Annotated in this window: 48 protein-coding genes, 1 tRNA gene and 1 pseudogene; 14 read left to right on the top strand and 36 right to left on the bottom strand. The window is 35.5% G+C overall.

Translation table 11 applies throughout. The features are described from left to right. Nucleotides 1-119, top strand: a 119-nt coding sequence (locus EKM60_RS09210; RefSeq protein WP_164508307.1) for an IS3 family transposase, incomplete at its 5' end; no start/stop codon positions are given. Nucleotides 120-171: 52 nt separating this feature from the next. Here the strand turns inward: EKM60_RS09210 and EKM60_RS09205 are convergent. The 4 genes from EKM60_RS09205 to wecB form a co-directional block, all read right to left on the bottom strand. Then, nucleotides 172-1,503, bottom strand: a complete 1,332-nt coding sequence (locus tag EKM60_RS09205) for an APC family permease (protein ID WP_125714732.1) — start codon at nucleotides 1,501-1,503, stop codon at nucleotides 172-174. Nucleotides 1,504-1,532: 29 nt separating this feature from the next. Continuing rightward, nucleotides 1,533-2,489: an L-threonine 3-dehydrogenase gene (locus tag EKM60_RS09200; protein WP_125714730.1), complete on the bottom strand. Its 957-nt coding sequence runs from the start codon at nucleotides 2,487-2,489 to the stop codon at nucleotides 1,533-1,535. Between the two features lie 31 nt (nucleotides 2,490-2,520). Beyond that, nucleotides 2,521-3,708 carry a glycine C-acetyltransferase gene (locus EKM60_RS09195; protein WP_125714727.1) on the bottom strand — a complete coding sequence of 396 codons (1,188 nt, stop codon included), beginning with the start codon at nucleotides 3,706-3,708 and terminating at the stop codon, nucleotides 2,521-2,523. A gap of 406 nt (nucleotides 3,709-4,114) precedes the next feature. Next, the gene (wecB, locus tag EKM60_RS09190; protein ID WP_125714725.1) at nucleotides 4,115-5,257 is read right to left on the bottom strand and encodes a non-hydrolyzing UDP-N-acetylglucosamine 2-epimerase; all 1,143 of its coding nucleotides are present in this window, start codon (nucleotides 5,255-5,257) and stop codon (nucleotides 4,115-4,117) included. A 404-nt stretch (nucleotides 5,258-5,661) separates the two neighbouring features. On the opposite strand from wecB, the gene fba reads away from it, so the two are divergent. Then, nucleotides 5,662-6,531: a class II fructose-1,6-bisphosphate aldolase gene (gene fba, locus EKM60_RS09185; protein WP_125714723.1), complete on the top strand. Its 870-nt coding sequence runs from the start codon at nucleotides 5,662-5,664 to the stop codon at nucleotides 6,529-6,531. Nucleotides 6,532-7,078: 547 nt separating this feature from the next. Here the strand turns inward: fba and EKM60_RS09180 are convergent. Both EKM60_RS09180 and EKM60_RS09175 read right to left on the bottom strand, forming a co-directional pair. After that, nucleotides 7,079-8,434 carry an FAD-dependent oxidoreductase gene (locus EKM60_RS09180; RefSeq protein WP_125714721.1) on the bottom strand — a complete coding sequence of 452 codons (1,356 nt, stop codon included), beginning with the start codon at nucleotides 8,432-8,434 and terminating at the stop codon, nucleotides 7,079-7,081. 163 nt (nucleotides 8,435-8,597) lie between these two features. Further along, on the bottom strand, nucleotides 8,598-9,587 hold the full coding sequence (locus EKM60_RS09175) for an ornithine cyclodeaminase family protein (RefSeq protein WP_125714719.1): 990 nt from the start codon (nucleotides 9,585-9,587) through the stop codon (nucleotides 8,598-8,600). Nucleotides 9,588-9,729: 142 nt separating this feature from the next. On the opposite strand from EKM60_RS09175, the gene EKM60_RS09170 reads away from it, so the two are divergent. Together EKM60_RS09170 and EKM60_RS09165 are read left to right on the top strand one after the other, a co-directional pair. After that, nucleotides 9,730-10,161: a GNAT family N-acetyltransferase gene (locus tag EKM60_RS09170; protein WP_125714717.1), complete on the top strand. Its 432-nt coding sequence runs from the start codon at nucleotides 9,730-9,732 to the stop codon at nucleotides 10,159-10,161. A gap of 30 nt (nucleotides 10,162-10,191) precedes the next feature. Then, a complete protein-coding gene (locus tag EKM60_RS09165) occupies nucleotides 10,192-10,866 on the top strand; it encodes an EAL domain-containing protein (RefSeq protein WP_125714715.1) in 675 nt (224 codons plus the stop codon). Nucleotides 10,867-10,985: 119 nt separating this feature from the next. On the opposite strand, the gene EKM60_RS09160 is transcribed toward EKM60_RS09165, so the two are convergent. Next, on the bottom strand, nucleotides 10,986-12,335 hold the full coding sequence (locus EKM60_RS09160) for an FAD-dependent oxidoreductase (RefSeq protein ID WP_125714713.1): 1,350 nt from the start codon (nucleotides 12,333-12,335) through the stop codon (nucleotides 10,986-10,988). A 159-nt stretch (nucleotides 12,336-12,494) separates the two neighbouring features. On the opposite strand from EKM60_RS09160, the gene EKM60_RS09155 reads away from it, so the two are divergent. Next, nucleotides 12,495-13,691, top strand: a complete 1,197-nt coding sequence (locus EKM60_RS09155) for a GGDEF domain-containing protein (protein ID WP_125714711.1) — start codon at nucleotides 12,495-12,497, stop codon at nucleotides 13,689-13,691. Between the two features lie 330 nt (nucleotides 13,692-14,021). Here EKM60_RS09155 and EKM60_RS09150 read toward each other — a convergent pair whose 3' ends face one another. From EKM60_RS09150 to EKM60_RS09120, 7 genes are all read right to left on the bottom strand, one after another. Beyond that, entirely contained in the window at nucleotides 14,022-14,678 is a 657-nt protein-coding gene (locus EKM60_RS09150) for a hypothetical protein (RefSeq protein ID WP_125714709.1), read from the bottom strand. Nucleotides 14,679-14,761: 83 nt separating this feature from the next. Next, nucleotides 14,762-15,418: a hypothetical protein gene (locus EKM60_RS09145; protein ID WP_125714706.1), complete on the bottom strand. Its 657-nt coding sequence runs from the start codon at nucleotides 15,416-15,418 to the stop codon at nucleotides 14,762-14,764. Between the two features lie 113 nt (nucleotides 15,419-15,531). Next, complete coding sequence (locus EKM60_RS09140) at nucleotides 15,532-16,206, bottom strand: hypothetical protein (protein WP_225427038.1); 675 nt, start codon at nucleotides 16,204-16,206, stop codon at nucleotides 15,532-15,534. A gap of 154 nt (nucleotides 16,207-16,360) precedes the next feature. After that, a complete protein-coding gene (locus tag EKM60_RS09135) occupies nucleotides 16,361-17,815 on the bottom strand; it encodes a multicopper oxidase family protein (protein WP_125714702.1) in 1,455 nt (484 codons plus the stop codon). Between the two features lie 287 nt (nucleotides 17,816-18,102). Further along, on the bottom strand, nucleotides 18,103-18,732 hold the full coding sequence (locus EKM60_RS09130) for a DUF421 domain-containing protein (protein ID WP_125714700.1): 630 nt from the start codon (nucleotides 18,730-18,732) through the stop codon (nucleotides 18,103-18,105). A gap of 8 nt (nucleotides 18,733-18,740) precedes the next feature. Further along, nucleotides 18,741-19,190 carry a DUF3290 family protein gene (locus EKM60_RS09125; RefSeq protein WP_125714698.1) on the bottom strand — a complete coding sequence of 150 codons (450 nt, stop codon included), beginning with the start codon at nucleotides 19,188-19,190 and terminating at the stop codon, nucleotides 18,741-18,743. 114 nt (nucleotides 19,191-19,304) lie between these two features. Then, nucleotides 19,305-20,048 carry an SDR family oxidoreductase gene (locus EKM60_RS09120; protein ID WP_125714697.1) on the bottom strand — a complete coding sequence of 248 codons (744 nt, stop codon included), beginning with the start codon at nucleotides 20,046-20,048 and terminating at the stop codon, nucleotides 19,305-19,307. 219 nt (nucleotides 20,049-20,267) lie between these two features. Here EKM60_RS09120 and EKM60_RS11380 point away from each other — a divergent pair. The 3 genes and pseudogenes from EKM60_RS11380 to EKM60_RS09105 form a co-directional block, all read left to right on the top strand. Beyond that, nucleotides 20,268-20,378 (top strand): annotated as a pseudogene (locus EKM60_RS11380) (Ltp family lipoprotein); the annotation flags it as partial. A 122-nt stretch (nucleotides 20,379-20,500) separates the two neighbouring features. Further along, nucleotides 20,501-20,857 carry a type II toxin-antitoxin system RelE/ParE family toxin gene (locus EKM60_RS09110; protein WP_125714695.1) on the top strand — a complete coding sequence of 119 codons (357 nt, stop codon included), beginning with the start codon at nucleotides 20,501-20,503 and terminating at the stop codon, nucleotides 20,855-20,857. Next, on the top strand, nucleotides 20,844-21,125 hold the full coding sequence (locus tag EKM60_RS09105) for a helix-turn-helix domain-containing protein (protein ID WP_225427037.1): 282 nt from the start codon (nucleotides 20,844-20,846) through the stop codon (nucleotides 21,123-21,125). Before EKM60_RS09110 ends, EKM60_RS09105 begins: the two co-directional genes overlap by 14 nt. A 55-nt stretch (nucleotides 21,126-21,180) precedes the next feature. On the opposite strand, the gene EKM60_RS09100 is transcribed toward EKM60_RS09105, so the two are convergent. From EKM60_RS09100 to EKM60_RS09090, 3 genes are all read right to left on the bottom strand, one after another. Further along, nucleotides 21,181-21,254, bottom strand: a tRNA-Arg gene (locus EKM60_RS09100). A gap of 36 nt (nucleotides 21,255-21,290) precedes the next feature. Continuing rightward, entirely contained in the window at nucleotides 21,291-22,511 is a 1,221-nt protein-coding gene (locus EKM60_RS09095) for a DEAD/DEAH box helicase (RefSeq protein ID WP_125714693.1), read from the bottom strand. A 1-nt stretch (nucleotide 22,512) separates the two neighbouring features. Then, nucleotides 22,513-23,511: a Gfo/Idh/MocA family protein gene (locus EKM60_RS09090; RefSeq protein ID WP_125714691.1), complete on the bottom strand. Its 999-nt coding sequence runs from the start codon at nucleotides 23,509-23,511 to the stop codon at nucleotides 22,513-22,515. Nucleotides 23,512-23,668: 157 nt separating this feature from the next. On the opposite strand from EKM60_RS09090, the gene EKM60_RS09085 reads away from it, so the two are divergent. Genes EKM60_RS09085 through EKM60_RS09070 form a run of 4 tightly spaced genes read left to right on the top strand, consistent with a single transcriptional unit; the run spans nucleotide 23,669 to nucleotide 27,979 of the window. Then, entirely contained in the window at nucleotides 23,669-25,006 is a 1,338-nt protein-coding gene (locus EKM60_RS09085) for a PTS transporter subunit EIIC (RefSeq protein ID WP_125714689.1), read from the top strand. Next, nucleotides 24,996-25,856: an alpha/beta hydrolase gene (locus tag EKM60_RS09080; RefSeq protein ID WP_125714687.1), complete on the top strand. Its 861-nt coding sequence runs from the start codon at nucleotides 24,996-24,998 to the stop codon at nucleotides 25,854-25,856. The genes EKM60_RS09085 and EKM60_RS09080 overlap by 11 nt, the downstream gene beginning before the upstream one ends. A gap of 38 nt (nucleotides 25,857-25,894) precedes the next feature. Further along, on the top strand, nucleotides 25,895-27,238 hold the full coding sequence (locus EKM60_RS09075) for a sensor histidine kinase (RefSeq protein WP_125714685.1): 1,344 nt from the start codon (nucleotides 25,895-25,897) through the stop codon (nucleotides 27,236-27,238). Further along, on the top strand, nucleotides 27,239-27,979 hold the full coding sequence (locus tag EKM60_RS09070) for a response regulator transcription factor (RefSeq protein ID WP_125714683.1): 741 nt from the start codon (nucleotides 27,239-27,241) through the stop codon (nucleotides 27,977-27,979). It abuts the gene before it with no gap. Between the two features lie 42 nt (nucleotides 27,980-28,021). Here the strand turns inward: EKM60_RS09070 and EKM60_RS09065 are convergent, their stop codons facing one another. From EKM60_RS09065 to EKM60_RS09005, 13 genes are all read right to left on the bottom strand, one after another. Next, complete coding sequence (locus EKM60_RS09065) at nucleotides 28,022-28,258, bottom strand: helix-turn-helix domain-containing protein (protein WP_164505279.1); 237 nt, start codon at nucleotides 28,256-28,258, stop codon at nucleotides 28,022-28,024. Between the two features lie 97 nt (nucleotides 28,259-28,355). Then, on the bottom strand, nucleotides 28,356-29,711 hold the full coding sequence (gene rlmD, locus EKM60_RS09060) for a 23S rRNA (uracil(1939)-C(5))-methyltransferase RlmD (RefSeq protein ID WP_125714678.1): 1,356 nt from the start codon (nucleotides 29,709-29,711) through the stop codon (nucleotides 28,356-28,358). Between the two features lie 98 nt (nucleotides 29,712-29,809). Beyond that, nucleotides 29,810-30,796: a diacylglycerol kinase gene (locus tag EKM60_RS09055; protein ID WP_164508380.1), complete on the bottom strand. Its 987-nt coding sequence runs from the start codon at nucleotides 30,794-30,796 to the stop codon at nucleotides 29,810-29,812. A gap of 9 nt (nucleotides 30,797-30,805) precedes the next feature. Beyond that, nucleotides 30,806-32,236, bottom strand: a complete 1,431-nt coding sequence (gene gatB, locus EKM60_RS09050) for an Asp-tRNA(Asn)/Glu-tRNA(Gln) amidotransferase subunit GatB (RefSeq protein ID WP_125714674.1) — start codon at nucleotides 32,234-32,236, stop codon at nucleotides 30,806-30,808. After that, nucleotides 32,236-33,693, bottom strand: coding sequence for an Asp-tRNA(Asn)/Glu-tRNA(Gln) amidotransferase subunit GatA (gatA, locus tag EKM60_RS09045; protein WP_125714672.1), 1,458 nt, complete (start codon nucleotides 33,691-33,693; stop codon nucleotides 32,236-32,238). Before gatA ends, gatB begins: the two co-directional genes overlap by 1 nt. Further along, nucleotides 33,693-33,992: an Asp-tRNA(Asn)/Glu-tRNA(Gln) amidotransferase subunit GatC gene (gene gatC, locus EKM60_RS09040; protein WP_125714670.1), complete on the bottom strand. Its 300-nt coding sequence runs from the start codon at nucleotides 33,990-33,992 to the stop codon at nucleotides 33,693-33,695. Before gatC ends, gatA begins: the two co-directional genes overlap by 1 nt. A 70-nt stretch (nucleotides 33,993-34,062) precedes the next feature. Beyond that, nucleotides 34,063-35,196 carry a CamS family sex pheromone protein gene (locus tag EKM60_RS09035; RefSeq protein ID WP_225427036.1) on the bottom strand — a complete coding sequence of 378 codons (1,134 nt, stop codon included), beginning with the start codon at nucleotides 35,194-35,196 and terminating at the stop codon, nucleotides 34,063-34,065. A gap of 10 nt (nucleotides 35,197-35,206) precedes the next feature. Further along, a complete protein-coding gene (gene ligA / locus EKM60_RS09030; protein WP_125714666.1) occupies nucleotides 35,207-37,225 on the bottom strand; it encodes an NAD-dependent DNA ligase LigA in 2,019 nt (672 codons plus the stop codon). A gap of 17 nt (nucleotides 37,226-37,242) precedes the next feature. Continuing rightward, nucleotides 37,243-39,474, bottom strand: a complete 2,232-nt coding sequence (pcrA, locus tag EKM60_RS09025; protein WP_125714736.1) for a DNA helicase PcrA — start codon at nucleotides 39,472-39,474, stop codon at nucleotides 37,243-37,245. A gap of 183 nt (nucleotides 39,475-39,657) precedes the next feature. Next, nucleotides 39,658-40,953, bottom strand: a complete 1,296-nt coding sequence (gene purB / locus EKM60_RS09020) for an adenylosuccinate lyase (protein ID WP_125714664.1) — start codon at nucleotides 40,951-40,953, stop codon at nucleotides 39,658-39,660. Nucleotides 40,954-40,956: 3 nt separating this feature from the next. Continuing rightward, entirely contained in the window at nucleotides 40,957-42,087 is a 1,131-nt protein-coding gene (locus EKM60_RS09015; RefSeq protein ID WP_125714662.1) for an ATP-grasp domain-containing protein, read from the bottom strand. Nucleotides 42,088-42,107: 20 nt separating this feature from the next. After that, a complete protein-coding gene (locus EKM60_RS09010; protein ID WP_125714660.1) occupies nucleotides 42,108-42,689 on the bottom strand; it encodes a xanthine phosphoribosyltransferase in 582 nt (193 codons plus the stop codon). A 52-nt stretch (nucleotides 42,690-42,741) separates the two neighbouring features. After that, nucleotides 42,742-43,377: a glycoside hydrolase family 73 protein gene (locus tag EKM60_RS09005; RefSeq protein WP_125714658.1), complete on the bottom strand. Its 636-nt coding sequence runs from the start codon at nucleotides 43,375-43,377 to the stop codon at nucleotides 42,742-42,744. Nucleotides 43,378-43,469: 92 nt separating this feature from the next. Here EKM60_RS09005 and EKM60_RS09000 point away from each other — a divergent pair, with 92 nt between their 5' ends. Continuing rightward, complete coding sequence (locus EKM60_RS09000) at nucleotides 43,470-43,763, top strand: metal-sulfur cluster assembly factor (protein ID WP_164508378.1); 294 nt, start codon at nucleotides 43,470-43,472, stop codon at nucleotides 43,761-43,763. Here EKM60_RS09000 and EKM60_RS08995 read toward each other — a convergent pair. The 4 genes from EKM60_RS08995 to rbsD form a co-directional block, all read right to left on the bottom strand. Further along, nucleotides 43,737-44,933, bottom strand: coding sequence for an MFS transporter (locus EKM60_RS08995; RefSeq protein ID WP_125714654.1), 1,197 nt, complete (start codon nucleotides 44,931-44,933; stop codon nucleotides 43,737-43,739). The genes EKM60_RS09000 and EKM60_RS08995 overlap by 27 nt on opposite strands. Before the next feature lie 130 nt (nucleotides 44,934-45,063). Further along, a complete protein-coding gene (locus EKM60_RS08990; RefSeq protein WP_125675312.1) occupies nucleotides 45,064-45,264 on the bottom strand; it encodes a cold-shock protein in 201 nt (66 codons plus the stop codon). 182 nt (nucleotides 45,265-45,446) lie between these two features. Continuing rightward, nucleotides 45,447-46,358, bottom strand: coding sequence for a ribokinase (gene rbsK, locus EKM60_RS08985; RefSeq protein WP_125714652.1), 912 nt, complete (start codon nucleotides 46,356-46,358; stop codon nucleotides 45,447-45,449). A gap of 18 nt (nucleotides 46,359-46,376) precedes the next feature. Continuing rightward, nucleotides 46,377-46,772: a D-ribose pyranase gene (gene rbsD / locus EKM60_RS08980; protein ID WP_125714650.1), complete on the bottom strand. Its 396-nt coding sequence runs from the start codon at nucleotides 46,770-46,772 to the stop codon at nucleotides 46,377-46,379. 172 nt (nucleotides 46,773-46,944) lie between these two features. On the opposite strand from rbsD, the gene EKM60_RS08975 reads away from it, so the two are divergent. Further along, a complete protein-coding gene (locus EKM60_RS08975; protein WP_125714648.1) occupies nucleotides 46,945-48,345 on the top strand; it encodes a DUF6056 family protein in 1,401 nt (466 codons plus the stop codon). 28 nt (nucleotides 48,346-48,373) lie between these two features. Here EKM60_RS08975 and EKM60_RS08970 read toward each other — a convergent pair whose 3' ends face one another. Beyond that, nucleotides 48,374-48,649 carry a helix-turn-helix domain-containing protein gene (locus EKM60_RS08970; RefSeq protein ID WP_125714646.1) on the bottom strand — a complete coding sequence of 92 codons (276 nt, stop codon included), beginning with the start codon at nucleotides 48,647-48,649 and terminating at the stop codon, nucleotides 48,374-48,376. 308 nt (nucleotides 48,650-48,957) lie between these two features. After that, the gene (locus EKM60_RS08965) at nucleotides 48,958-50,610 is read right to left on the bottom strand and encodes an aryl-sulfate sulfotransferase (protein WP_164508377.1); all 1,653 of its coding nucleotides are present in this window, start codon (nucleotides 50,608-50,610) and stop codon (nucleotides 48,958-48,960) included. Between the last annotated feature and the right edge of the window lie 298 nt (nucleotides 50,611-50,908).

Here is a 50,908-nt window from a genome sequence, read left to right as displayed (position 1 = left end):
ATCTCATTCAGTCAATGACTGAATGGATCGACTTCTATAACAATAGACGTATTAAAACAAAATTAAACGGAAAGTCTCCGGTAAAATACCGAGAACTTTCCGTTCAAAAAGCAGCATAACTATTTGTCCAAACTTAAGGGTTCAGATCAACGGGTGCTTTTTTTATATTTACTATTCTGTATCTACTTTTTGCCTTGATTTGTATAGGTAGATAGGTAATCCGATAAACGTCAATGCTAATCCTACTAAAGCAAGTATTGTTTGGGTAAACAATGTATTAATTACAATGAAGGAGCCTCCGAGAATGGCAATAATCGGGACTACAGGGTAAAAGAGGGTTTTGTAGGGTCTATGCATGTCTGGTTCACGTTTTCTAAGAATCATAGTAGCAAGAAATGTCATCGTATAGAAAATCCAGATTACAAAGATCAGCATGTCAGTCAAGGTATTAAATGCACCTAAGAAAATCATGATACAAGCAATTGCTATCTGTAAGATACCGCAATTAATTGGAATACCATTTTTAGATAACTTTTTCAGTTGTTTACTGAATGGCAAAGTATTATTCAATGCCATAGCATAAGGGATACGCATACCTGTCATCGTATATCCGTTAATTGCTCCGAATACCGATACCAGGATACCGATCGTTACTAATTTACCACCTAATTCTCCGAATAATACGGTTGAAACATCTGAGGCAGCATTGTTATTACCAATGATTTGACCGATCGGCATTGTTTTGAGAAATACATAATTGATCAACATGTAAACGATCATGATTCCGGCTAATCCAAACAGGATAGCCTGTGGTAGATGTTTTCTAGGGTTCTTCATCTCTCCGGCAATATTTCCAACATGGATCCACCCATCATAAGCAAACATTGTGGCAAGTAATCCATGTCCTAAGGCAGTGGCGAAGCCTAAGTCTTTTCCAGCTGTGACCGGCAATAAACTGATTTGAACGTCTGATTTAGCAAATAAACCAAAGACAACAATTACAATGATAGGAATAAGTTTAAATAGTGTTGTAAACGATTGAACATGTCCACCAACTTTGGAGCCTAATAAGTTGGTCAAAGTTAGGAATAAGGCAATCGCTACTCCTATCGGAACCAGTAAACTTGGACTTAAGCCAAACAAATTAATGCATTGTGTACTGAATATAATTGCTAATGCGGCTATATTGGCAGGGAAATATATTACTGTTTCAGCCCAACCTAGCAAAAAGGCTGGCTTCTTTCCGTAAGTATATTCGATATAGCGCATCATTCCACCAGTTTCAGGGATTGCAGCGGCCAGTTCAGCGGCAGTTAAACCAGCGCAGATGGTGATCACACCACCTAAAAACCAAGCTAATAGTGATAAACTTACAGTTCCCGTGGCTTCAGAAACTACAGCGGCCTTGAAAAATACACCTGCACCAATAACTGTACCCATTACGGTGGACAAAGCAGCAACAAATCCAATATTTTTCTTTAGATCAGTTGTTCCTTCTCCCATTTGTTCACCTCTGAGTTAAACAAGAATTATTATCCTTGAGTTACTCTATCCTTTAATTTATCAAGCATATCGCGTGTCATTGCGTCTAAATCGTAGTTTGGAGAAAAGCCCCATTCTTCTTTAGCACATGTTGGGTCGATACTGTTTGGCCATGAGTCAGCGATTGTTTGACGCATTGGGTCAACATCATAAGTCATATCGAATTCTGGCATAACTTTTTGGATAGATGCTTTAATGTCTTCTGGTTCAAATGACATAGCTGTAATATTGAAGGCATTTCTATGTACCAATTTTTCTGGATCTGCATTCATCAATTTAATAACTGCGTCGATAGCATCTGGCATATACATCATATCCATGTATGTACCTTCTTTAATGAATGATTCATACGAACCCTTTTTAAGTGCTTCATAGTAAATATCTACAGCGTAATCAGTTGTTCCTCCACCTGGCAATGTCTTATATGAAATAAGTCCAGGGAAACGAACACCACGTGTATCTACACCGAATTTTGTATGGTAGTAGTCACACAATAATTCACCAGAAACTTTAGTTACACCATACATTGTAGTTGGTCTTTGAAGAGTATCTTGCGGAGTATTATCTTTTGGAGTGTTAGGACCGAATGATCCGATTGAACTTGGGGTAAAGAACTTCAAGTTAAGTTCACGTGCAACTTCAAGGGCATTTACTAATCCACCCATGTTTAAATTCCAAGCTAATTGAGGTTTCTTTTCAGCGACAGCTGATAGTAGTGCTGCTAAGTGAATCAAGGTATCAACATTATTATCTTTGGCAATTTGTAGCATCTTGTCATAATCATTAACATCTAATTCTTCAAATGGTCCACCTTGAACGGTTGGATTGTCGAGCGGTCTTCTGATATCTGTGGCAATAACACTATCAGGACCGTTCATTTCTCTCAATTTTGCTACCAATTCTGAACCAATTTGACCTAAACAACCTGTTACCATAACTTTTTTCATCGTGAAATCCTCCAATAAGGTAAGTGTTTTTTTAAATTAAGCCTAGCTCTTTACCAACTTTTTCGTACACGGTGATAGCTTGATCCAGCATTTCTTTAGTATGTGTACGCATTGGCATATTTCTAATACGTCCAGTTCCTAGAGGAACAGTTGGATAAACGATCGGTTTAACGTAAACGCCATTTTCGATCAATTTATTTGAAAATTGTTGTGTCTTGTTTTCATCACCAAGGATAACTGGTGTGATAGGTGACTCTGATTTTGAAAGTGTGAATCCGATTCTCTCAAGGTTTTCCTTGAAGTAGTTTGCGTTATCCCACAATTGATCCACATATTCTGGATGATCCATAATCAAATCTAATGAAGCAATACATGCTGCTGAAGCTCCTGGTGTAAGTGATGTTGAGAATAAGAATGGACGTCCACGTGCCTTAAGCCATTCGATCAATTCTTTAGTTCCGGCAACATATCCTCCGACAACACCGATGGCTTTTGATAAAGTACCCATTTGGAAATCGATCTTGTCTTGAAGCCCGAAATGTTTAACAGTTCCTTTACCATGTCCCATAACTCCTGATCCATGAGCATCATCAACATAAGTTATAAGGTTATATTCTTCTGCTACTTTAATAGCTTCTGGAAGATTAGCAACGTCACCATCCATTGAGAAAACACCATCAGTGATATACATGATTTTTTCGTAAAGACCACTTTCAGTTGCCTCTTTAGCCTTTTGACGAAGATCGTCCATATCTTGATGCTTAACACGAATAATTTTGGCACCTGATAAACGGCAACCATCAATAATAGAAGCATGATTTAGCTCATCTGACAAAATTGCATCTTTCTTTGTCATAACGGCTGAGATAGCACCCATGTTACAGTTGAATCCTGATTGGAAAGCGATTGCTGCTTCAGTACCTTTGAATTCGGCAATTTTTTCTTCCAATTCTTTATGAATCATCAAAGTACCATTAATAGGTCGAACGGCACCAGCACCAACTCCCCATTTTTCAGTAGCTGCCATGTCGGCATCCTTCAATTCATCACGATCGGCAAATCCTAGGTAGTTATTTGATGCCAGGTTGATCATTTCACGACCATTGATCTTGATAATTGGTCCATTATGGTCTTCCAAAACATCGATTGTGTTGAGAAGTCCTTTTTGCTTAAGATCATCTAAATTCTCTCTCAAGTACTTTTGTAAAACCTCTGACATAACTATTTGCTCCTTCAATTAGATTTGGTTCACCGAGAATATACCATGTTAGGAAATCGCTTACAATCTAAATGGCTCGGCTTATGATTAGTAATTTCTTAATATAACGATTATTCAATATAAAAGATTTCACAAGTTAAATGTATGCAAATGTAGTTTAGGTAAAAAAGGCCTATTTAATAATAAAATGGTTATTAAGATAGTTAGATAATAAATTTCCAAATCCAAAATATTTATTAGACAAAATTTAATAAAAAAGTTTTCTAATACTAAGAAAAAAGATATTTTTTTAGAACAAAAAAAGACCACTTGTTGACTAATTCTGATACAGTGTATCAGAACGGTATACAAGTGGTCCAATTTTGTGCACACCAGATAATATTTTTATTTATCTTTTTGAACCCTATTATTCAAATTCATTTGGTTTTTGATCTGTTTGTTTAAAGTAATAACTAATAGAATCCAAAATTCTTTCAGAAGCTTTTCCGTCACCATAAGGATTCTTAGCATTAGCCATACGTTGATATTCAGCGTCATTATCCAAAAGATTGTTCATTTCTGTTTCAACGACACTAGCGTCTGTCCCAACTAATTTAAGAGTTCCAGCTTCAACACCCTCTGGACGTTCTGTCGTGTCACGCAAAACAAGAACTGGTTTACCCAAAGATGGTGCTTCTTCTTGAACTCCACCCGAATCAGTCATGATAAAGTAACTCTTAGATGCTAGATTGTGAAAGTCAACAACGTCTAATGGATCGATCAAGTGAACTCGATCAACATCTCCCAGAATATCTTTAGCAGTCTTTTGAACAACTGGATTTAGATGAACTGGATAGATCAATTCGATATCGTCATGTTTTTCGATAACTTTTTTCATAGCATTGAAAACTTGCTTCATAGGTTCGCCTTGATTCTCACGACGATGCATCGTTACCAAGATCATTTTCTTATTAGGATCGATAATATCTAAAATATCGTGATGATAATCTTGGTGAACTGTACTACTCAAAGCGTCAATAGCCGTGTTACCTGTAACAAAGATATTGTCACCTTTGTGATTTTCTTTTAACAGATTGGCTTTGCTTTCATTAGTAGGAGCAAAGTACAAGTCAGCTAGATCATCTGTCATTTGACGATTCATTTCTTCTGGCCATGGAGAGTACTTATTCCAAGTTCTAAGTCCAGCTTCAACGTGACCAATACTTGTTTGATGGTAAAAGGCTGATAGTGCAGCACTAAAAGTTGTCGTAGTATCACCATGAACAAGGACAATATCAGGATTTTCCTTTTCGATGATGCTGCCGAGTTCTTTAAGAACTAGGCCTGTGATCCCACTCAATGTTTGACGTTCCTTCATAATATTCAAATCATAATCAGGCTTGATCTTGAATATTTCCAGTACAGAGTCCAACATTTCACGGTGTTGCGCAGTAACTACGGTCACTGTCTCAAAACGATCACTATTTTGTTTTAATTTTAAAACTAGTGGTGCCATTTTAATTGCCTCTGGTCTTGTTCCAAAGACTGTCATAACTTTAATTTTATCCAAAGTATTCACCTCAATAACTGTTCAAATTATATCAGAAATAACTTGATAAGCCTAACGTAGCCAAGACTAATCAATCAAGAGGAGTTTTCAGAAAATATTCTGATATAATAATATTATTATGATAAATTTACCCTTACTGATTACTTTAAGCGTCTTTACTACTTTAGTGGCATTTTTTCTTGTCATGGCAATTTATAATACCCTTATCAAATCCGACAGTAAAAAATACTGGTGGATTATTTTAATAATTTTAGTAATCCTTTATATAATAGCTTTTATAGCCTATTTTCATTTCAAAACCGATACTTTACTGTAAATAGTTTTGTAAAAAAGATACTAATTATTCGTGTTTTGCGTTAAAATGATGATTGTATTCTAAAGATGAATTTATTGGAGGATTATCGATGGTTTTAACAAACGGAAACGAAATTTTCAAACAAGCTCGTGCAGGAAAATATGCTGTTGGTGCTTTTAACATCAACGACTTGGAATGGACTCGCTCAATTTTAGCTGCAGCCCAAGAAACAAACACACCTGTTTTGGTTCAAACATCAATGGGTGCTGCTAAGTACATGGGTGGCTATGAATTATGTCTACACCTAGTACAAGACACAATCAAATCAATGGGTATCACAGTTCCTGTTGTTATGCACTTGGATCACGGTAACTACGAAGCTGCTAAAGAATGTATCGAAGTTGGTTACAACTCAGTTATGTTTGATGGCCATGACTTACCTTTCGACGAAAACCTTGCAAAAACAAAGGAAATCGTTAAATTAGCTCATGCTAAAGGTATCTCTGTTGAAGCTGAAGTTGGTTCAATCGGTGGTACTGAAGATGGTATCGTTGGTTTAGGTGAATTAGCTGATGTTGAAGAAGCTAAGACACTTAACGCAACTGGTGTTGACTACCTTGCTGTTGGTATTGGTAACATTCATGGTGTTTACCCTGCTAACTGGAAAGGCTTAAGCTTTGACCGTCTTAAGGAATTAGCTGACGTTATTGATACACCACTTGTACTTCACGGTGGTTCAGGTATTCCTAAGGAACAAATCATCAAGGCTGTTTCAATGGGTATCTCAAAAGTTAACGTTAATACTGAATTACAATTGTCATTTGCCAAAGCAACACGTGAATACATCGAAGCTAAGAAAGATCTTGACATCGATGAAAAAGGTTATGACCCACGTAAGTTACTAGCACCTGGTGCAAAGGCTATTACAGAAACAACTAAGGAACGTATCGCATGGTTCGGTACACCATCAATTAAATAATCCTAATTATTTAAATATACTAAAAACGAAGAACTCATCTGAGTCTTCGTTTTTTTTGTTGTTTTATTATGCCGCCTGCGTTGGTGAGAAATTCCACCTGTGGTAAGACCGGTCCAAGCCGCAGTCTTGGACCTCGATTTTGAGCTTTGCTATCGCAAATCTCAAAATACGTCTGTGGTGTAAGGGCTAAAGCCCTAACACCACTTTTACCACTGGTAGATTTCTCACCAACTCCGGCTAGATACTTAGTAAATTCAGAATAGCCAGATCATATCCAATTATTATTAATTCAAAGTTAAAAATGCAATTTTAAATGAAAAATCGGATTAACGTCCATAATACAAAGAGTGGTTAATATAGCTAGCGGTGTCGAGTAATGGAATCAGTTGTGAATGTGGAGTTTTACTCCACTGACGATTCCAAGATTTGCGATAGTAAAGCTTGAAATCGAGGCCCCAGACCTTGGCTGGGACCGGTCAACACAACAGATGGAATTACTCGACACCGTTGGCGGCAAAAAAGCACAAAAAAAAATAGCCCTAACGGACTACTTCTTAGCTTTAGCTTCTTGTTCTTCTTTAGCAATCGCCATTTGAGCTACTAAGTTCAAATAGTTGAATGGATTATCATAATTAGGTTGGAATAACATATCAACAAAAGCTAGATCGTCAATAGTATTACCATTTTGAATACTGATAGACAAGGCATTAGCTGACTGTGCAACTTCGTGCTTACTGAATAATTGAGCACCCAAAATTTTTCTTGTATCTTTATCGTAAACTAAATCAATCATTAACATTTCATTGCTTGGCATAAATGTTGGACGATAATAATCGTTATAAATAACTGAATCTGCATTAATACCATCATCTAGTGCATTCTTCAATGTTGCACCTGTTGATGCCAAAGTATGACCGAATAATTCTAAACCTGTAGAGGCCTGTGTTCCCATATATTTTTGAATATCTCCAAAAATATTCTTTCCAGCCAAGAATCCTTGACGAACGGCATTAGTGGCTAAAGGAATATAGACAGGTTTTTGTGTAGGATTAAAGTTAACCGAACATGAATCTCCTGCTGCATAAATATCAGGATCTGATGATTGAACATATTCATTAACGACGATTTCTTCATGCTCACCAGTTTTAACCTGACCCTTTAAAAGATCGGTATTAGCTACAAAACCAGTACATACAATAATTAAATCAGCTTTATGCTCACCTTTGTTAGTTTTGATGGTGATTTCATCACCGTCTTCAAAGCCAGAAACACGTTCATTTAAGAAAACATCAACATAGTGATCTCTCAAAAGACCAACAATTTTATCAGACATCGGTTTATCAATATAGTGATTTAATACCTGCTCACCAGCGTGGATCAAGGTAACATTGTGAATTGTGTTGGCATAACTTTCAGCTAATTCAACACCAACGTAGCCACCACCAATGATGGCAATACTTTGATAATTTTTAGCTGATTCATAAATTTGTTGAGCTTGTTCGTAATTTTTACATAGCAAAATGCGGGGGTTATCAAAATTCTTCAAAACTGGTGTATAGGTTTTTGATCCAGTAGTCATGATCAATTTGTCATAACTATCTTCATATTCTTTTCCAGTTTCAAGATCTTTAACAACGAGCGTTTTCTTTTTAGAGTCAATTTTTAAAACTTCATGTTTCATCTTAACGTCGGCACCATCTTGTCTCAATGTATCAGGGTCAGCGTAGAACATATCTTCCAAACGATTAACGATCCTACCTAGGTATAAAGCAATTCCGCAAGATAAAAATGCAATATTATCCTCACGTTCATATACAGTAACGTCAGTTTCTGGATGATCTTTGAGAATTTGTTCCACAGCGGCTGTTCCGGCGTGCGTACAACCAACTACTACAACTTTCAATGATAAAACCTCCCATGCCTATTCAATATATAGCTTACATCTTTTAATATCCAAATACTCGTCATCATTTGCGAATAAATCTTTCATATAATGAAGTAATATTTGATATACCTTTAAGTATAACCTTATCATATTCTAAAAATAAATTTAATCATTAGATGCTCTATTTAAGAATTGTGCCAATATTTTGTAAACTCGCCTGTTTAACTATCTTATCTGCCACAATTATGTCCAAAACAGCGGTCCCAACGGTCTTAAAAATCGTTATATCTGAATCACTCTTACGTCCTTTAATACTTTTATTGACTAATTGTCCGAGTTCACCATCAAAATCAGTCTTTTTTATTAGAGCTTTTTCTAATGGTTGAATTATATCACCTGCTTCAGCTAACACTCCATCTAAAGTATCGAAAATTATCTTATCAGCCTTTTTTAAAGCGGAGACTGGTATTTCACACATATCTGGTGTATATGCTCCAACACCATTGATATGTGTTCCCGGTTGAACGAGCTCGCCATCAAATGTAGCTGATTTTGCAGTTGTAACACTAGTAATAATATCAACTTCAGCTACGACTTCATTTGGATCATCAACGGCAACAAATTCACTATCAAATTTATCCGCAAATTCACTTTGTACTTGCTTGCAAAAATCATCTGCTTTTTCTCTATTACGATCAAAAATATAAACTAACTTTAAATTTCTAACGGTTAACATGGCTTCCAATTGTGTTAATGCCTGACCACCGGTACCGATCAAAAGAGCTGTTTTGGCATCTTCTTTAGCTAACAGATCCGTCGCCGCTCCCTGAACTGCGCCAGTTCTTAACTGAGTTAAATAAGTTCCATCAAGAATCGCATTAACAACCCCAGTCTTAGCATCCTGTGTGATCATTGTTGCAGGAACACTTGGTAAACCTGACTTAGGATTATCAGGATAAACAGCAACTATTTTCAAACCTAACGTTGGATCATCCCCGCTTGTCGATCCCGGCATATAAAGGCTTTGACCATATCCTTCAACTGATAAATTTGTTCTCAAAGGTATATCAGCTTTGCCCTCAGAGTACAGTTTCAAGGCCTTCTTATCTTCCTCAATTGCCTCTTTCATTGTTAAAACTTTTTTTATATCTTCAGCAGATAAATAACGCATGTTTACCCCTCCAATGATTTTGATAAACGAAGTAATCGGTTTCATTATATCAACTAATGTAGTCATTTGCATAAGAAGTCCTAATACTCTTCTATTATCGTTAAATTTAAAGTAAAATTACTTAAAAGCTAGGAGAAATATTATGAGAGAAATAAAATATTCAGATAATTTGAACTCACAAATATATCAAGATGATTTAATGATCAGAAAAAAAGTCTTTGTAGAAGAACAAAATGTCCCTTCTTCTTTAGAAGTAGACGAAATGGAAAACTCCTGTACATACGCCACTTTGTATATTGATAGCAAACCAGCGGGAACAGCACGATATTTTCCAACTGAAGATAATGGTGTCCATGTTCAACGTGTTGCCGTCTTAAAGGAATTCCGTAACCAAGGACTAGCCTCATTTCTGTTAAAAGATATTTTCAGAAAGGCCAAAAAAGATTACCAATATATTATTTTAGGTGCACAAGATCAAGCACAAGAATTCTACAAGAAATTAGGATTTCATGTTGTCAGTGATCAATATCTCGATGCTGGAATCTTGCATCATGATATGCGTCTGGATCTATAATATAGGTATAACTATGATTAGGGGATAACTATGTATAGATATTTTATTCAACCACAGCTAAATAAGTACAATAATACCTTGATCGGTTACGAGTTATTAATGAAACGGGATACCCCAGAAGGTTGGCGTCCTCCAGTTCATTTTTCAGATATTCCTTCACATACTCTGGCCGAAGTACTGATAGAAACTACTAAACTACTGTCATTAAAGATCGGTTCAGTCTCAGTTAACCTCAATCGTACACAATTAATGGACCCTGAAGTAAGAAAGGCTATTATTCTTTCTCAAAGCCAACTTCGTCCACTCAAATTAGTTGTCGAATTAACTGAAGAACCAGGTAACGAACAGTGGACCAACGAACAAATGATTCCCTTGATCAAGCAATTCAAAGATTACGGGATGGACTTTAGTTTGGACGATGTCGGCACTGGAGAAAATAAGTTAGAACGTATCAATTCACTAGTTCCACTTGCTGACGAAATGAAATTTGCGATTCAAAACTTTGCCGAAAAATTTCGTGATCCTGATATCGAAAATAAAGTTATATTTTGGCGTGACTTTACTAATGAACACAATTTACGCTTTATTTTAGAAGGTATCGAAGATAAAAATGACGACCGACTAGCTGATTCATTAGAAATAGACCTACGACAAGGTTATTTCTATGGTCGACCACATTTACTTAAACTAAACGGTGACAAATAAAAAAGAGGAACTGCATTACTTCAAATATGAAGTAATACGGTTCCTCTTTACATATAGCTAATTATAATCCAGTCGTAAGGTCTGAGAATATTCTCAAACCTGGAAACAACAACTAAAGACTATTCTTGGTCACAACCGCGTTCTTTATCAACGGCCATTTGACCAACCAAATTCAAATAATTAAACGGATTATCATAATTAGGTTGGAACAACATATCAATAAAGGCCAAATCATCGATCGTATTATTATTTTGGATACATACTGATATCGTGTTAGCGGATTGGGCCACTTCATGTTTACTAAAGAATTGAGCACCCAAAATTTTGCGACTATCCTTATCGTAAACCAATCTAATCGTTAACATTTCCGTCGTTGGCATGTAGTCAGGACGATAGTAATCGTGATATACCACTGCGTCAGCGTTAAAACCATGTTCCAAAGCATTTGTTAAGGTCAAGCCAGTTGAAGCAACAGTATAACCAAATAATTCCATTCCTGACGTAGCCTGTGTACCCATATACTTTTGAATATTTCCAAAAACATTCATTCCTGCTAAAGCACCTTGTCTGATAGCATTAGTTGCTAAAGGCATATAAGATGACTTTCCTGTCGGATTAAAATTAACCGTACAAGCATCCCCGGCTGCATAAATATCAGGGTCAGACGTTTGAACATATTCATTAATAATGATGGCACCATGACGATCCATCTCAACTTGTCCGCGTAATAAATCGGTATTAGCGATAAATCCAGTACAGACGATTACTAAGTCAGCTTTGTGATCTTCTTGACTAGTTTCGATCACAACTTGATCATCGCCACTAAAGCCAGTTACATGTTCGTTTAGAAATACATTTACGCCATGCTCCTTAAGTAAGTTAACGACGTTATCTGACATCGACGGATCTAAATAATGATTCAAAACTTGATCATTTGATTGAATCAAAGTAACTTCATGTTCAGTATTCGCATAACTTTCAGCTAACTCTACTCCAATATATCCAGCACCAACGATTGCGATATGCTTATTGTCCTTAGCTGTTTCATAAATAGCTTTAGCTTGAGCATAACTCTTACACATCAAAATTTTTGAATTGTCGATTCCCATGATCGGTGGCACTTGAACATACGAACCAGTCGTCATGATCAATTTGTCATAACTATCTTCAAAAACGTCATGTGTTTCCAAATTTTCACACATGATTTTTTTATTCTTAGCATCAATTTTTAAAACATCGTGTTTCATGCAGACCTTAGATCCTAATTTCTCCAAAGTCTCAGGATCAGCATAAAACATATCTTCCAATTTTTTTACCCTGCGTCCTAAATATAGAGCGATCCCACAGGATAAAAAGGAAATATTATCGTCACGTTCATAAACTGTGACTTCTGTTCCGGGATGATCTTTTAAAATCTGATCAACGGCAGCTGTCCCTGCATGTGTACAACCAACTACTATAACTTTCACATTAATTTCCTCCAATATAGATATAGTATATTCTATAATATAAATAGTATATACTTAAATTGCGGAATAATAATTTTAATAATTTCACAAAAAAATCGTAATTTAGTGTTAATGTGTTAGATAGATATTATATATGATATTTTAGTTTAGGGGTGAAGGATGTCACTGAATAACATCGATGGTCTCCAATCACTTTTAAGTGTCGACGGTAATATCAATGCAATCATTATTGGTTTAATTACAGTAGGACTGATCACTATCATCACAGTTTCAGCGTATTCATTTGAAAGCATAATGAATAATAACGATAGCAGGTCCGTCAAGATAGCTCTTCAAATAGCTGAAGGTGTTATCTTAGCCATAAGCATGATTCTAGTTCAACATATCTTCAAGGCTTTAAACTCTGGAGATACAAGAAGCTGGTTTTACGCCACAACACAATTGACGTTACTTTTGTATAGTTTGTATACCATGCAGAATTACGTAATTGAGTTTATGAATATTGCAATGCCGATTTACGTCTTTGGACATCATCTTTTAAACGGAAATAATAACTTTTTACTATTGTTTATAATCTTGACAATTATGCTGGCTATAACGGTCACATACATTTCTAAAAATACCAATAAATTATTGAATTCCGAGTGGAAATATCTGATTCTTCAGGTAATCTATGGTGCGATCTGGTGGGTCATCATCTGGTCGTTCCATAAATTTACACTTTACTACACAATAAACATGTTGGTTGGATTCATCGTTTATATGTCGATCATCAGATATATTGCAAAATGGATCCGTGATTCATTCAATAATTACAATGCCTTATCAGCTAAAGTTAATTATGATGAATTGACCGGTATCAGAAACCGAGCTAATTTCGATGACGTATCAAAAGAGGTCTTTAAAGTTTACAGTAAAGATCTCGATGTTCCACTAACAATGGCTATGTTCGATATTGATCACTTCAAGAACTTCAATGATACATACGGACATACGGCTGGTGATATGGTTCTAAGACATGTGGCGACAATTTTTGAAAAAGAGCTTTTCAAAAAAACCACCCGTGGACAGATATTCCGCTTCGGTGGCGAAGAATTCGTCATTATTTTTAGAGGAACAGCACCTGAGGATGCCTTAAAGATCATCAAGGAAATCAGAAATGATTTGATTAAAGACCCTGTTGAATATGAAGGTAAGAAATTAGATATTCGTATCTCACTTGGGGTATCGAAACTTCAAGCATCGGATAAAAATATCAATGACCTCTTCAATCGTGTCGACCATTATTTATATGAGTCGAAAAATCAAGGTCGTAATAGAATAACCGTTGAAGATGAAACTTTAGCATTTAATTAATTTTAAAAGCAAAAGTACAACAAAACATGGTCAACTTTCGAGCATTAAAGAAAACAAGACTAGTAATCCGATTTTGGATTGCTAGTCTTGTTTGTTTTAAGCGGAAAAAATAGTTATGTCACAACTCCCACCTTTTTAGTCCTCTCACAAAAAAAGATGAGATATAATCTCATCTCCGGGAAGGATCAGTTGTTTCTACCTGATGGTCCTAGATGTAATAGTAACCCATATAAATTTCATTCTCAATAGTTTATAAACATTTTATCATAACTCTACTTTTGATAAATTTCTGTCTATTTAATATTTTTTTAACTAAAGATTAAATCAATTTTAAAGATTGTAATGGTGCTTTAAGGACGGAATAACGATCTGATCCATCCTACCAATAATATATCCTTGGAAGAATATCGCCAAAACAGTTCCGATCCCGACAGCATAAATTTTCCCACTGATAAAATAACAAATTAACATGATGATAAGTGGCGGTGAATAACTAACTATTTGACCCCAACCGGCTGAACCATGGAGATACTTGAATCTTAATAGATATGCCAATTCGTCATTGGGATGTTGAATGATATTACAGCGCTGATAGACTGAAACGGCCATTGAAACGCCTAATAAACCGATAATATCGATCACGACACGCCAAATCATATTCATCTGTTCAAAATGCAAAGGGATATATAATTTTGTAAAGAAACCCACTAAGTAACTAAATGGCAACGAAAACAAAATATTTGAGATAAAGACGTGACCATCAAATCTTCTCAACAATATTTGATTGGTAATAGCCACTAGAATCGCATAAACAAATAATGTTGTTCCATAATCAACACGGATCAGATTAGAAATATTGACACCAGATGCCATCCATACGGCACTACCAACGTTACTATCGATCATCAGTGCATTTGATGCAGCATTAAAGACGATCGAAAATGCCAAATATCCTAATCGTTTTTTAAAATCCCCTTTTGCTTCCAAATTCCCACCCTCTTAATAAAAAAATAAGCAGCCGATGAGTTCCGACCGCTTATGTAAACGCTTGTATTGTATTATATCATTTTCTATAGATTGTAATGATGTTTTAATGACGGAATGACTAAAAAGTCAGCTTTTCCGATCATATATCCTTGGAAGAATATTGCCAGAATAGTACCTATACCAACTGAATAAATTTTTCCAGTAATGAAATAACAGACAATCATGATGATTACCGGAGGTAAATAACTGAATACCTGTCCCCAACCGGCTGAACCATGCAAATATTTAAATCTTAAAATATAAGCCAATTCATCATTGGGATGCTGAATAATATTACAACGTTGATAGATCGAAGCACCAATCGACACTCCCAGCAGTCCAATAATATCGATCACAACTTGCCAAAACAAACCTAATCTTTCAATATGTAACGGCAAATATAATTTCGTAAAGAATCCCATCAAATAACTGAATGGAACTGAAAACAATAAGTTTGAAATAAAAACGTGTCCGTCAAACTTCTTCAGTAACAATTGATTGACTACGGAAACTATAATCGCATAAAAAAACAACGTTGTTCCATAATCAACTTTGATAAGTTTAGAAATATTAACACCTGAAGCCATCCACACAGCACTACCAACATTACTATCAACCATCAAAGCATTTGCGGCCGCAATAAATACAATGGCAAAAGCTAAATATCCCAGCCTTCTTCTATAATCCCGTTTTGCTTCCAAAAAAACACCCTCTTAATACGCCATAAGTTTAATTTACCCGAAAAAAAAGCTATCGGCAAACATTCCTGCCACTTATGTAAGCGTTTTAACTAACGTCTGTAAAACTGGTATTTTTAATCTAGAGTTTTGATACTCTCATTAGGATGGTGTTTCAACGATGGAACAATTATATGATCGGCTTTGCCTATCAAAATACCTTGAAAGCAAACCGCTAAAACAGTTCCTAAACCGACCGATTCTATTTTACCAGTCATAAAGAAGCAGACAATTAGTACAAGTATTGGTGGTAAGTAACTAAAAAATTGTCCCCAACCGGCTGAACCGTGTAAATATTTAAATCTGATAATATACGCTAATTCGTCATTAGGATGTTGGATCAAGTTGACCCTTTCATAAATCGAGCATCCAATTGATGCACCTAACAATCCCAATACATCCAGTATTACTTGCCAGAATAATCCCCAATTCTCAAAATGGAAAAGCAGATAAAATTTTGTAAAGAAACCTACTAAGTAACTGAAGGGAAAAGCAAACACAAGATTGGATAGCAGGATGTGTCCATCAAATTTACCTAGCAAGAATTGATTAGCCACCGTTACAATAACCGCATATACAAATAAAGTAGTCCCATAATCTATCTTAATAATATTAGTTACGTTCACGGCTGAGGCCATCCACACCATACTACCTACATTACTATCGATCATCAAAGCATTGGATGCTGCAATAAAAACTATTGCAAAGGCCAAATAACCTAGCCTATTTTTAAAATCACTCTTCTTCCTCAAAAGTTTCACCTCTAAATTAAACATCTAGCTTAATCTTAGAACTAATCTTCCAAAAAAATAAGCAGTCAGGCATTTTCCTGACCGCTTATTTAAGCGTTTCACAACATTCGTGTAAATTTGATATAATCAGAAACCAGAATCAATTATTCTGTTACTAATTATTATTGCCGCCATTCATCATTTCTTCCATACTGATCAGATGGAATTTATGCTCATGATCTGGATCATATGCTTCAATTTGCGCCATCATACCTGTATCTTCGTGTTCCAAAATATGGCAATGATACATATAGATCCCAAACTTAGAGAATTTGACAGCGATTCGAACCGTTTCGCCTGCATTTACTCCGACAACATCTTTCCAACCATGTTCATTAGGATAGACATCTTTACCGTTTCTGCTTAGAACTAAGAATTGGCAACCATGCAAGTGAAATGGATGAATCATACCTTTATCCATATCGTTCGTATTGGTGACATCCCAAAGAATCGTGTCACCGATCTTTTGTTTACGATCGATTCTCTGCATATCAAATAATTTACCATCTAGTCTTACTTGATCATCCATACCTGACATTACTGTATGTACGATCTTGCTATTAGGTGTAACAACCGGTTTAGGAATCGTATTGAGATGTGCTGGCAATTTGACGTCATTTCTCGTATAATCACCGATCTTAAACTTTAAAATAGGTACATTGTCACTCATTAAAGTAACTACATCCCCAGGTTTTTTATCACCAAAATCAACAATAATCTCGTCACGTTCAGCAGTCGTGATCATTAATTTAGTCATATCGACAGCCTCTGGTAATGTTCCACCATCAGAAGCAATCTGTGTAAATTGATGGTCATCGTCAAAATGTAATCTCCATTCACGACGATTAGATCCGTTTAGTATCCGTAAACGAACACGCTGAGTCGTTACATCAAAAACACCATTGATCGTACCATTGATAACAGCATATTTACCAAGGGTTCCGTCCATATCGTAATCCACTTTATAGTCCAACTGATTATCATGATAATTCCTATCTTGTAAAATTATCGGAATATCATCGACACCGTAATTTCTTGGAAAAGGCAATTTGGCTTCTTCAGGATCAGTTACGATAACCTCAGCTGCTAAACCATTCCAAACTTGACGTGCAGTATTTGGACATGGATGTGGATGTAACCAATCGGTTTGAGCTGGTTGGTCTAAAGTAAAGTCAATATCTCGACTACCACCTGGATAGACTGGTGCATGTGGGCCACCATCAACTATTGGACCAGTTACATTCAATCCGTGCCAGTGAAAAGTAGTTACTTCTGGCAATTTATTGACCAGATGTAAATGATAATGAACACCTTGTTTGAAGACAACCGTTTTACCCAATAGAGGAGCACTAAAGCCCCAAGTCTTAGTCTTCTTACCTGGTAAAATCTGAGTTTCGCCTTCCTGAGCTGTTACAGTATAATAAACATCATTTCCCTCAATCTTATCAGGCTGTAACAACGCAGGAATATTTAAAGGTTTCTCTGGTACATCTGTTTTTTCCAATGGAACATATCCACCATCGTGTAAATCAAAAACCGGTTCATCAAAGAAATAATCCTTATAAACCATCTTATCGCCGTCCTATCAATTTTTTTTGAAAGTTCCGATACAATTCACGACTGCTTCTAAAAGCATGCCGATTGCCATCATATACATTGCCACCATATTTTTATCAGCAACCACTAGGTAAAGCAGAATGCCATAAAATATGACCATGAATATTGAAAACAATTTTGAATTTCCCATCAAATTATCACCTTCAAATTTGTTTCTATTTATATCTTAGTCCTTTTTTAAAAATAGAAAAAGGAGCCCATATCTATAAAAGATATTAACTCCCAGAATAATATTTAAAATTAATACTTATAAGCGATAACTTTTCCATTGATATAATTAGCCAAATAAATTTCCGATGCTTCTAACCCTTGCTCCTTTAATTTTCCCTCGACCCAACTCTCATCCCGGTCGATCATCTCTAATTCATCATAATTAATCTTTCCATCCAAAACAATTGGATACTTAATATTGGCTTCATCCTTCATAATGATGGTTAACTGACCATTCTGTTCAAAAACAGCCCGTTTCACATTGCTAATGTCAGTAACACCGGATTGTCTAAGTTTAAATGACAGATCACTAGCTGATAGCCCGTTTTTTAACGCTAAATCAACGTCGATCCTACCATTTTTAACTATCATTTTAGGTGAACCGATAATTATTCTTCTGAAGAAAATATTGTGATTCGATAAAAATTTAGCAACAAAGACTATCAAAGTCCAGATCAATAAAACCAGCGTAAATTGAAATGTCGTAATACTGGAATTGTATATCATACCACCGACAATTCCACCCAAAACATAATTCTGTAACTGATCTATTGCACTATTAGGTGCAATATTGCTCTTTCCGAATAGATTTATCTGAATAACCATGAAAATAAATCCAATCGTTAATTTTAATGCCAGATTACCATATGAAAGATCCATTACTACACCTACTTTTTAATCAATTTAACGTTACTTGTATCAACAACATTGGTTTTATTGAGCGTGTAACTACTCAAATTATTGTCAAAGCTTACCCGATAATAATCCTTGCCTATTTTTACCAACATCCCTTCTGACAAACCAGAACTGCTGGAATATAACTTATTTTTTGATACATGTTTTGCTTTAGAAATAGATTTCATCAGCGTCAAAGTCTGATTAGTCTGATTATTAACGTCAATCTGCTTTTCATAATTGTTGTAATTGATCCCGAAAAATAAAGCAATCGACAAGATAAAAATTATAGCTAGATCACGATATTTATTGTCAGTTCTATTTTTAAAATATAAAAACCCGGTCACTATCAAGGCGATCGATAAAGCTAGAATCACAAAAATGAACAGAAAATTCGGCTCCTGATTTTGAGCATACAGATATTGATAAGAATAGAAACTCATATATTTCCCCTCTCAAATTCATAAAACTTAATGATTATTATAGTATACAAAAAAGACAAAATCCTATGAATGAGGATTCTGTCTTAACTTACCCTATTAAAATTTATTAGTTTTCTACCATGGTTGATCTGTAGGACCAACTGTAAATTCATTAACATTAGTATCTTCTGGCTGGTCAATTGCAAAAGCTACTACGTTAGCAATTCTATCTGGTCCAATTTGATATTGATCATATAGATCTTCAGCGCCTTTAGCTGTAGTTTTATCTGTAATTGTATTCAAAAGTTCTGTCTTAATGGCAGCCGGATAAATTGTGGCCGTCCTAATATGACTGTTCTCTTGAGCGGATTCCATACGTAATACTTCCATCAAGTCACGAACAGCCCACTTTGTTGCTCCGTAAACTGCTCCACCAGGATATGCTTTTAATCCTGCTACTGAAGATGTCGTGATGACATGACCAGATCTTTGAGCTTTAAAGGTTGGCAATACGGCAGCTATACCATTCAAGACACCCTTAATATTTACATCAATCATTTGATCCCACTCATTAGTCTTCAAATCGGATAATGGTGAGTTAGGCATAAGTCCGGCGTTCAAGAAAATAACATCGATCTTACCAAAAGTATCTTTTGCCAACTGAACAATTTTTTCATTATCCTTAGAATCAGTAACATCTGTTACTTGATAAGTAGCTTCTCCCCCATCTTGTTTAATATCAGACACGATTTGTTGAAGTTTACTTTCACGACGAGCGCCAAGCACAAGTTTGGCACCCTTCTTTGCTAACAATTTGGCAGTCGCTTCTCCAATACCACTTGATGCACCCGTAATAACAACAACTTTATCCTTGATCATTTTTAGTTCCTCCACATTTATCAAATTCAATAGATTCATCATAAACCTTGAAGTTAACTCCAAAGCAAGCAACATATTTAATTTTCTGGACAATCCTTCAAAATTATTACGTAATTTAGTCTATACAAAATAATAAAGGAGAAACAAAATATACTTTTTCGCACTCATACTGTTTATACATTTAGCAGAGGAGGACTGTTTTAGGTCAAGAATTATCAAAAGATTCTAAACTTGTCTAACGATGCCATAAATCATCAATTGATTTTAGAACATGGTGGGCAGTTTGAACTGTCTGAAGCAAGTTATGCTCTGCAACATTTAAATGACTGATAAAAAAGCTGATGAACTTGGTTTAAGTTCATCAGCTTTTTTGCGTAATTTTTATATAGTTAGACAAAATCAAAAGTGGTCTTATTTATTGGACCAAATAGATAATCGGAGTATACTAAGCAATGCAAAATCCTATATTTGAATTTTACACTCGAAAAAATGGACAAAGTGAAATAAAAGATTTTATCTTAAGATTGCCATTGAGAGACAAGGCCAAATTACTTGGTATTATAAAAAAAACAGAAGTGTTCGGAATTAGTAAGGCAATATCTTTAGGATACATTAAGAAAATAGGATCCAATGAATTTGAAATAAGATCGCAACTTGGAAACAATATTCAAAGATGTTTATATTTTCATGTCTATGCCCAAAAATACATAATTACCAATGGATTTACCAAAAAGTCACAAAAAACTCCCCAATATGAAATATCGAAAATGAAAAAACTTAGAAAGGAACTTTATAATGATAGAAAATAATATTTCACTAAAAGATATGGAAAAATTAGCTTTTCCTGATGAAAAATCTAAGAAAGTATATAAAGAGGAACTAAGTAAACTGGATATTGCCTTCTCTTTGTCATCCGCCAGAAGACAAAAGAACATTTCTCAAAGAGAATTAGCATCATTATCAGGTGTCCCTAAGTCAACCATTGCCAGAATTGAAAATGGTCATAATACCAGCATAGCCACACTAAACAAACTGGTTAATTCTTTAGGGATGTCACTTCAAATAAATATCGTTTAAAAGCAAAAATGACTAGCCTACCCGGCCAGTCATTTTTTATTTATTTTTCTAAGAATGATCCCTCCCGGAATCGAACCGGGGACCTACTGCTTAGGAGGCAGTTGCTCTATCCAACTGGGCCAAGGGACCATGTAGCACTAGTAAATATAGTGCCACCATTACGAATTAATGTAAAGTATCTTTATGACGTCTCTTACCTTTGTTCTTTTGGTCACGCAAACGTTTCTTTTGCTTAGGTTTTGGTTTTTGAACAGTATCGTGGCGCTTATTCTTTCGATAAGTGTCTTTATCAGAGAATGTTCCATCACGATTCAAGAAAACCTTCTTAACATCACTGTCGACCATTTCATTTAAATTACGAAAGTCGTGGGTATTACCAAAGGTGATCACGTTACCTTCTTTACCCATTCTTCCTGTTCTACCAGCACGATGGACATATTCACTATTATCACGTACAACCATGTAATTAATGATCACTGTAATATCATCAATATCCATACCTCTAGCAGCGACATCAGTTGTCAGCAATAAGTTGACCTTATTTGAAGAAAAGAGTTGTACAGCAGCCTTACGTTGTTGTGAGGACATCTTACTATCCAAGCCAACAAAGTTAGTTTTATTATGATGCAGGTCACTGATAACTTTATGCAATGATCGTGAGTTATTAAAGAAAACGATCCCTTTGAATTTCTTGTTATGGGCCATCTCACGGATCAACGCATCTTTAGTGTTGTCGGAAGCTGCATTAATAAAGTAATGCTTGATCCCAGCAGTATATGTTTTATCATCACGTTGATCGATGACCTCAAAATCTTTACCAAACCATTTGTGCATATCGGCAAAAATGTCATTTCCAGTTGCAGAGAAGAATGTCATTTGAACATCCCCAGGCATCTGGTCGATAGTTTCACGAACTGGCTCAAGTTTTGATTCATTCAACATTTCATCAGCTTCATCAACGATGACAGTTTGAATATTACCCAATTTAACTTTACGTGCTTCGGTCAATTCCTTTAAACGTCCCAAAGTAGCAATCAAAATTTCTGGTTTTTCTTTTAACTTCTTCAATTGGCGTTGTGGGTTGGCTCCACCAGTTACTGCCTGAACCTTACAATCAACTAATTTAGCCAAAGGTTGGATCACATCACGTACCTGCATTGCTAGTTCCTGTGATGGTTCTAAAATAAGAACTTGAAGTCCATCTTTTGGTACTAAAGTTTCGATCATTGGCATAGTAAAAGCCAAAGTCTTACCTGAACCAGTTGGGGCCATGGCTACTAGATCATGACCCTCCTTAAATGGTTGATAGACTGTTTCTTGAATCTTTGTTAAAGACTCAAATTGATTATCTTTAAAATAATCTTCGTATAAAATTGGTATTTTCAATTTAGTATTCCTTATCTGCTTTGAATACAAGTCCAGCACTCATTCTGGCTTGTTCCAAAATACGGTTAACTTTTCGAGCATATCCGAATAGTTTATCATAAGCTGCTTGATCATTCTCATTAATTATTCTAGCAAACTCGATCGATTCCGAATCCATCGGATTGTCACTCTTAGTTGTGGGGATCTCATTGATCTTCTTTTGAGCATCGGCTTCTGATACCTTGGTTATGTCTCCACCATTATCTAGTAGCAAAGTCTTCTTGCCAAAATAGATTTCTGTTGATAGGTATGAGTTCTTTGTCTTACCAACAATAATATTCACATCAAAATTCTTGTAGTTCAACGTCAATGTCCCGCTACCATCAATTCCACTACTCAAAAATTCTGCTTGATAATGGACATCTTCTGGTTGTCCAAATAAGACTACAGCATCATAAACTGTGTAAACACCTAAGTCGTACAATGCCCCTCCAGAAAAGTCTGTAGAGAAGACATTAGGTACATTGCCAGCCAAGAAATCATCAAACTTGCTGGAATACTTCATATAAGAAATAGTTGCTCCAGTTAATTGATCACGATTTTTTTCCACATATTCTTGAACTGTCTTAAAAATTGGCTCTTGAATATGTCTTGCAGCTTCAATTAAGAAGACTCCTTTTTGATGTGCTAATTGGTCCAAAATAGTGAATTCTCTAATATTAGAAGCACTTGGTTTTTCTACAATAACATTCTTACCATGCTCAATAGCCATTTTAGCCTGTGAAAAATGCAAACTGTTTGGCGATGCAATATAAACAGCATCAAAATCGGTACTTCCAAAAAATTGTTCTAGATCGGTACTGATACTAATATTAGACTTTGACAAATCGTCAACAAATGATTGTGCCTTAGCCTCAGTCCTGGAATAGACATGTGTCAATTCAAAACTTTTAGTTTCATCACTAGCATCAACGAACTGCTTGGTAATCCAGTTTGTTCCAATAATCCCTAAATTTATCATCAAATCACCTCTGCATATAATTCTACTGATTTCGTTCAATAATTGCCATAAAAAAACTTTTAGCAGCTGAGAAAAGGTTTCTCTATAATAGCCAAAATAAATCTATAAAGTTATAATTTGGGTAAATTTAGAGTTACATACATCGCAGGTGTTGGAAATGAATAAATTATTTACTAACAAGTTTGAGAGATCCTTGGCAAAAATCACCCTAAAACTCCAACAACTTCTATTCTATAAAATTGCACAAAAAACACTTTTTATGATTTTCCCATTCGTGTTAATAGGAAGTTTTCTCAAAATAATTCAAGCCGTAATTCTAAGTAAGGAAGGTTTTATCGGCACATTACTGCCAGATTTTGAAGATAATTGGTTGGTAAATTCAATTATCGGAGTCACTAATAATTTATCAAACTTAACTTTAGGCTTTGTATCCGTCTTAGCTGCTTTTGGAGCTGCAAAATACACTGCTAAACACTTTAAAAGAGATGATCAATTGGCTGGCCTAACTAGTATGGTAGCTTTACTGATCATTTCTTATATTTATTCAAAAGCACAACCACTATCATTCCATAACAATTTGTTAAGTATTCGTGGTACTTTATTTGCGATTCTATTAGGTATGTTTGTCGGATGGATATTCAAACAAACTAGTCCTGAGATACCTCATAAACATCTGCCAAATTTTACTAGTAATATCTTACAGAGAACATTTATTTCACTACGTTCTATTCTAATAGTTATTCTGATTGCGGCCCTATTCAGTGCCTTAGTAAATGTAGCTTATTATTCTCATTTGCCTGATGAATTCATGGACTCATTGGCTACCAATTATCAAAGTAACAATTCAGGGATCGAATTCCTCAAAATAAGTGGGATCGCTCTTTATACGATCATCATGTCATTTTTGGGATGGTCGGGTCCGTATTCACCACTAGATATTGAAAAAAGTGATCCTAACATTTTAGATAATCTCTATTACGCCTTAAATCACCACACAGCTTGGGGTGCTCCGCATGATTTAACCAGCAATTCTTTATATCATGCCTTCGCTACTTTTGGTGGTGCCGGTTCAACTCTTGCCCTGATCATAGCTATCTTTTTAGTATCACGTGATCCTGACTTTCAAACTGTTGCTAAGTGGACCATGATCCCCAGTGTTTTCAATATCAATAGTGGTATTATGACCGGAATTCCCGTTATGTTTAATATCGTCTTTTTGATTCCCTTTATTATGGCACCCTTGATCAGTATGCTAATTGCAGCTACAGCTCTTTCTCTACATTTAATGCCACCGTGTGTATACCCGATTCCTTCTGGTACACCGGGACCTTTGATCGCTTTTATTGGTACTAATGGTAGCTGGCAAGCTTTAATATTTACTTTGATTGACATTGTCGTTTCAGTATATATATATATTCCCTTTGTAAAAATAGCCGAAAAGTTAAAGAAAATTGATAATCTCGCTATCGAAGAAGGTGATATTGATGGCCAATAAAAGAAATTTTAAATATTTAGTTTTTCTAGCCTTATTCCTAGTGCTTCTAGGGATACCATCCTATTTGTGGAATAAGAATAGCGTCAAAACCATGGCCGGTCGTTATAATTCTCCAATGTCCCCTATCATCATGATCCCTGGTAGCAGCGCCTCAGCAAATAGATTTGACGACTTAGTTAAAACCATCAATTCAAAATATGGAGAACATCACAGCCTTCTGAAGTTAACCGTCCATACTAACGATAAAATAACCTATTCCGGTACGATCAAGGCCGGTGATACTAGACCATTTATCGTCGTCGGTTTTCAAAATAATAACGATGGATATGACAATATCAAAAAACAGGCTCGCTGGTTTAGTATTGCTTTCGATCAATTAAAGCAACGTTATCGCTTCAATAATTTCAACGCATTTGGACACTCAAATGGCGGTCTGATCTGGACTTATTATTTAGAACACTATTTTGACAGTAATACATTCGATGTAAATCAAATGCTGACAGTTGGTTCCCCATATAACTTTGAAGAAAAAAATAGTAATAACCGAACACAAATGCTAAATGATTTTATCAAACATCGCGATAAATTACCGGCTGATTTAGCTTACTATTCTATCGCTGGTACTAAACTTTATACCGATGATGGAATTGTTCCATTAGGGAGTGTCGACTCTGGCAAATATATTTTTGAAGGTATTATTAAACACTACACCCTGATCACTTTGACCGGAGATAAGGCTCAACATTCCGATATGATTGCTAATTCTCAATTCATAATTCTCTTCCATCAATATATGATCGGAAATAATAAGAATAATCCAGCACAGACACCAAGTAAGAATCCCCGTTAAATCTTGTATTACCATGAAAACTTAAATACAATGTTGATATGGTATATATAGATTGGAATCTCAGCTTAGTCAATAACTTTGCAATTGTGTTTTTAATGTTGCAGCTGACACATTATTTCTTAAAAGAATTTAAACCACTGTATATTTTGACTGATATTTTGGGTTCTTTAATTTTCGCCTATATCGGTCTATTTCTTGATGATATTTTTATTCTATTATTTGTTGGTTTTCTTTTAGCGATGCAATTAGCTTTAGCAAAAAATCATAAGCTGGATTTAAAAGCTGGTATTTCTTTAGTAATGGCAGCTAACTTGCAATTGATCATCTCTAGTTTAGCTACTTATATCGCCAGAATATTGCTATTTATTTCTTCAGGCCAATGGCGTCTGAGAACACTTGAAAAATATCAAAATGTCTTCATTGGACTGACTGTTATTGTGACAGTGATGCTCGTTTTGGTATTTATAATTGTGGTAAGTCAATTCAGAAGTCGTATAACTCAAACCAGGCTACAGATTGAACATTATCACTTGGGTAACCGTGTCTTTATGATTTCCTTGAGTGTATTCATTTCATTGATAGCCATCATGACTATCAGTGATTTTCAGGAAGTTACTGCAACCATCCAAGCAGCATTGATCATTATTTTTACCATTCTTATCTGCTTCACTTACTGGCAAGTAACTTTCTTTATTAAAACCTTTGCCTTACAAACTGAAGCTAAAGAAAAAATCGAACGTAATGAACAATTGAATAATTACTTAACTTTAGTTGAAAAGCAATATACCGAGTTAAGAAAATTCAAACATGATTTTCAAAATATTATGCTATCGCTAAATCAAGTCTTGGAAGATAACGACTCTAAACAATTGAAGTACTACTATGGTGCTCTACTAGACGAGGAAAAAGATTTGAACAACGTTCAAAGTGGCAGTATCACACAGATCCAATCTATCGACAATGATGCCATTCGCGGATTATTGATCCAGAAGTTTTTCAGTGCTAAAGCCCGAGATATCAACATTCATTTTGAGTTAGATCAAAAACATTACAAGATCCAACCAAATATTGCTATTGTGAGAGCTTTAGGAATACTGCTAGATAATGCAATCGAACACGTTCAAAAATCAGAAGACAAAACCGTTACTTGTGCATTCTTCAAAACCGGCAATACCTTAGAAATAACCGTCGATAACAAAATAAACGAGCATGTAAATCTCAATCAAATATTCGACTGCGGATTTTCTACTAAAAAAAATCACACTGGATTTGGCCTAACTAATGTTAAAGAACTCGTTGACCATTCCGAAAATCTATTTTTGGATTCAAAAATTATCCATAATCATCTGATGATGACCCTAATTGTGTTAGGAAGTGAATAAATGTTTCCTGTATTCTTATTAGAAGATAACGATATTCAACGTCAGCATTATAAAATGTTTATCAATAATGGCATTATGATAAATGACGCCCCAATGGAACTAAAAAAAGCCGTAGCAACCACTGAAGACCTATTTACTGATCCACTACCCGAACAAGGTCTTTTCTTCTTAGACATGGAAATTGACAACAATAAAATGGCTGGACTAGAAGCAGCAACCAAGATTAGACAGCAAGTCCCTTTGGCACAAATCGTTTTTATAACTACACATGACGAATTGTCCATTGTAACTCTCGAAAGAAGAATTGCACCATTAGATTACATCTTAAAAGATAAAGGTTTTGACGATATAAAAGAAAGAATCAATAACGATATTCAATCGGTTCAACTAAATATTGAAAAGTATACTCATTACTCACAGAATCTTTTTGGATATAAAATTGGTGAACGATACTTCTCGATAATCATGGATGATGTCATTATGCTACTGACCGAAAAAAGTGCACCTGGAAAAGTTACTCTTATCGCTAAAAATCAGCGTGCTGAATTTATTGGTTCTCTGAATGCACTTGAAGAACAATACACTAATTTATTTAGATGTGATCGTAGTTACTTAGTAAATCTAGAAAACATCACCAGCTTTGACTCCAGTAAAAAAGAATTATCATTCATTGATGGTTCAACTTGCAAAGTTTCATTCCGTAAAACTAAAGAATTAACCGAGAAACTAAAAAACCTGTAGGGAAAATCCCCACAGGTTTTATTTTTTTACAATTTAAAATTACTATCTTTTTCTTTTGCGACCAACTAGACGATCCAAAGTGACATTATAAACGTCAGCAAAACGAATCATCATATAAATGTCAGGAGTTCTGACATTATGTTCATATTTAGAAATAGTTGTAATATCAACGTGCAACATTTTGGAAACTTCTCGTTCTGAAAGATTTTGTCTCACACGGTAGTTTCTTAAATTGTCGCCCAATTGAACACTCTCACCGTTCAAAACCATTTGTTTCATAATAATGCTCCTTATAAATATTGTTGAGAACATTATTTCATATATTTTACAAACAGATTACAAAAATCTATAAACGTACCATTATCGCCTATAAACGTTATTTGAGGTTCAAACTGATGACACATTCAATATGATTTGTCATTGGGAACATATCAACTGGATTTGCTTCACCAATATTATAAGTATCTTCAAGTAAAGCTAAATCACGAGCCAATGTAGCAGGATTACAACTGATATAAACCATTTTTCTTGGTTTTAAATTCTTAATTGAATCGATCAATGAACTTGCCAATCCCTTACGTGGTGGATCGACCATCAAAACATCCATCTTTCGATTATCCTTAGCCCAATCATTTAAAACAGCTTCCGTTTTACCTACGATAAAGTCAGCATTTTCGATCTTATTGATATCAGCATTTTGTTGAGCATCTTTTACGGCATCTTCAATAACTTCAATACCAGTGACATGCTTAACCTTTTCCGCTAATGATAAACTGATCGTTCCAATACCTGAATAGGCATCAACTACTTTTTCACTACCATTTAATTCAGCCTTATCGATTGCTAATTGATATAAGTTTTGTGTTTGAACGGGATTTACTTGGTAGAAAGAACGCGGTGAAATTCTATAAGTATGACCCAACAACTGATCGTCGATATATGGACTGCCAGCTAGTAAAATCATTTCATTACCCATGATTACATTGGTCTTCTTAGAATTGATGTTTAAATAAACTGACTTAACATCTTTATTCTTCATAATTTCAGCAGATATTTCTTTGTAATGAGAAATATCACGGACACGTGATACTAAGACTACCATCATTTCGCCAGTGTAATATGCACGTCTGACCATAATTGTTCTGATTTGACCTTTGAAATTAACTTCGTCAAATCCGCGGACATTATACTTACGTAAGATATCACGAACACTAATAATTTCTGCATCAATTTCAGGATCTTGGATCAAATAATTTTCCATTGGTACAAGATCATGCGAATGACGACGATAAAATCCTGTTGTTAACTTACCGTCAATTTGTCTAACTGGAACTTGAGCTTTGTTACGATAATGTAAAGGATTTTCCATACCCAAAGTTGGATTGACTTTGATATCTAATTTGGCTTTCTTAAAGTCAATTTCTACTTGTTTCTGTTTGAATTTCAATTGCTCTGAATACTCTAAGTGGCTTAGAGGAGCAATTCCGGTCCTAGTATAAACATTGTCAATTGTTTCAACACGATGTGGTGACTTCTTAATAATTTCAGTAGCTTTCGCGAAACCATAGCTTTTACCAACTTTTAAAATTGTAGCTTTGACAACTTCTCCAGGTAAGGCATTATCAACAAAGAGTGTAAAGTCATTAACTTTAGCAACACCTTTTCCTTCGTATGATAAATCTTCAATATTTAATTCTATTTGATCATTCTTTTTTATGTTTGGTTTTTCCATATTTTATCCTATTAATTCTATATTTTAGTTATATTCCATAACTCCAAAAAGTGCGACATTTGCTCAGCAAATATCGCACTTTCTTTGCGTTGTTAATTCTAACCTAAGTTCTTTTCTTCTTCAATGATCTTTTTACCAGCATCTTGTTCACTGATAGTAGTATCAATTGCTTTAGCTGGCATTGAGTCAACGTTAGCGTAGATATTTAAATGTTGATGAAGATTAACAAATTCCATCGGAGCATCCCCACCATATTCACCATCCAAGTTGATCATAATACGATTTTCATCATTAGCCTTAACAGTTAATTTCTTAGTCTTCGTATAAATGATTTTAGGATTATTGACATGACGGCCGCCATTTAAAACAAGTGCGATCAAATGTACTAAATCTCTAAGATTTGTTTCTTTAACAATAATCAAAGAGAATGTTCCATCACCGATAACGGAATCGGGAGCAATTTGTTCCATACCTCCGATTGAATTAGTCAAACCAATCAGAAACATAGTAGCTTTGCCATCAAAAACACCGTCATCATATGTTATATGCATATCAATCGGATTGATCCTAGGTAGCATTTCAGCACCTTTGACCAAATATGCTAAGTAACCAAGAATTGACTTATAGGCTGAAGGAACTTCATAAGTTAACTCAGTCATTGAGCCGCCACCAGCAATATTAATGAAATAATTGCTACCGGCCTTCCCGATATCAACAGGTATTTTTTGATTTTTTAAAATTATCTTAGCAGCTTCGACCACATCATCACGTGGTATCTTCAAAGCTCTGGCGTAATCATTAGTCGTACCAGCAGGAATAATGGCTAATTCTGGACGTTTATCTAATGGAGCAACTCCATTAACGACCTCATTAATAGTTCCATCTCCACCAGCAGCGACAATCAAATCAAAGTTTTCTTGTGCCACACGTCTAGCCTCATCCAAGGCAGAATTCTTTTTCGGCGTAGTACGAAAAGCACTAGCTTCATAGCCGGCCTTTTCCAATACATTTAAAATTTCACCTACATTATTCCTCAACGTTTCATGCCCGGATGTAGGATTGTATATCAATCTAGCACGCATAATTAACCCTCACTAACGATTATTCAGCTCGGACATCAAGATCTTATTTACCACTTTAGGATTAGCCTGACCATGAGTTTGTTTCATGATTTGACCAACTAAGTAGCCGACAGCACGGTCTTTACCATTCTTAAAGTCATCTATAGATTGTTGGTTATTATCTAAGATTTCAGTGATCATTGGTGTTAAGACAGCGGGATCAGACTCTTGAACAAGTCCCTTTTCTTTAACCCAGCCTTCTGGTTCTGTTCCATTACTAATTGTTTCTTTAAAGACCTTTTTAGCGATTTTAGATGAAATTGTTCCATCTGAAATCAATTTGATCATTGTAGATAAGTTCTTTGGAGTCAATTTAGTATCTAATAGACCCATCTTCTTATCATTCAAGTAGGCATTAACTTCACCCATCAACCAGTTAGAAACTAGTTTAGGATTTGCTCCAAATTTAACAGCTTCATCAAAGAAATCTGACATTTCCTTAGTATCTGTTAAAACGCCAGCATCATATTCAGGAATACCTAACTCGTCAACATAACGTTTACGACGCTTGTCAGCTGGTTCAGGCAAATTATCTTGAATTTCTTTGACCCAATCAGGAGAAACTTCAAATCCTGGTAAATCTGGTTCTGGGAAATAACGATAGTCATCAGCACCAGATTTTACACGCATAAGCATTGTCTCACCAGTTTTTTCATCAAAACGTCTTGTTTCTTGTCCGATACTACCACCATTTTTAATGATAGCTGACTGGCGTTTTTCTTCATAAGCTAAACCTAATTTAACAAAGTTAAATGAGTTCAAGTTCTTTAGTTCGACCTTTGTTCCGAATTTGTCAGATCCAACAGGGCGAATTGAAATATTTGTATCAACACGCATTGAACCCTCTTCCATCTTAACATCAGAAGCACCAGTAAATTGAACAATTTGACGAAGTTTCTCAAGATATTGATAAGCTTCTTCAGGAGAATGCATATCAGCCTTTGAAACAATTTCAATCAGCGGTGTACCTTGACGGTTCAAATCGACATAAGAATAGCCGTCATTTCCGTGGGTATTCTTACCAGCATCTTCTTCAACATGAAGTTCTTCAATACCGATCTTTTTCTTTTTACCGTCAACTTCGATTTCGATCCAACCATCATGAGCCAAAGGTTTGTCATGTTGTGTTAATTGATAAGCTTTGGGATTATCTGGATAGAAGTAGTTCTTACGATCAAAGTGTGTGTGATTTTCAACATTGGCATTCAAGGCTAATGCAACCATAACACCTAGTCTGTATCCTTCTTTATTAACAGTTGGTAATGTTCCAGGGAAACCAAAATCAATTACGTTGGTATTGATATTAGATTCTGCACCATAGGCAACTGGTGAAGGACTAAACATTTTTGATTTTGTCTTTAGCTCAACGTGAACTTCTAGACCGATAGTAGTTTCAAAATTCATTAGTCTTCCCCCTTTAAAGCAGTTGGTATTTTTTCATAAAATTTATTTTCTTCTTGTAATGCGTAAGCAGCATTGAAAATAGCCTGCTCATTAAATGGTTTTGCCATGATTTGAAGTCCAACTGGCATACCGTTAGCTAGTCCTGCAGGAACAGAAGCAGCTGGCAAACCGGCTAAGTTAGCAGGAATTGTCAAAATATCATTCATGTACATTGCCAATGGATCATCAATTTTAGCACCGATCTTAAAGGCGGCACTTGTTGTTGATGGTCCCATGATCAAGTCATATTTATCAAGGACTTCATTCATTTCTTGAATAAAAATAGTTCTAACTTGAGCGGCTTTCTTAAAGTAAGCATCATATGCACCTGCTGAAAGAGCGAATGTTCCTAGCATGATACGACGTTTAACTTCATCACCAAATCCTTCAGAACGTGAGTTAACAAAGAGATCTTTGATATTCTTAACGTCTTTAGCACGGAATCCATAACGAACACCATCATATCTTTGCAAGTTTGATGAGGCTTCACTAGAAGCTAAAACATAATAAACTTCAACCGCATGTTTCAAAGTTGGAAGACTAACCTCTTCAACAGTTGCACCCATTTTCTTATAAGCATCAATTGCGTTATTTACTTGTTGGATAACTTCAGGATCAGCACCTTCATGCCAGAATTCTTTAGGAATAGCGATTTTAACGCCATTCATATCTTTATTAAGATTGGCACGATAATCAGGAACTTCCTTTTCTGAACTAGTACTATCATGGTAATCATGACCAGCCATAGTTGAAAGAACAGTTGCTGAATCTTCAACACGTTTTGTCATAACACCTACTTGATCAAGACTTGATGCAAAGGCAATAATACCCCAACGTGATACACGTCCATAAGTTGGTTTAATACCAAAAATACCATTAAAGGCAGCAGGTTGACGAATTGAACCACCAGTATCTGTACCAAGAGCAGCAACTACTTCACCAGAAGCAACAGCAGCCGCTGAACCACCTGAAGAACCACCAGGAACTGAATCTAGATTCCAAGGGTTATGTGTATTCCCAAAGAATGAAGTTTCAGTAGATGAACCCATGGCAAACTCATCCATATTTGTTTTACCAATATTGATAGCACCGGCACTCTCTAGTTTTTCTAGAACTGTGGCACTGTAAACTGGCATGAAATTGTACAAGATCTTGCTTGCAGCAGTAGTCTTGATACCATTGCTGACAATATTATCCTTGATAGCAATAGGAATACCAGATAATGGTCCCTTGATACCGTCTTCATCAACTTTTTGAGCTACTTCAGTTGCTTTGTCATTAACAGTGATAAACGCAGAAATATCCTTATCAGTTTCTTTGATACCAGCTAGTGTTTGTTCTGTTAATTCTTTTGAAGTTAATTCTTTATCTGCCAACTTCTTATGTAAAGAATCAATTGTCTCGTTTAAATAGTTCACTATTCATCTTCCCCCTTTGCAACAATCGTAGGAACTTTGATCAAGTTATCCTCAGATTCAGGAACATTTTCAAACATTTGCTCTCTAGTTTGAGTATGAATTCCCTTATCTTCACGGAATGTTGTACTTGTATCTCCCATGTTGTATGTGGGTTCAATATTAGTTGTATCTACACTGGCAAGATTGCCTTCCATGTTGACGATTTTTCCTAGTTGACTAACGAAGCCATCTACTTCATCATCTTTTAACTTCAAGTTAGCCAATTCAGCCACATGTAAAATTTCTTCTTTAGAAATCATGAAATATCTCCTTATTAATGAATGGGTTTTATTTAAACAGAATCTGAAAGATCAAGATTATATATACTCTCTAATCTGCGTTATAAACGTGAGTATAGAACTTACCATCAGTTCTAGTAACAACAGCTTGTTGTTCATCGACGGTCTGAATATTAATATCTAGGTTTGCACTTGATGGTAAATATTTAGTAGCACTGTTTTGAACGAACTGGGCAAAACTAGTTACTTGAGCCAAGCCGTCAAATTGAGTGTTAATGGTAATATCCATCGATTTAAGATTGTTTCCATCATAATGGGCTTGAGCCGTTACACCTGACAAATTAGGGAAATAATCTTGGATATTATCTTTAAAGTTTGAAAAGGCATCTGAATCACTACTATTAACAGCCGTTTCATTATTAACAGTTGGTAACATTTGATTCTTGTAATTCAATTCTTTCCAACTATCTAAATCACCGCTCTTACTTACTGAGTATTGGAAGTAAGTTCCACCGACTAATGTATCCTCAGGTGCAACTGAATAAAGACCAACGACGATTGGAATATTACCAACTTTATTCATCTTACGTAAACGTTTAACGACTTCTTTGGCAATTTTCTCACCTTGTTCTTTTTGTTCAGCACGGCTGATAGTGGTTTTAAATGTAGCACCATATTGCTTCTTTTGGTAGTAATCGACTTTATTGATTGCAATTCCGATCGACATACCTGCTAATTTGTATTTTCCATCTTGTTTTTGAAGATAATCTTCTTCAAGCATTTGTTGTAAATACATTGGATTACGTTTATTTTCATTCTTTGAACCATTTGATGCTGGATTTAAACCAGTTGTATTACTCTTTGATTTTCTTTCCAACCATTTGTTAACAACTGAAGACTTAAGAATTTGTCCCTCTTGGAAAGTGTAAGAATTTGTTGAATATTCTTTTTTAGACAAACTCAATAGACCACTCTCAAAACTGCGACTGTTGAAGGCATTGCTATTATCAGCAGCAGTCAATCCTGAAATTGGACTTGTCTTATACTTACCATTACTCATTAGAACATCGTATGACCCTGAATCAGATGCATTTGATGTTTGAACACTGCTCTTACTGCTGTTACCACTTCCAGATGAAAGACTAGAATCTTGAAGATTCCCACAACCTGCTAAAAGAAGTGAACACAAAAATATCAGTGCTGTAGATTTTATGACTTTTTTCAAAACTTTTCTCCTAATTTGTTGCATCATCTAAATAACTAGATAACGTTGCTTCATCAATAATTTGCGTCCCTAATTGTTGTGCTTTGGTCAACTTGCTGCCGGCTTTTTCTCCCGCAACCAAGATATCGGTTTTCTTAGTGACTGAACTAGTGACTTTAGCACCGTAACCTTCTAGAATATCGGATAATTCTGAACGTTTATAATTATTTAATGTTCCGGTTATAACCACTATTTTATCAGTAAAATGAGTATTTGTTTCATTTGAATTAGAACTACCGGAAAAATTCATATTGACATCAACTGATTTTAGTTCATTTATCAAGTTTTTAACATCATCATTGGCAAAATAAGTCATAATACTGTCGGCAATTATTTCACCCATCGTATTAACTTCTAAGATTTCTTCCTTAGAGGCTTTGATCAAATTATCCAAATTGCCAAAGCTTTCAGCCAAAATACGACCAGCTTTAGCACCAACGTGACGAATCCCTAATCCAAAAATTAATCTTTCTACAGAATTAGTTTTTGAATTATTGATAGCTGTTAATAAATTATTGATGGATTTTTCTTTAAAACCTTCTAAAGTAGCTAAATCATCTGCCGTCAACTTGTACAAGTCAGCAACATCTTTGATTAAGTTTTTAGTATACAACTGTTCGATGATTTTGGGACCCAGTCCATCAATATTCATAGCATTTCTTGAAGCAAAGTGGGTCAATTGTTCCTTAACTTGAGCTGGACATTTAGGATTTATACAACGTAATGCCACCTCATCTTCCAAATGGATCAGTTCTGAATCACAGTAAGGACAACGCGTTGGGATCTCCGCTGGAACAGACTCACTAGGACGTTTACTTAGAACAACTTGCGAAACTTCCGGAATAATATCACCAGCTTTATGCAGTAATACTGTATCTCCAACTCGAATATCTTTTTGTTTGATCATATCTTCGTTGTGAAGTGTGGCTCTGGAAACTGTTGTACCAGCCAATGAAACTGGGTCCATTACGGCTGTTGGTGTTAAAACTCCAGTCCTTCCGATCGTCCAAGTGATCTCACGGACAATTGATTCTGCCTGCTCAGGTGGAAATTTATATGCAATTTCCCAGCGGGGAACTTTGACAGTATTACCCAAATTTCTTTGAATTGCCAAGTCATTGACCTTCAAAACAACCCCATCAATTCCATAATCTAGATCATCACGAACTTGATCATACTTGTCGATATAATTTTTGACACCTTGTAATCCAGTTGTGACTTCAGATGTTGGATTAACGTGAAAGCCTAGTTCCTCCAATGTTTCTAGAGCCTGACTTTGAGTTTCAATATTAAGATCGTCAAAAGTTACGATCGTATAGATAAATGTATCAAGTTTACGATCGGCAGTATTTTTAGGATCTAGTTGACGCAAACTTCCAGCTGCAGCATTTCTCGGATTGGCAAATACTTGCAGTCCTTCTTTTTCACGCCGTTCATTTAGATTCAAAAATTCTTTTTTTGACATGTAGCATTCACCACGAACTTCAAAAGACAGTGGCTTGCTTAATTTCTGTGGGATCGACTTGATAGTCTTCAAGTTTTCTGTGACATTTTCGCCGATCGTACCATTACCTCTAGTTGAGCCTTGAACTAAGATACCATTTTCATAAACTAACGAAATGGCTAAACCATCAATTTTTAATTCAACATTATAGTCGACTTCATGACCGACATTTTTTTCGATTCGATCGTTAAATTCACTTAGTTCATCTTCGGAAAAAACATCCCCCATTGAAAGCATCGGAATATCATGAGTGACCTTGTTAAAGTCATCATTCGTCACATCACCCACTAATTGTGAAGGTGAATCCGGTGTAACTAGATCAGGAAATTTCTGTTCAATTTCTAGCAGACGATTATAAAGTTGATCATAAACATTATCTTCGACTACTGGAGCGTCATTTGTATAGTACGCAACACGGTACTCATTTAACTTTGTACGAATACCAACTAATTCTTCACTTGCTTGTGATTTGTCCAAGTCTGCCATCTTATCCTCCTACAAAATTAGCTTTCCTTTTTGATAGGTGCATATTCTGCTAACAAACGTTTAATTCCTTCATTATCAAATGCAATATCCAATTCAGCGGCTTCACCTGCTCCATTAACCTTAACGACAGTTCCTTCGCCCCATTTTTTGTGCATCACTTTATCGCCAATATTCCAACGAACTTTTTCAGCACCTTGAGCACCACTGGCCTTAGTCTTAGCCTCAACCTTGTAGCTTCCATGTAGAGCTGACTCGTAACGACGTTTACTGAATGGAAATTCTTTTTCTTTACTGCGCATTGGGATACTACCAGCATTTTTATTGACCAATTCTAAGTTATCATCGTCTATTTCTTCAACAAATCGTGACACTTGATTACTTTGCAAACGTCCATAAAGCATACGACTATAGGCATTTGTCAGATATAAGACTTTTTCTGCCCTAGTTATTCCCACATAAGCTAAACGACGTTCCTCTTCTAGCTCTTCTTGTTTCATCATGGCACGTGATAGTGGGAAGATTCCCTCTTCCATACCAACTAGGAAGACAACCGGAAATTCCAATCCTTTAGCAGCATGTAATGTCATCAAAGTAACTTCTTGTTGATCTTCTTCCAAGTCATCTTGATCACTAACCAACGATAGTTCAGTTAAGAACGACTCAAGTCTAGTTTCATCAATCTCTGGATCTGGTTCATAAGTCTGATCAAATTGCGTTGTAACTGTCAAAAGTTCTTGAATATTTTCAATTCTCGACTGTGATTCTAAATTATTTTGTTTCTTTAATTCATCAACATAATCTGATTGTTCTAACAATTGTTCCATCAAATCAGTCATTGAATTAGATTGAGCCATTTTGGATAAATCAGTGATCATCTTATAAAATTCTTCAAAGGTTTTTCTCGGTTTAGCAGCTAACGGTGATAATTCAATATTTTCACAGGCTTCTAATAATGACCAACCATGTTCGTCGGCATAATTTTGAAGTTTGTCGATCGTACCTGGTCCGATTCCACGTTTAGGACTATTAATAACACGTTGAAAACTCATGGAATCGTCATGATTAGCAACTAATCTCAAATAAGCCATAATATCTTTGATTTCTTTACGATCGTAGAATTTGTGTCCACCAATAATCTTATATGGTATATTAGCTGACAAAAGTTTCTCTTCAAACGTACGTGATTGAGCATTTGTCCGATAGAGGATCGCCATATCTCCATAATTGAAATTCTTTAATAGAAGATTCTTGATCTGATCGATAACATAAAGAGCTTCATCCGTTTCATTTTGACCACGATAAAATTTGATCTTATCGCCTTGTTTATTATCAGTCCACAATTCCTTAGGTTTACGATTTGTATTGTGACTAATGACCTGATTAGCGGCACTCAAAATTGTTTTAGTTGAACGGTAATTTTGTTCCAATTTAATAGTTGTAGCTTCAGGATAATCTTCTTCAAAATTCATAATATTTTTCATGTTAGCTCCACGCCAGCCATAAATACTCTGGTCAGCATCACCAACGACACAGACATTACGATATTTAGCACCCAATTGTTTAACCAATTTGTATTGTGCTTCATTAGTATCCTGATACTCATCAACATGGACATATTGAAATTTCTCTTGGTAATATTCTAAAACATCTGGACATTGTTCAAATAAAATATTGGTTTGCATGATCAAATCATCAAAATCTAAAGCTTGGTTACGCTCCATCTCTTTGGTATAGGCGTCGTAACAGTTAGCGACAATTTGTTCAAATGGAGACTTAGCATTTTGAGCATAAACTTCCGGTGTTACCAAATCGTTTTTTGCATTACTGATCGTTGCTAAAATGGCACGTGGATCATAACGCTTAGGATCTAAATTCATACGGTTGAGGATTTGCTTCATCAAAGTACGTTGTTCCGATGGATCTGAAATCGTAAATGAACGGGACTTACCCATTTTATCGATGTCACGTCTTAAAATACGGACACACAATGAATGGAAAGTTGAGACCCAAACATCATTTGCAGCCTCATCTAACAATTTACCAATACGTTCTTTCATTTCTTTAGCAGCTTTATTGGTAAAAGTAATTGCTAAAACATGCCACGGCATGACATTTTTTTCTTCGATAAGATATGCCACACGATGTGTCAAAACACGTGTTTTACCACTACCAGCACCTGCCATGATCAATAGTGGGCCTTCAGTTGTTTTCACAGCCTCTTTTTGCTCAGTATTCAAACCTTTTAACATAGTTTCATCCAATTTTATAAACCCTCAAATCCTTAATATATCAACGTTTTACAGAAAACATTCATTTTACATTGTAGCAAATTTTTCATAACAATAATACTAACACGGATTTTTTAGAATCAGTAATAAAAGCGGATATCATTTGCCACAGCAAACAATACCCGCTTTTATCAACTTTAAACGCTATTCTAATCCAACACGTTTAAAAATATTATCAATATTTCTTAAATGCCAATGATAATCAAAGGCATCATCCAAATCTTGCTCTGTTAATTTATCAGTCACACGACTGTCATTTTCTAATAGTGTTCGAAAATCTTTTTGTTCATCCCAAACTTTTGCAGTCATTGGTTGAACAATATCGTAGGCCGCTTCACGGCTAAGTCCCTTTTCAACTAACTTCAAAAGAACTCTTTGTGAATAAATCAATCCATGCGTAAGATTCATATTTTCGATCATCTTATCTGGAAAGACTGTTAAATCATCAACGATCTTAGTAAATCTAACTAAGATGTAATCTAATAATTCAGTTGAATCAGGAATAATGATTCTTTCAGCTGAACTATGCGAGATATCCCGTTCATGCCATAGAGGAACATCTTCCAAGGCAGTGAAAGCATGCCCTTTAATGACCCTAGCAAGTCCTGTGACGTTTTCTGAACCAATAGGGTTACGTTTATGTGGCATAGCAGAAGAACCCTTTTGACCGGCTGCAAAGAACTCTTCAGCTTCTCTAACTTCAGTTCTCTGTAGATGACGAACTTCCAATGCAAAACGTTCGATCGAAGTTGCAATCAATGCCATTGTCTGAATATATTCAGCATGCAAGTCACGTGGTAATACTTGAGTAGAAATTTCTTGTGGACGGATACCCAATTTGTTGCAGACAAATTCTTCAACTTCAGGTGGAACATTAGCAAAACTACCAACAGCTCCACTGATTTTACCAGCTTCGACACCCTTTGCAGCATGTTCGAAACGTTCGATATCACGCTTGATCTCAGAATACCAGTTAGCCAAAACTAACCCAAAAGTTGTTGGTTCAGCATGTACACCATGAGTACGTCCGATCATAACTGTATCTTTGTACTCAAGAGCCTTTTTGCCAACAACATCTAAGAAATGATTCAAATCTTGACGAATAATGTCGTTAGCTTGCTTCATCAAGTATCCGTAAGCAGTATCAACAACATCAGTTGAAGTTAATCCAAAGTGGACCCACTTCTTTTCGTCGCCCAAATATTTAGAAACATCTCTTGTAAAAGCAACCACATCATGCTTAGTGATTTTTTCTAATTCTTGGATCTCAGTTACATCAAATTTAGCATTTTCAGCAACTTTTTTTGCATCTTCAGCAGGAATTTCTCCTTGCTTACTCCAAGCTTCAACGGCGGCAATTTCTACTTCCAACCAAGCTTGATACTTATTCTGATCAGTCCAAATAGGTCGCATGGTCTTAGTTACATATCTATCAATCATAATTTACTCTACTCTCCAAATTTTAGTTGATAAAATATCTTCTCTTAGATCTTCTTCATCGTCCGACACGACTGAGATATATCCAACATCCCTAGCCGCGTCATTTTTAGCCTTGAAACCTGTGTAATAATTGAATTTCCATTGAGCCTTTTCTTGCAACAAGTCCAAACTTTGAGGGAGATTTCCTTCAATTATCTTCAATGTTGCCGCATTGATCAGTGGATAGATTTCCGGAATTGGCCAGTCACAAATTGCCCGGATGTGGAGTTCAAATTGCGACACTCCCGTTGCCTCTTGATAAACATTAGCCGAATAATTAATTCCTGGAAAGATCCGTTTAACATATAACACGCCGCTATTTGAAATAATAAATCCTATTCCAAAAATACCAACATATTCAATGTTATTAGCTATGATCAACGCAACTCTTTGAATTTCAGCTTCTACTTCAGGATCATTTTTTTTGTACAAATAAGAACTCATCAAATGTGAACCATCATAAATTTCACGGATCATTGGGAAAGTATGGATCTTGCCGTTCTTACTCTTGCTGACCATGATCGAATATTCTTCTTTAGTATCGATCCAAGCTTCAAGAATATAAGTCCCATTAGCCAATAAACTCTGAACATGCTCAACATCAGACTCATTATAAAGTACGTGACGCCTTAAAACATTTTGATTTTTTTGGATCGGTTTAATCATACATGGAAAACCAATTTCTTCAACAGCCTTTTTTATATCATCAACTGTTACTATCGAGAAAAATGGTGGAACATTTATCTTCAAAGAATTGAGAAAAGTCCTTTCAATATAACGATCTTGAACGATTGCCAACATATTGGAACCTTGTACAACGTCATATTCTTTTTCGAGACTTTCCAAAATGTCACTATCAAAGTTCTCATCCATGTACAATAGAAGGTCACTTCTATGGCCCAATTCAGCTAAATTCTCACTGCCCTCTAAATCGCCGACCAAATATGCATCAGATGCTTGAGTTGCAATATCATCCTCTTCAGTTGTCAAAAGAACAGTTCTAAATCCCATGCGTTTTGCCTCAAGCTCAAACAGATATGTCTCACTGCCGCCGCCGATTATTCCCAGAGTTTTACCGGGCGCAATAAAAGTCATAAGTCCACCTTCCTAAATATTTACTCTTTTTCTTCTTCAAAAACTACTTGTCCATTATCAAAAGCCTTGATTCTAGCTAATGAATAGATAGGAATTCCTGCTTTATCGATCATTTGTCTTCCCTTTTGGAATGACTTTTCAATAACAATACCAATCCCAGCCAAGTTAGCACCAGCTGCATCAATAATTGTATTCAAGCCATTGACAGCTTGTCCATTAGCCAAAAAGTCATCAATGATCAATACATTATCATCGCTTGATAAGTATTTCTTAGAAATACTTATATGATTTGAAGTTTTCTTAGTATATGAATAAACCTCAGATGTATATAAATCGTCATTCAAAGTGACTGACTTATGTTTTCTAGCAAAAACAACTGGTACGCCAAAACTCAATCCAGCCATAACAGCTGGAGCGATCCCTGATGATTCAACTGTTAATATTTTATTGATTCCTTGGTCCTTAAAATGTTCGTAAAATTCCTTGCCCATGCTTTGCATCAACATTGGATCAACTTGATGGTTCAAGAAACTATCAACCTTCAAAACATCCTTACCTAATACTCGACCATCTTTTTTAATTCTCTCTTCAAGTTCTTTCACAACACTATCTCCCACAATAATTATTAATTAGAGTCTATCATATTTTTCTTTTTCACTTGATGCCTTCGTCATATTTTTTTAGATTATATTTCTGAATAACACGAATGATTTTAGTAGTATAGCCAGGATCGGTCGCATATCCGTCCGTTTGTAAAGCCACGGCCGCCTCAATGTAATCTTTAGAATGAAGCACTTGTTGATATTGCTGAGAGTTCCACGTCGTTCCATTAACTAACAATTCAGCATGATCCTTCATTGATTCGCGATAATCCGAATAAACCCTAAAACGACCATTGATCGTCACCCATTGTCCATTGGTATATTCTTTAGTTTGTAAAACTTTGGTGTTATTGGGGTCAGTCCCTTTGACACCAAAATAGTTATTATAATCTTTAGCTAAGGTACTTCTGCCCCAATCGCTTTCGAGAATAGCCTGAGCAATCGTAATGCTTGGCAGAACTCCATATTCTTTACCCAGATATATTGCGTATGGCGCCACTTTTTTGACAAAAGCATTATGTTCAGTTGCAACCTGCTCAGTTTGAGCCTCTTGCCTATACTCTCGATAACGATGATAGCCAAAAATTCCTGCACTGATCAAAATAAGAGCTGTCAAAAAAATGATCAGCGTTTGATTATATTTAGTTTTACCCCGCCTACGTCGAGTGTGATTTCTTCTTTGTGGCAATCTCTTAAGTCCTTTTTTGTTATTGTTATCATTATAGCTGATAGATTTGAAAAAATTATGACAAAATGAAATATATCAAAGGAGTCCTTTATATGAATAATCAAACTGTCGAACAAGTTCTATCCAAAATTGTCGATCCTGATATGAAAATTGATATTGTTAATTTAGGATTGATCTACAATATTAATCTAAACGACAATACCTGCACGATCACAATGACTATGCCAACACGCAGTTGCCAATATGGCGAAAGTATCGTCTCCAAAACAAAAAAAGCCGTCGAAAACCTCGACGGCATAACTAATTGTATTATTGATTTAGTTTGGGACCCGGTCTGGACAAAAGAAAGGATGAGTAAATTAGCTCGTTTGTCTTTGGGAGTGTAGTCGGTAATAAAGAATCCAGCCTAATAACGCAACTAGTTCCACTAAAGATCCAAATACAAAGATTGCTTTATAACCAAATCCACTCGAGATAAGTGCCGCACAAATTGGTCCTATCACGCTGCCCATCGACTGTGCGGACTGATTAAAGCTAAAAATCCGACCAAAAATAAAACTAGGCACCATTTGAACGGTCATAACCTGTAAAGCCGGCAATAATGCAGCATCAGTGATACCCACAAGCAGTCTAAAAATAGCTAATTGCCAAATATTTTGAATCATACTAGTCATAAATAAACAGATTACTGCAAAACTCATAAAAATAAGCAAACTTTTTTGGGCACCTATTTTATCTAAAATGGTTCCAACAGATCCTGCAATCAAAATAGTAGCCAATCCCGGCATGGCTGCAACTACTCCTGTTGTAATACTTAAATTATATCCAGTAGGCAATAATTCCTTAACCAGCAGACTGATCATGGGCGTTACTGAAGCAATCGTCGCCTGAATAGATAAAAAGCTAATTAATAATACGGTCAAAAAGCCCCAACCGATCCGGTTAATTTCTGGTATCAATGGCAACAGATCGGATTTCTTTATCGGTATAAAATCTTCTTTGACCCAAATCAAGGTAGTTAAAAAAACTATTGCCATACAAATACTTGTAACAAAGAAGATTTCCCGATAGCCCATAAAGGCAGCCAAAAAGCCTCCAATGACAGGACCAATCAAGGTTCCACTAACGCTACCGGTCACTAACTTACTCATTGATTTACCACGAATGCATTCAGGAACACTGGTGGATATTAGCGCATTAGCGTTATTGATATATCCAGAAAAAACACCTTGAAGACTTCTAAATAATATAACACACCAGACATTTGGCGATACACCTACTAAAAGTATAGTCAACGTCATAACACCTGAGGCACGTAAGCACATCAGCTTACGGCCTTTTTGATCTGCTAATTTACCCCATAAAGGTGCAGCCAAAGCTTTAAATAAATACGTTAATGAAAACGCCAAAGCTCCGAACATATTGCTCTGAGAACGAGTAAAATCGCCTAAAGTATCAATATACAAAACCATAAACGGCAAAGTCATGGCATTTCCCATATCAGTCAGCAAACTGCCAAACCATAGAACTCTAAAATTTCTTTTCCAATTTTCCATATAAAACCTCATATGAAAAATATTCTAAAATAATTTTATATATTAACCGTTTAAGTTTTGTAAATTTATAGTTTAGGGCACAAAAAAAACCAACTCATGTGAGTTGGTTTTTAAACATTATTATAAGTTATTATGCCTTATTAACGTTTGATGCTTGTGGTCCGCGATCGCTATCTTCGATATCGAATGTAACGGCTTGACCTTCTTCCAAAGTCTTGTAACCGTCGCCTTGGATTGCTGAGAAATGTACGAATACATCACTACCATCCTCGCGAGTAATAAAACCATAACCTTTTTCGGCGTTAAACCATTTAACTGTTCCGTGTTCCATCAGACTGTTCCTCCTGATAATTCATATATTTGTGCATTATTTCGTGGTACATCATGGAAGAAAGTCTTCAGAAACCAAAACCATTCGAACCATTAACCATTCAAAAATACAACATTTATTCTAACATGGATTTTAGCTCTTTACAATCATTACAGAGCAAACTCCTAAAATAATTCGGATTTTTAAAATTCTACCTGATTATGATAAGGTATAGAATTTTGCGCACCCTTCTCTTGAACGGTGATCGACGAGGCTTTGTTAGCAAACCTCATCGCACCTTCCAGGTTATCAAGTTCTTTATGTAATTGCGATGCCAAGTATCCAATAAAAGTATCACCAGCAGCAGTTGTATCGACAGCTTTAACTTTAAAAGCATCAACAAAACCGTAACTATGATCTTCTAATGAATAGAACGAGCCTTTAGAACCGACAGTTATCAAGACGATTCCTACACCCATTTCATGCATTTTATCTGCAGCTTCCTTCATAGAAGCTTCATCAACTACCTTTATTCCTGTAATAGCCTCAGCTTCCGTTTCGTTGGGAGTAATAATATCTGTCAGCTCCAATAATTCAGCTGGAATATCTTTTTTGGCTGGTGCAGGGTTAAGGATAGTTAATACATTATTAGCCTTTGCAATTTTAAAAGATTCAATAATAGCGGGAACTGGTACTTCAAACTGAGCAATCAAACAATCCGCTTCACTGATAGCATTTGACGCATTATCCACATCTTGCGCCGTAATGGTTTGATTGGCACCACCATAGATCAAAATACTATTTTGACCATGCTCATCAAGCAGAATGTAAGCCTTACCAGTACCAGCATTCTTATCTATTGTAACATTATCTATGTTCAATCCGTCACTTTTAAACGTATTCATCATAAAATCTGCTGCGTGGTCGTTACCTATCTTAGCTATAAAAGATGTTTCTGATCCTGCACGTACCGACGCAATAGCCTGGTTAGCGCCCTTACCGCCACCAGCGATCGAACGGTCATGCATAGCCATAGTTTCGCCGGGTAATGGTAGTCTTTCGATATTTAAAATCGTATCAATATTAATTGAACCTAAGACAACTATTTTTTTCATTTAATTTCCTCTCAGTAGTTAAAATACAACGCCACTTTCCAAAATAATGTTGGAATATGGTGTTTCCTCACCAGTACGGATAAATGCTTTATTGTTCTTCAAATCTTGTTTCATCTGATCGTGAGCAATAAATTCGATCGGCGTATCGCCAATAAGATTTTTTACCGCATTAAGCTGGTCAGGATTTTGTAGTTTCATTTCTTCAGCTAAGTATACCTTTTGAACTTGTAATTCGCTCAAAACATTTTCAAGAACCTGAATGAAACTTGGTAACCCTGCTTCAACCGCCAAGTCGATTTTCTCAGTTTCTTCAGGAACGGGCATTCCAGCGTCACCTATACTCAAAGTGTCGAAGTGACCCATTTGGGCAATAACACGTGAAATGTCAGAATTAATAACTCTTGTTTTTTTCATGAAACACTCACCTTTTCTGTAATCGTTTGCATAGACATTTTAACATCATAAATTTTGATAGTAAATAGATATAACCAAATTGGTACGCTCCAATTTGTCTAAATATTTATTGCTTGAATTAAGGATAAAAGCTATTCTTATTAGAGACATTAAAGATTAAGGATACATTTAAATGAAACGAACAACAAAGTTAAGCTTCTATATTATTTTATTCATTGTTTTTGGCCTGATTGGATTTTGGATGCCACTTACTGGTGATGACCTAAATTGGGGCAGCTATTGGGGACATAATTATTTCCCAGAAGGACACTTTCTTACATATGATGGCCGTTATCTGGGTGATTTATTAGTCATCGTTATGACGAAGGTAAAACCTGTCGCATTCTTGGCTTACGGGCTATTCTCTACTTTAATTGTGTATATGATCCAAAAGATTCACGATCAGCTATCCAAGCCTAAATTCATAGGTTTATTTACAGCTTCGATCATGGCTGTATTTTTGATCATCGCACCTAAGTCTATCTTTAGACAAACCCTAGGTTGGCATGCGGGATTTGCAAACTATGTACCATCAGTAATTTTCCCGTTGTTCCTATTGTATTTGTTCCTCAAAAACTATGATAGAAAAGACGTTCATTATTATAGAACCATTACCTTCTTAACATTTCTTGCCTCAATCGCAACACAAATGTTTGCTGAACATATGACACTGCTAAATTGCTTTATCAGTGTTGTTATCTGGCTATTTTTCAGAAAACATTTTTACGATGGCGCAAAGAGATTATTCAATTACATACTGTTAGGTAATTTTATTGGTGCTATTCTGATGTTTATCAACGGTGCCTATATCAAGGTTCTAACTGGGACAGACAGCTATCGTCATGTTACCGGTTCAAATGCTGGTGATACGATCATCAGTTACATGAGAAATACCTATACACCTAAGTTTCTAGCTTTGATTATTGTTGCCGGTTTGATATTTGTTACCGCTGTTGTCCTATATACTTACCGTCTAAAGGACTTTAAGCGTAAAGTAGTCAACTATACTCTGCTTATCTTTGCAGCTGTTGCACTGGCTCCATTCTTAGTTGTCTCACCATTTGGTTCTAGATGTATGTTTACCAGCTTTGTCTTTGGTGCAGCCATCATCGCTATCAATTTGGATTTAATAAGCGGCCGTTTTGAGAAGTTACTATTACCAATAATGACAATTATCTTTTTAATTCTTGGTATCAGAATGGACTCCTTGGCCCATGACTATGGTCGCAGTTTTAACACATCGATCGATTACACAAATTATCAAAATACTGTTGATCGAGACACATACTACATGCTGCAATATCGTGATACTAATTACATCTGGTTACCAGCCCCAGTAGAAAACGATGCTGTTTACAATGCTTTATATGTTCGTCACCCTGAACGTAAATTCGTTGCTATCAACTATTGGGATTGGACGGATGCAATGCGTAAAGCTAAAGCTAAAACCCATAATCGTGATGACTTGATGAAATCATTCGACAAGCAAATTAAACATAAAGTTAAATTGATCAATGAAAAGAATAACAAATAAAAAGCTATCCTGTGAAGGATAGCTTTTTCTATGCAAAATTAATGATCAATTTTTTATCTAACGCTGAAGCGACCTTGCTCAAAGTGTCGATACTCGTATTCTCACAGTTTTCGATCCTGGCAACAGTCGATTGTGGCACTTTGACTCGAGAAGCTAACTCAGATTGAGTTATCCCCGCTGCTCGTCTAGTTTCTATCACTAAAGTAGAAATATCCAGCTTGGCCTTTTCTATTTCAAACGCAATCTTGGCTTGAGGATTGTTAGCCTGTTCAACCAACAATCTTTCAAAATTTTCCCTTTTCATAATTCATGTCCCCTTTAGTAACAAATAGCCACATTTACATAAATGGTTTTACTCAATAAACTAGCACAATAATTTTATACTATTCATAGAAAACATTTAAATTGTTTTTTGAACTGATATTTAGTATTTATGAAAATTATATGTATATTTCGTTTATTTACCTTATTATGAACCTAACACTATTAATAATCTTTTCAATTTAACTAAAATTTTGCATGAAAATATGAACCATTTTGTGAACTATTTTATGATATAATTTTCTGTTAATAAAAAACTGAACTGGAGATAAACTCTCCGGTTCAGTTTTTTTACTTATTAACATCAAATACATATTTACTTGAATAGAACGGAATTCGATAGGCACGATAAGCATACGCTTTGGATGATGCATTCTTGACCGTCACATTGAAAACTTGATTGCCATCAGCATCGACTTCAATGATATTACTTTCTTGACCACCATTCTTGAATCCAAAGTCAACTAGTGTATTACCATTAGTTTCACGTTCTGCATAACCGATAATACTTGTGAAGTTTGCCTTGCCCAAACTCTTACCATAGGACCAAGTTTGGTCGATCGTCATTTTCTTAGTATTTATATGGTACTCAACGGCCTGAGAATACTTACCAGAAGTCTTCTTATCGCCATTAGTAACGTTGATATTATTGTCATAAAGAATAATATCCTCACTATCACCATCATGCTTAAGTAGATAAAGACCATGTTGACCACCAGTTATCGTCGTTCCTTGTGTTGGTGTAAGGATCTTGTCACGATATTTCTTAGGCCAAGTAGCCTTAGCTTTACCACTGTAGATCCAAATTATTTTATTAGTTTTGTAATCAAGCTTAATTATCATATCTTGATTACGTCCAGAAATCATAATACTGTTATCAGATTTATCATAATCCACTGCATTTTGATGGAACCAATCAATTTTATTATCTGATCCAGCCTTATATTCTCTGTACATCGAGCTTGGCAAAATCTTCTTCAAATCGATAACCTTAACAACTTTACCGGTTTTATGAGAAATTTGTGCCATAACATCCTCTTTATACTTCGATCCATCATTTACCGTCGCTAATAAATCATGGTTTGGAAGTTCTATTAAATCATGATGAATTACAGTGGTTTCATCTTTAGAATTACCAGAATCATTAGACTTAGTCCCGGAACTAAAACTATATTCTTTATAAATTCGACCTAACACATCAGTTTCGATTAGATCATTGTAAACAGATGTATCAACTTTTTTCTTAGTTAAAATCAGCATATGTCCATTAGATATTTGCTCAATAGTATGCTGTGAGTAATTAGTTGAATACCATCTAACTTCACCGTCAGCATCAATTGCAAACGGTTCTTTAGTAGTTCTATTAATAATAGTTAGTTTATTGTTACCAATGTCCATTTTAGTTTTATCATTTTTAGAAACGGTTATTTTAGCACTCTTAATATACTTAGGAAGTGAGCCCGTTTTAATGTTTATTGTTTGTGTAGAAGTCGCACCGTCTTTATATGTAGCTGTCATAGTAACTGTATTATTATAGTTGGCATATAATCCAACAACTGGTACTTGATGCGTCTTAGAGTACCCACCGTTCACAGTATTAGTTACACTGGTATCATCACTTTTACCCTCAACTGTATAAGTGATTTTAGCAGCCTGATCAGTTTTTAAAATTACCAAAGCAGTCAATGGTGATGTCTTATACGGATTTAATTTAATATATGGATTATCCATCGTATAAGATGCGTCCTTAACTTTTTCCTGATACTTTTTAGTCAAAGACTTCTGAGCATCCTCTCTAGTAGTGATCAATTTAGAACCAATATTTTTCTTGATCTGTTCCGTAGATAAAACGCCATTATCAGTTGAACTGCTCTTAGAACAAGCAACTAAAATTAATGCAAAACAAGTCAATAATGCGGCTATAATTGGCAGTTTCCTTTTCATTCTTACCCTCATTTCTTAATGTTTATGTTTCCCAATTCAATAAATAGTATAAATATTGAATGTTGGCATAACGTCAACATTCTATGAAGATTTTATGAAAGTATGCCACCTACGGGAGAGAAAAAAGTTTGCCTGCAGTTCGACCGTTTTGCGTTAATCCCTTTATGGTTGTCAAATGAAATAATATAAATTCATTTGGTTAACCATGGAGGGATTTTTGTGTCTCTATCTAAATATAGTTTGTCTGATAAATTAAAGATCATTGAAGGATTCAGGGAATCTAACCTTACCAAAACTG

The organism is Companilactobacillus kedongensis (assembly GCF_003946625.1).
Taxonomy (GTDB): Bacteria; Bacillota; Bacilli; order Lactobacillales; family Lactobacillaceae; genus Companilactobacillus; species Companilactobacillus kedongensis.
This window is presented reverse-complemented; position numbering and strand designations above follow the sequence as displayed.

Coding starts and splice junctions, on each gene's coding strand:
- rbsD (WP_125714650.1), bottom strand. CDS start 46,772: ATGAAAAAAACAAGAGTTATTAATTCTGACATTTCACGTGTTATTGCC.
- gatB (WP_125714674.1), bottom strand. CDS start 32,236: ATGAATTTTGAAACTACTATCGGTCTAGAAGTTCACGTTGAGCTAAAG.
- EKM60_RS09205 (WP_125714732.1), bottom strand. CDS start 1,503: ATGGGAGAAGGAACAACTGATCTAAAGAAAAATATTGGATTTGTTGCT.
- EKM60_RS09165 (WP_125714715.1), top strand. CDS start 10,192: ATGTATAGATATTTTATTCAACCACAGCTAAATAAGTACAATAATACC.
- EKM60_RS09110 (WP_125714695.1), top strand. CDS start 20,501: ATGCAAAATCCTATATTTGAATTTTACACTCGAAAAAATGGACAAAGT.
- EKM60_RS09105 (WP_225427037.1), top strand. CDS start 20,844: ATGATAGAAAATAATATTTCACTAAAAGATATGGAAAAATTAGCTTTT.
- EKM60_RS09135 (WP_125714702.1), bottom strand. CDS start 17,815: ATGGTTTATAAGGATTATTTCTTTGATGAACCGGTTTTTGATTTACAC.
- EKM60_RS09080 (WP_125714687.1), top strand. CDS start 24,996: ATGGCCAATAAAAGAAATTTTAAATATTTAGTTTTTCTAGCCTTATTC.
- EKM60_RS08965 (WP_164508377.1), bottom strand. CDS start 50,610: ATGAAAAGGAAACTGCCAATTATAGCCGCATTATTGACTTGTTTTGCA.
- EKM60_RS09130 (WP_125714700.1), bottom strand. CDS start 18,732: ATGGATCTTTCATATGGTAATCTGGCATTAAAATTAACGATTGGATTT.
- fba (WP_125714723.1), top strand. CDS start 5,662: ATGGTTTTAACAAACGGAAACGAAATTTTCAAACAAGCTCGTGCAGGA.
- purB (WP_125714664.1), bottom strand. CDS start 40,953: ATGATTGATAGATATGTAACTAAGACCATGCGACCTATTTGGACTGAT.
- EKM60_RS09175 (WP_125714719.1), bottom strand. CDS start 9,587: ATGCGTTATTTATCTGCTGAAGATATAAAAAAAGTTTTAACAATGAAA.
- EKM60_RS09200 (WP_125714730.1), bottom strand. CDS start 2,489: ATGAAAAAAGTTATGGTAACAGGTTGTTTAGGTCAAATTGGTTCAGAA.
- EKM60_RS08995 (WP_125714654.1), bottom strand. CDS start 44,933: ATGGAAAATTGGAAAAGAAATTTTAGAGTTCTATGGTTTGGCAGTTTG.
- EKM60_RS08970 (WP_125714646.1), bottom strand. CDS start 48,649: ATGAAAAGGGAAAATTTTGAAAGATTGTTGGTTGAACAGGCTAACAAT.
- EKM60_RS09085 (WP_125714689.1), top strand. CDS start 23,669: ATGAATAAATTATTTACTAACAAGTTTGAGAGATCCTTGGCAAAAATC.
- EKM60_RS09170 (WP_125714717.1), top strand. CDS start 9,730: ATGAGAGAAATAAAATATTCAGATAATTTGAACTCACAAATATATCAA.
- EKM60_RS09075 (WP_125714685.1), top strand. CDS start 25,895: ATGGTATATATAGATTGGAATCTCAGCTTAGTCAATAACTTTGCAATT.
- EKM60_RS09070 (WP_125714683.1), top strand. CDS start 27,239: ATGTTTCCTGTATTCTTATTAGAAGATAACGATATTCAACGTCAGCAT.
- EKM60_RS09090 (WP_125714691.1), bottom strand. CDS start 23,511: ATGATAAATTTAGGGATTATTGGAACAAACTGGATTACCAAGCAGTTC.
- EKM60_RS09000 (WP_164508378.1), top strand. CDS start 43,470: ATGAATAATCAAACTGTCGAACAAGTTCTATCCAAAATTGTCGATCCT.
- rlmD (WP_125714678.1), bottom strand. CDS start 29,711: ATGGAAAAACCAAACATAAAAAAGAATGATCAAATAGAATTAAATATT.
- EKM60_RS08975 (WP_125714648.1), top strand. CDS start 46,945: ATGAAACGAACAACAAAGTTAAGCTTCTATATTATTTTATTCATTGTT.
- EKM60_RS09125 (WP_125714698.1), bottom strand. CDS start 19,190: ATGAGTTTCTATTCTTATCAATATCTGTATGCTCAAAATCAGGAGCCG.
- rbsK (WP_125714652.1), bottom strand. CDS start 46,358: ATGAAAAAAATAGTTGTCTTAGGTTCAATTAATATTGATACGATTTTA.
- EKM60_RS09015 (WP_125714662.1), bottom strand. CDS start 42,087: ATGACTTTTATTGCGCCCGGTAAAACTCTGGGAATAATCGGCGGCGGC.
- EKM60_RS09120 (WP_125714697.1), bottom strand. CDS start 20,048: ATGATCAAGGATAAAGTTGTTGTTATTACGGGTGCATCAAGTGGTATT.
- ligA (WP_125714666.1), bottom strand. CDS start 37,225: ATGGCAGACTTGGACAAATCACAAGCAAGTGAAGAATTAGTTGGTATT.
- pcrA (WP_125714736.1), bottom strand. CDS start 39,474: ATGTTAAAAGGTTTGAATACTGAGCAAAAAGAGGCTGTGAAAACAACT.
- EKM60_RS09065 (WP_164505279.1), bottom strand. CDS start 28,258: ATGAAACAAATGGTTTTGAACGGTGAGAGTGTTCAATTGGGCGACAAT.
- gatC (WP_125714670.1), bottom strand. CDS start 33,992: ATGATTTCTAAAGAAGAAATTTTACATGTGGCTGAATTGGCTAACTTG.
- EKM60_RS09195 (WP_125714727.1), bottom strand. CDS start 3,708: ATGTCAGAGGTTTTACAAAAGTACTTGAGAGAGAATTTAGATGATCTT.
- EKM60_RS09155 (WP_125714711.1), top strand. CDS start 12,495: ATGTCACTGAATAACATCGATGGTCTCCAATCACTTTTAAGTGTCGAC.
- EKM60_RS08990 (WP_125675312.1), bottom strand. CDS start 45,264: ATGGAACACGGAACAGTTAAATGGTTTAACGCCGAAAAAGGTTATGGT.